The organism is Acinetobacter towneri DSM 14962 = CIP 107472, assembly GCF_000368785.1.
GTDB lineage: Bacteria > Pseudomonadota > Gammaproteobacteria > Pseudomonadales > Moraxellaceae > Acinetobacter > Acinetobacter towneri.
In genome coordinates this window covers 435393-492795 of the sequence record NZ_KB849689.1, presented here as the reverse complement: position 1 = coordinate 492795, position 57403 = coordinate 435393, and the positions used below count along the sequence as shown (strand labels likewise).

The following is a 57403-nucleotide window of genomic DNA, read 5'->3' as shown; positions in this document are numbered from 1 at the left end:
TTTGATGATGTCTTGCACCGCTGGTCAAAACATAATCCTGATCAGGCTGTGGAAGCTGATAGCGAGTTGGCGCAGATCATCACTGAATACAAAGAACTCAACAGCACTATCAAAGAAGCAAGTGGCGAACTTGATGCATTAAAGCTGCAGATCTGCACACGAATGGAAGATGCAGAAATGATTATTGCTGAAGAAAAGCGTTTGGCCACATTCAAATATCAGGAACGCAACACGTTGGACAGCAAAGCTTTAAAGGCTGCACATCCTGAGATTTATGAGCAATTTTTAAAGACCTCTAGCACTCGTGTGCTGCGCGTGTCTTAAACCAATAACTAAAGTATAGGAATTTAAATATGACCAACATCACCACAACTCAAAATACTGCAGTGAACTTTTTAACGCCTACAACACTGCAAGAAGCAATGCAGATTGCTGACCTTTTAGCGGGTTCTGACATTGTTCCAAAGGATTATCAGCGCAAGCCAGGCAACATTCTTGTTGCTATGCAATGGGGTGCTGAAATTGGATTGCAGCCACTTCAAGCAATGCAAAACATTGCTGTAATTAATGGTCGCCCATCTATCTGGGGTGATGCAATGCTTGCTTTGGTGCGTGGCTCAGGCTTACTTGACTTCATCCGTGAAGAACTTTCAGAAGATGGTACCAAGGCGATTTGCACTGTAAAGCGAAAAGGCGAAGAGCCAACCGTTTCAGAATTCAGTATGGAGGATGCTAAAAAAGCAGGCTTATCAGGTAAGCAAGGACCTTGGACACAGTATCCAAAGCGCATGATGAAGTTACGCGCACGCTCTTATGCTTTGCGTGATGTCTTCCCTGACGTGCTCAAAGGTATGGCAATTGCTGAGGAAGAAAAGGATAAGGAAATTGATATTACCCCTGCTGCGGTTACACCTGAAACAAGCACAGCAAAAGCCAATAGTGGTTCGTCAGCATTAAAAGCACGCATGGCTAAGAAGCAGGCGGTTGAGTCTGTTGCTACTGAAATTGACTTAACACCATATTACCAGCGCATTGATAACGCAACGTCACTTGATGATTTGAAGCAGGTCGGTGCTGATATTGCGGCACTTAATTTGGGTGAGCCTGCCAAATCTGAAATTGGTGAGGCATACAAAGCCAAGCACAAAGAGCTTAAAGAAGCTCAGATGTTCCCTGCTGAATCTGTGAATGCTGTCATTGATGAAATCAACAACGCAAGCGACTTGGATACGTTGAATACAGTCATGGCGACCCGTTTTGAACCATTTACAGCGAAAATGACTGAACAGCAAATTGCTCAAATTAATTCAGCGTATGAAGCGCAAGAGGCTGCTCTCACGCCTTAACCACGGGTACATGCACCCTTCGGGGTGCAGATGGAGAGCGTAAGCATGAAAATTAAATCGTTTATAAAAATGGGTGACGACATGATGACCCGAATACCACACCAATTCACCAATTTATTTTCATACTGGCTGTACTGCGATGGGTACAGACCACAACTTAAGAAAGATGCATTGGTAATGCGTCGTGGTGACAGTGTACTCAAAATCTTCTGTCACAAGGCAAAAGCACAGCAAGACTATTTAATGAATGAAGCGTGTCAGCGCAAATTTAGACAGTTTTGCAGATGCTATTTAAATGAAGCAGCTGGTTTTTTAAGTCGCTTAGAACGTGAAGCAAATGTAGAAGTCAGTCGTGCTAAAAACTTTAATTATTTGATGGTGGCGTGATGGATTTGCAGAAAGAAAGTGATCTTTTTGAACATTGGTGGGAAACCGAGGGGCAATATCACCGCGCGGGCGGAACTGAATATTGTAAAACCTTTGCTTGGGAAGCTTGGATTTTTTCCAAAGCCCAATCCGAAAAAGCCCTACTCGAACAATTTGAAATCAACAATAAACTTGTTGAACAGATTGAAAAACTGAAAGCAGATGTGCCTGGGCAAATAACTATTACCCACGAACGCCTTCAAGAGCTGATTACGATCGCTGTTAAAACTGTGCTTGAGGCTAAGGAGTAACGAGCTATGACCTGTTTAATTAAAGTTTCTGAATTTATTAAGCGCGTTTATGGTACCGAAGGTGCAACTCCACCAACGCGCCAAACTATTGCACGTCACTGTAGATTGGGCCTAATTCCTGCTGAGCAAAAAGGCAAACATTGGTATATACAGTGGCATATTTACCAGCAACAAACTGGTGATGATTTAGTGGATAAGGTGTTGCGAGGCTAAAAATATGGCTCGACCACGCAATAAAGGAAATAAGGATATTCCTGCTAATTTATATCGGGGTGATGGTAATGCTTGGCGTTACCGCCACCCCATTACGGGAAAGTTTCACTCAATGGGAACTGACAAAAATAAAGCCTTTCAAGCAGCTCGAAAATTAAATGAGATGTTAATGATTGAGACAGACTTAGTGTCTAGGGTTCTTGGAGGTGGTGTCTTATTTGGAAGCTTTGCTGATGAGTATTTACTTAATAAGCGTCGGAAAGATGGCCGACCAATATCTGAAAATACTCGGCAGACTTATCAGGTTCAGCTAAACAGACTGTGTAAAGTCTGGGGAAACAAAGAACTTGAATCGATTACTCTGAAAATGGTCAATGAATACCTTGATAGTCTCACGCCTTCAAATAGTAAATCTGTACGCAGTTTGCTGTGCAACATTTTTGATGTGGCGGTGAGTAAAGGGTTATGTCCAGATAACCCAGCACGAATTACACTTAGCCGCTATGTGCCCAAGCAAAGAAAAAGACATACCGTTGAGGGACTGCAGATTATTCGTAATCATTCCCCTTTATGGCTGCAAAATGCAATTGATCTATCGCTGTTAACAACCCAACGCCGATCGGACATTGTCAACATTCGTTGGACTGATATTCATGATGGATATATTCATATTGCCCAGCAAAAAACGACTGATGATCCAGTGGATGATTTTGAAGTTCTAGATGGTTCAGGCTATATCCGAATAAAGATTGATGATGAATTACAGCAGGTATTGGATCGTTGTAAATCGGACAATGTCCCTAGCCCTTTTGTGATTCATTATGTGCCAAAAAGAAAGGTCAAAAACTCAAAGAAAGAACACTGGACTCAAATCCTACCTTTGTATTTGTCTGAGGAATTTTTGAGGATCGTCAAACTTTCAAATGCCTATCCAAAATTAGAGGGTAGACAAATTCCGACCTTCCACGAAATACGTGCATTGGCTATTTTCTTGCATAAAAAAGCAGGTCGAAGCGCCCAGGCATTGGCAGGTCATAGCTCAGTTAAAATGACCGAACACTACGAGTCTGGTCATGAAATTATTTGGAACGATGTGGATGTTGGGATTAAGCTGCCATTTGCAGAAGTGACATAAAAGTTTTTTGCAAAACGTATTGCTAAGTTATTGTTTTCATTATGTTCCATTTAGTGTGTTTTGCCCATTTTTTAGGGCGAAAATATACTATAAAACTATTTATATACAGTAACTTAGCATTTTATTAGTAGCTAACATTTTGATAATTCGGATAATAAAAATCCATTTTCCAACGGCTTTTAGGTGGTGGAAAACTCCCAAGCATTAACAGCTTGGCATTGGCTGGTAAAAAGGGTTCGAGTGGATGGGTTTCTATTTTAGAATTAGACATTTATAGATTGAACCTTTGGTCTTTAAATTAAGCTAAGACATTGCAGTACGAGCAACTTCATAATGATTTTTATGTAACTTCCCTTGATTGAATAACCATGTCGCAACTTCTGGCCAAAAATACATTGCAGATCTAGATGCAAGTCCATACATCGGACGTGGAAAGTTTCCGTCACCACGTTTATTTTGCGCATATAAAGATAATGCTTGACGAGTCATTCCAGCACGTTCAGCCATTACTGCCAAAGTTGAATAACCTTGCTCTTCTACTATCAGATCATGAAATCCTAATGAGCGAATATTGTCTAATGCTGAGTGAATCGCTTGTTCTGCATTTTCAGCTTCACGGTCAAACTCAAGATAAATTGTATCGTTATAACTGCAAACTAATGCATCATCACAACCCGCTTCAAAGAACTTATCTTCTAGCACAGACAGATCAGAACGTACGTCACGTACCACAACAGTAAAGTGATAGTTATTCATAGTTCATCTCCATGACATTGCTTTACTTTACGCAAGATTTGTTTTGCATGTGCTGATTTACCTGAATCGACAACATCCCAGCCGTTTTCAATCGCATATTCAATTGCTTCGCGAATATGTTTATTGGGATGTTTCTTCATATTTTCATTCTGCTTGATGATTTAATTATAATTTAGTGTTGACGATTGTTAACACTATACCATTATTTAAGTTAATTTACCTAAAACCACTCCAAAATCCTATCCGAGACTTCTTTCCCCCAAATCTGGTAAATTTCTTTACTTGGATGAAAACCATCTTTTGCCATTTCTAAATTCATGGATTGATATTTTCGAATATCATATTCAATCCACTGCATATCTTCTTGTTGTGCAATCATTTTTTCTAATTGTAAGTTCATTTGTTTTGCGTATTGTCCAAATAGCCAAGATAATGGATTGGGCAATGCGGGAAATAAATGCATTGGTGGAACCCCCGTAGCAATGATTAATTCAGGTTGGAATTTCGCTTGAATAAGTTGATAAAAATGTTGCTGTTGTTTAATCCAAGTCTGTGCCGACATTAAGCGTGTTACATCGTTGACACCAACAGAAGTAACCACAACATCATATTTTTGATTTACCAGTTTTTTCGTTTTTTGAATGACTTGTGAGGTAGTATCTCCAGACTGCGCCTCTAAACGCCAATGTACTTGGTACTGATGCTGCAAAGCAGAAATCACCGCACCTAAAAGCGCATCATTTTGATGTGCTACCCCAACGCCTGCAGCGGCAGAATCGCCTAAAATCAATAATGACAGCGTTTGCCCTTGCCCTGTAATACCTTCTCGTGCGCCTTCGGCTTCAGGCAATCGGATCGTGTTCTTTTTAACACGACTTCCCTGAATCACCAAAGCGGGAATTAAGGCAAGGGTTGCTGTTCTAAGCCACATCACATTTCACTCTTAAATACGAAAACCGAAAATACAAATTTTAAACCCAAACAAAAGTAGAGACTCAAATATAAAAATAGCATCGTGTCATTTAAAGTGATTGCATTCATCATCAGCTTTAAATTTCAGGATGCTATTCAAATACTATGATATCGCTGCTATTTAGCCGAGTTTATTGACCAATTTTAATGGTAAAACTTTCATAGCTAAGCCCAATGGCAACCATGGCCATTTAGGTACATAGGCTTTAATTGGCGCTTTTTCAATTTCTGCAGCAAGTAAGCGTGAACCTGTTTTTTCATCAACTTCAAAAGGCAGTTTTTTTGCACCTTCGTTGATTTCGGTACGAATATAACCAGGGAAAATAGTCGTAACTTGAATAGGTGTATCAATTAATTCTGCACGAATTCCTTCTGCTAAATGTGCTACTGCAGCTTTACTTGCACCGTAAGCAGTAAGATGTTTTGGCATACCACGAATGGCACTCATAGATGAAATCATCACCAAATGCCCTGAGTTTTGCTCACGGAAAATTTCAACCGCGGCTTCACACTGCGCCAAAGCTGAAATAAAGTTGGTTTCTACTGTGGCTTTGTTGATGGCAAAATTACCTTTACCAATGCGACGTCCTTCGCCCACGCCTGCATTGACAATAATGCGGTCAATTTGTCCAAAATCTTGTTTAAATTCACGAAACACCTGAAACACCTGATCATAATTGGTGACATCCAGCGTTTTTGCAATAACACGAATACCAAACTGGCTTTCCAGTTCTTGTTTCAGCGTTTCCAAACGCTCTAAACGTCGGGCGCAAATTGCAAGGTTATAACCCATTTGAGCAAATTCACGTGCCATACCCGCACCAATACCTGAACTTGCACCTGTAATTAGAATTGTTTTTGTCATGGTTTGATCCTTAAATCCAAGTCAATAAATTTGAGTTTTCAGCTTTAATAAAATGATGTTCATTCAAGCTTAACAGTTGTGGTTCACTGCCGACCAAACGTAAAGTGGTGATACTTGAGTTAGTAATTGCCCAGTTCAATGCAAAGGTTTTATTGGGCGTTAAGCCTAAAATTTTACCTGCAGCCACAGAAATCACACCACCAGAAGTAAATACCACAGCATATCGTGGTTGTTTTTGGGCTAAGTCATCACATAAATGCTGCAATGCATCTTCGACACGCTGTTTAAAATGCGGCCAAGATTCTTCATATTCATGGTGATATTCACCGCCCGTCCAGCGTTCTATCGCACCTTCAAAAATTTTTGCCAAATATGCACGAGGATTGACCTCTTTGGCGACATCTTCTTTCATCAATTCAGGTTGATTAAAACGCGGTTCATACTGCGCGAAAACCTGTTGATGATTAAACTCGTTCCATGCACTGTCGGTATGAATTTCGACCTCAGGAAAACATTCTGCCAAAGCCAGTTGTGCAGTTTGCTGATGGCGCTGCATTGAACCAGCCACCACATAGGGTGCTTCTTTTAAAATGCGATCAAAATAACGTCCGAGCAATTTGGCTTGTAACTCACCATTAGGCGAAAGTTGATCATAACTTTCTGCCCCAAAAGATGCTTGCCCATGACGAATTAAATAAATGGTGGTCATTTCGGCATCAATTCCTTAAATTTGGCGATATATTTTTGTGCTAGTTCATTTGCTTCCAGTTTTTGTAAACCAATTAACTTTAAGGCACGAATATGCAAAGCATGAATGACAATCCAGAAATCCTTAAATGCAGGATTATTGGTTTGCTTGTGGAAATAACGATAATAAATTTGCTGGGCGATCACCGCTAAACGGAAAATTCCAAACACTTCATAGAATGTCCAGTTATCGGTGCTCAAGCCTGTTTTTTGCAAATAATAGTCCACCACTTGCTGACGTGTGAACATGCCTTTTAAGTGCGTTGGTTGACGACGGGTGGCTTTAAAAATTTGATTATCGGTATCTTCAACCCAATATGCCAAAGCCGAGCCTAAATCCATGAGTGGATCGCCCAGTGTTGCCATTTCCCAGTCCAAAACGCCAATCACTTGAGTCGGATGTTTCGGGTCTAAAATCACATTATCAAAACGCCAGTCGTTATGAATAATGCAGGTTTTTGAATCTGCAGGAATATGGTCTAACAACCATTTACGCACATATTTAAAAGATGGCACGTTGATGGTATGTGCTTTGGCATAGCGTGCATCCCAACCTTCTACCTGACGTCGGCAATAACCATCACCTTTCCCTAATTTTTCTAGCTCAGTTCCTGCATAAGGTACTTGATGCAGCTCAATCAGTTTATCAATGACATTTACACAAAGTTCATGTACTTGAGTTTCGCTAAAATCAAGCTCTGGTGGCAATTTTGCACGTGGGATAATGCCTTCAATACGTTGCATCACGTAAAAATCGCAGCCAATTACAGCTTCATCCTGACACAACGCCACCATTTCAGGTAACACAGGATAAAACGGGGCTAAATTCTTTTGCACATGATATTCACGCGCCATGTCATGTGCAGATTTAGCTTTAGTACCTTTGGGCGGACGACGCAAAATTAAATCAGCATTGCTGTACTTAAGGCGATATGTCCAGTTCGATGCACCGCCTGAATATTGTGTGACTTCTACAGGTTCTACGACATCGACATTTTGTTGTTTTAACCATGCTGTCACTGCCTGAATATCGAGTTCTTCGCCTTCGCGTACTGTGCCGCCTACATCAATAACTGACATTATTTTTCCCTAATTTTCCAATTTTTTTAATCTAACATAGATTTTCCGTGTTCTCTTGAGATGTATCGGCAATATCAGAAATATTGCCGAATACACTACCAAGCGACACAATAAAAAATTCGCAACTGACTTATTTTTTGCGGCTGCTACGATAACCACGTTTAGCCAACTCAAGTTTGGCAATCATGCCTTTGTGTACTTCGTCTGGTCCATCGGCAAGACGTAAACTACGCGCTTGGGCAAAGAAACCTGTCAACGGTGTATCTCTAGATACGCCTGCACCACCATGAATCTGCATCGCCATATCAACTACTTTTTCCAAGACACTTGGTGCAACCACTTTAATGGCAGAAATTTCGGTAAGTGCTGCCATATTGCCTAAAGTATCCATTTTATAGGCTGCATAGAGAGTTAATAAACGTGCTTGGTCAATCGCCACACGTGCTTCCGCTACACGCTCCAAATTGCCACCGAGTTTCAGAATTTCCTTGCCAAATGCGGTACGACTCATGCCACGGTCAATCATCAACTCCAAAGATTTTTCGGCTGCACCAATACAACGCATACAATGGTGAATACGCCCCGGACCTAAACGACCTTGTGCAATTTCAAAACCTTGTCCTGCACCGCCAATAAAGTTGGCAACAGGCACACGCACGTTATCAAAACTGACTTCGCCATGACCGTGTGGCGCGTCGTAATCACCAAATACAGGTAACATGCGTTGAATTTTAACGCCCGCAGTATCCACAGGGACTAAAACCATAGAGTGTTGATGATGACGGTCTTTGGTTTCATCGGGTGTATGCGCCATAAAAATAATAATTTTGGCATTTGGATCGCCCAAACCTGAAGACCACCATTTACGACCATTCAAGACAATTTCATCGCCGTCTACGACTGCTGTTGCCTGCATATTGGTCGCATCACTTGAAGCCACTGCAGGTTCAGTCATACAAAACACAGAACGAATTTTACCTTCAAGCAGCGGTGTCAGCCATTCTGCCTTTTGTGCTTCAGAACCATAGCGCCATAAAACTTCCATGTTGCCGCTGTCGGGTGCATTACAGTTAAATACGGTTGGCGCAATCAAACTGCGTCCACTCAACTCTGCAATGTGTGCATATTCTTGTACCGACAAACCTTGTCCTAATTCTGGACAAGGTAAAAACATATTCCATAAACCTGCAGCTTTGGCTTTGGCTTTTAATTGTTCTAATTGTGCTGGCCATTGCCATTTAGTCCAGTCACCACCCTGATTTAATTCGTGAACTTCTGCCCAGAATTCAGCTTCAATCGGCTCAATTTCTTTGGCAATAAAGGCTTTGGTACGTTCTATATAGTCTTTGGCGCGTGCAGATAGCTCAAACATGGTTCAAATCCCTTAAAATATTGTATTCATTGCTTTACAACACCTTAACTTGAAAAGTAATATGAACAAAATGATTTAATTCAATAAAACACTATGAATCATGTTCATAACAATGCAAAAGTTGATCTTACCGTTTTTCATCGTTTAGACATCAATTTATACCCGATGTTTGTTGCAATTTATGAGCAGCGCAGTATTTCCAAAGCTGCACAAATTTTGTGTATTAGCCAATCTGCCGCCAGTCATGCTTTGCAGCGTTTAAGACAACATTTACAAGATGATTTACTGGTGCGAAGTGGCAATAAAATGCTGCCTACGCCTTTTGCCGAGCAAATTTATCCGACTATTAAAAATGCCTTGTTGGCGATTCAAAGTATTGCAATACAGAAACAGCAATTTGAGCCGAATATGTTGCAATCGCTCAAAATTGCTATCCATGATGAAATTGAACCGATTATTTTTCCTAAATTGGTGGCGCATTTTCAAAAGTTGAACTTGGATATTCAATTTCTGAGCCACAAATTAGACCGCAAAACGGTTTTGGCAGATTTAGCAACACAACAAATTGATTTTGTAATTGATTTAGAACAAAACTTTGGCGATAAAATTCAGTTTCAATCCTTAGTTCAAGACCAATTTGTGGTCTGTAGTTCACAACAAGAAATGAATACTGCACTTTATTTATCTTCTGCACATATTGGGGTTTCATCACGGCGTACTGGTATGTTGCTAGAAGATATTTATTTGCATCAAAAGCAATTATCACGGCAGGTTTTTTTACGTTGTCAGCACTATTCTACGGCGTTACAGATTTTACAGCAGCATCCTCAAGCCATACTAACTATTCCTAAAATGATTTTAAAGCATTTAAATATGAGCCAAAAATTGAATATTTTTGATGTGCCTGTAGACTTGCCTGTAATTAATATGGGGATGTATTGGCATAAAGATTTACAGGAAAATTTAAGGCATTATTTCTTAAGAGAGGAAATTTCTAAAATCTTTGCTTAGGCTATTTTGAATTAATCTTGAATTTGCAAGTGGTTGCTAATCGTCTTGTATGATTCTATAAAAAATAAAAGCCGCCGAGACAGCTTTTTAATATGGGTTTGTTCTTAAAACTTCGCTTCCAATACTTTTGTAGATACTTTGCCTTTCCATAAATCACGCAAAATTGGCAAATAGAACTTTTCACCTACTTCTACCAATTCAGCATCAATTAAGGCATGTGTTTCATGCATAAATAAGTAATCTAGCTCCACAGTTTGTAATTGTTGTTGTGCTTTGGCGAAATCTTTACGTTTTTGTTGGGCTTGTTTCACTAACTGATCTGCAAATGTCTTGCCCTTGAACTGACTGAGCGCATTTAAACGTAATTCAATCACGCCCCACCCACTGAGCAGCAATTTAAATAACTCTAAATCTGCAGTGGTTGATTCCCACGTCATTTCTTCCAGATTTTCATTTTCAGGCAATACAGGTAGTAAAAGCTCCATTACACTTGGAAAAATCTTTTTAAAATTCAAGATAAATTTAACAGGCTGCTCACCCGGGTAATCTTTAAATTGCACGTGTTGCTGAACATCTGTTAAATAAATTGAGAGCATTGAAAATTTCCGTAGTTAAGATATTGAGTTGCTTATAAAAAAATTAAATTTTGCAAAATAAATGCAAAACTTTAGCAAAACAGTATTTTGAAGTATTGCGTATTCTAGCAATTATGGCAGCTTAATCAATGTAAGTTGAATAAGGAACGGACATAAAAGAAAGCATCTAAAAGTGGTTAATGCGACTAAATGACGGGTTTTGAACTATTACATTTAGATAGCACCTTGTAGCAGCCTATTCTGCCGTTATGCAAATTATGTCTTTACACCAACACATAAATTTAAAATCGTATTAGGATGAATTACCCCTCTACATTCAAATTAGGTGCAATAGAAAACCCAGCATTTAGGCTGGGTTTAGTATATTTTACTTGATTAATGCAACGCCATTTCCGCGCTTTTAGCTAAGAATGCCGAACGGCTTAAATGTTGTTTTTTTGCAACAGCATCAATACGTTTCACTAAAGCTTCTGGCATGCTGATATTAATACGAATAGACTTTGTATTTACTTTTGTTGTATCAATATCAACTAACAACCAAAAACCCCCCTCAAATCGCTCATCACCTAACCATTGCTCTGGGCTTGATGGTTCTGGTAACGGAATATCTTCACCATCAAAGTGAACTTCAACCGCTTCCTGTGCCATGCGCTGAATATCTTGCATCTCATCTGCTGCGCTAAAGCATCCATCAAAGTCAGGAAAGGTTAAACCGTATGCGCTATCTTCATCTTTGTGAACATATACTGGATATAACATTTTTACCTCCACTCCCAACCAGCCTGTTTATATATATTGCGTAGAGTTCCTATTGGCATATCTTTACGTGGATGTGGTACCACAACATGTCCAGGCTTTTCAGGATGCTTATACTTTTCATGGTCGCCTTTACCACCCACTTTGTACCAGCCTTCCTGCTCAAGACGCTTAATAATGTCTTTGCTGTTCATTGTGTAATTATACACAACATAATTTTAATAAGAAAGAATACTTCAAAGTTTCACTGATTTTTATAAACAAAGTCTGTGTTTATCTGTCATCTTGAGCAGACAAACACAGACCTCTCAATTTACTTAAAACTGACTATTTGGTATTCGGAGCAATCATCTGTTCAGGACGTACCACTTCATCAAACTGCTCTGCTGTGACCAAATTCAGCTCTACTGCAACTTGCTTTAAGGTTTTATTTTCCTTATAAGCTGTTTTTGCCACCTCCGCTGCATTCTCATAACCAATTACAGGATTCAAAGCGGTCACTAACATGAGTGAATCATGCAAAAAGTGATCTATTTTTTCACGGTTTGCTTGAATGCCAACGGCGCAATGCTCATTAAAGCTATTACATGCATCGCCCAAGAGTTGAATAGATTGCAATAAGTTATATGCAATTACTGGCATAAATACATTCAGCTCAAAATTGCCCGATGCACCAGCCACGTTAATTGTGGTGTCATTGCCCAATACCTGTGCAACTACCATGGTCATTGCTTCGCTTTGTGTTGGATTAACCTTGCCCGGCATAATACTTGAACCAGGTTCATTTTCTGGAATACGCAGCTCACCAAAACCACAACGCGGGCCACTGGCTAACCAGCGAATATCATTGGCAATTTTATTTAAACTCACCGCCAAAGTTTTTAATGCACCTGAAGCAAATACCGCAGCATCACGCCCCGCCAAAGCCTCAAACTTATTTGGTGCAGTCACAAATGCTAAGCCTGTTAGCTGTGCCAATTGCTCCGCTGCCTGTACCGCATAATCAGGATGTGCATTTAAGCCTGTACCGACTGCTGTACCACCAAGCGGCAACTCATACAAGCCTGTTAAAGCCTGTTCCAAACGCTTTAAACTATGATCTAATTGAGATACATAGCCACTAAATTCCTGCCCTAAAGTTAATGGCGTTGCATCTTGTAAATGTGTACGTCCAATTTTGACAATTTTAGAAAATTCTTCACTTTTGGCATGCAACGTATCACGCAAACTCTTTACTGCAGGAATGAGCAGTTCATTAATTTGCAAACTCGCTGCTACATGAATTGCAGTTGGAAAAGAATCATTGGTCGATTGGGCACGATTGACATGATCATTCGGATGTACAGGCTTTTGCGCACCTAAAGGATTCCCCAGTTTTTGATTGGCGATATTGGCAATCACTTCATTACAGTTCATGTTACTTTGCGTACCCGAACCTGTTTGCCACACCACCAAAGGAAATTGGCTATCCCACTGCCCTGCAATGACTTCATCTGCTGCACCGACAATGTACTGCGCCAACTCTTGCGGGATTTGCCCTAAGTTTGCATTGGTGATTGCCGCAGCTTTTTTAACCAAACCCATAGCGCGAATCATGGCGCGTGGTAAACGCTCATTGCCAATTTTGAAATTTTGTAAGCTACGCTGAGTTTGTGCGCCCCAAAGCGCGTCATTCGGAACTTCAACTTCACCCATGGTGTCATGTTCAATACGTGTTTGCATGTTCAGCCTCATTCCTTCGTGATTTCAATGATGTCATGTGCTCTTATCTCGATCTTATAAAAAACAGACAGCCTAGTAAATGATAATTATTATCAATAATTCCGTTGCATTGTATCTGTTTCAGCTATGAGGCTTCGTGAATCGCATCTCAACGAATTTTATAGCGCTTACTTTTAATGCTTAAGCGTATTTTGATAAAAACGCCATTCATCCTCTAGCATTTTTTCCAGACTACGTTTTGGCTGCCAGTGTAAATATTGTTGTGCCTTATCTACGACTGCACCTAACTGATCTAACTCAGGATATTCATAATGAATTGCAGGAACTGTAGCAATTTCAGTGTCAGTGACTTCACTAATACGTGCAAGTAATTGTTGAATTGAAACCACTTCTCCCGCAATATTAAAAGCTTCACAGCTATGCGTTTGCTCAAATAACCAATGCAGGCTTGCAATCACAGCATCACAGGCATCGAGTACGTGCACAAAGCTACGTTCTACAGTTTGATCTGCAGTATTGGCTTGCTGACGTAGCTCAATCGCTTCACGCTGCTGTACTGCGACTTGCATCGCCAAAGGAATAATATTTTTAGGTAACGGAGCAACGACTTCGCCTAAAATACCGTGTTCAAATGCACCTGCTATATTACTCAAGCGCAAAATAGCGATATTCCATTCATTATCGGTTCTAAAAGTATCTTGGATGATTTCTTCAACCATCTGCTGAGATTTCACATACGGATTGGCATAGGTGTAATTAAAGCTCTGGCTTTCTTCCAGACTCAATCCCGACTTACCATAGACCGCGATACTTGAAAGATGCACTAAACGACGCACGCCTGTACGTTGCATAGAACGCAATAAACTCATAATACAACTGACGTTATCGTTATAATATTCCAGTGGTTTAAGCACCGATTCTTCTAAAGATTTAAACCCTGCACAATGCACCACCGCAGTAATCGAATATTGTTCAAAAACTTTGTTCAGCGCAGGCGTGTTTCTTACATCTAATTTGGCAAAAGGCACATAACGCCCTGCAATATATTCAAGTCGCTCTAAGGTCTGCATACTTGCATTGGATAAATTATCTACAATAATGACCTCTTGCCCTTGAGCCATTAGGCTTAATGCAATGTGTGAGCCTATAAAGCCTAAACCACCAGTCACTAAAATCATTTATACTACCTTTTTTATAAAGTCTGAATGCGCCTTGGCACATTGCATTAGTGAATTTTGATGAGCACCTTATTACTAATAACCTCCGCACCAACCTCTATTCATGCATGGCATGCACTCGGTCTTGCTCAAGCCTTACAACAGAAAAATGAGGCTTTTCGTGTGTTTTTTTATCAAGATGGCGTTGCTGTAGCGAATGAGTTGCAATGGGTACCCGATGATCAACGCAACCTCAAAACAGAATGGCAAAAATTGCCTATTCGTTTACCCGTATGTGTAAGTGCCGCACTGGCACGTGGTATTAGCGATGCAGACAATGCCAAACGCCATCAACTGAGCCAACACAATTTAGCCGCAGGCTTTGAATTGGTTGGCTTGGGCGAACTGGCCGATGCAGTGCAAAGCACAAAACGCCTGATTCAATTTTAAGCGATTCATTTTGTAAATCTGTTGCATTTAAAAGGTAAATTGTGTGAAAACTGTACTCGTGGTTTTACGTCAGGCCAATTTAAACAGCTTACAAGTGCATGAAAGCTTGTCTGCAACAATGGTACTGGCAACTTTTGGTTGTGAAGTCAAAGTGTTATTACAAGATGCGGCATTAAGCCTATTACAGTCGGAACTGGCATTTGATTCACTAAAACATGCTTTTAAAGTGGCATCCAATTTGGTCGATAGCTTTGAGTTTTATGACCTCAGCCCAATTTTGATTGAAAATAAACATGCTAACTCGCCGTTTATCAAAAATACGGTACATGAAATTGAATGGGTGGAACTGAATCGGGAGCTGATTCAAACCTTTGATCGGGTTTTATATTGGTAGGTTGATCGGTGGTTTAACAATCTGATTGATCATTTGACCATATCTAAACATCTAAAGAGAAAAGCATGTCTGACGCAAATTTATATTTAATCCAAGCGAGCTTTGATAGCACCGCAACAATTTTAGCAGAGCTAAATGCCTTGTATGCTCCGCAAGACAGCGTTGTACTTATGGGTGATGCGGTATTGCATCAGCAACATCCACTCTGTGCCCAGCTAGACAAAATATATGTACTGGAAAATGATGCAGAAATATTGAATGGTCATTTGGCGGAAAATGTACAGCCGATTAATTATGCAGCTTTTGCAACGCTGTGTTTAGCACATCAGCGCTGTATCAGCTTAAAATAGCAAGCCGTAATGAAAGGGTGAATGAAACAAGAGATGACACTAGAATTAGATCAAGATGGACATTTGCTGGATTACACTGTCTGGAATGAACAAGTGGCGCAAGAATTGGCGCAAAGTTTAGAGCTTGAACTCACAGCTTGGCATTTTGAAGTTTTGCACGCTGTACGCCAATTTTATCAGCAATTTGGACACTCACCTGCAACCCGTCCTTTAATCAAATTTTTAATGAAAACTGTAAGCCCAGAGATTAACAACGCTGTTTTGCAGGAAAAATTTAATACAGGTTTGGTGGCACGGCATTTAAGTCGTTTAGCGGGTATTCCTAAACCAGCCAACTGCTTATAGACAAACTGTTGCTGATTAATACAGCACTGATTTAGGCTTGTTTTAAATTCTGCTGTGCTTGGATGTACTGATAATACACTGGGGTAAAATGTGGTTTTACTTGCTTGGCATGCAGTTCTTCACCACATTCCGAACATACCACGACAGGTTGAAACGTCTTAGCACAATTTTTATGGATGTATTCCACAGGCTTACCTAAACCTTGATCCATCCATTTATCTGCCCAATTTGCCATAGACAGCATTAAGGGATAAAGCTCCAAGCCCTTCTCTGTCAATTTATATTCAAAACGTTCTTGGCGCTCTACATAAGGCACTTTGACTAAAATTTCATGTTCCACCAAACGCTTTAAACGATCTGACAATACATGCCGCGTTACGCCCAAATGTTGTTGAAAATCATCAAAGCGACGCATGCCCATAAAGGCATTACGAATAATCAGCATCGTCCAACGGTCACCAATCACCGACAAGGTTCGTGCAATCGAACAAGGCTGCTCGCCAATTTCATCCCATTTCATCTATGTCGCCTATCCCTCAGTTCACTACCTGCAAGTTAAAAGATTCTACAGTCTTTGCAAAGTTAGTTTTGCATGAAAATTGATAAAAAATGAAGTATGACTTCACAATCTGCTTAAAAGGAATCCCCAGTTTTTGGGGTTTTATACGCCTGCATCTTCAATCTTTAAATTTGCTATTCACTTATAAGGCAGATCACACTATTTAGATGTAGCTCCTGCACAAAAAACTTGTTCAGTCATACCTGAAGCCGTGAAACTGTTGTGCTGCTGTTCTAAATAACGCTTTGCCACCATTAACATCACAGGTGCAGGATACAAGTTTGGATTGTACTCGGAAATTTCAGCAATATTTTTATAGGCGTGATAGCGTGCACAAAATGCCTGTTTTTGTTGTTCTGCCGTTGCTTGGCTCGTAGGATCATCCAATATTTTTTTGCTGTCATTCACAATTTGCGTGTATTGATTTAACAAATCTTGATATTGTGTTTGGGTCAACCCATTGGCTGTATGTGGAATTGTAATAGGTGTAGATGATGCTTCAAGTGCCAACTGCTGCGCTTGAATACCTTGTGCCATTACGCTCAGACTTTGCAGTCCAAGCATAATGCTCACCGATATTTTTGCCATGTTCGACATGCGCATAAGCTTAAGACTCATCGCCTTCTTTCCAGACATCTTCATAGTCATCAGCATCAATCATAAAGCGGTAGCCTTGTTCTAAAGCCAAGTATGGAAGCACATCGGGCAAAATATCTTGTAGCTCGCGTACAGGCATGGTTTCAAAGTTCACGTCATCTTCACCCAATTCACCGCCATAAATGTACCACGCGACTTTTTCTTCACCTTCTGGCGCTTTACGCAAGCCCACAAGTGGATCTTTATTTAAGGTCTGGACTGCAACTGCGACAACATCATCGCCACTCACAGCAATATAGGCTGAACCAAATTCTTCACAGAGCAGTTTTTGTTCTTCTATCAACTCTGCCAAGGCTGAGTTTTTTTGCTTTTGCTGTGGTTTAGACATGACAATTCTCTAAGATAAGCTGTGAGTATTCTAACGAGATTGTACAGATAGAAAATCTTTATTTTTATCCACTGGAGCGAAAAACCTCGTGGTTCAGCACGAGGATATAAGCGACTGGAGTAAATCATATGAACGACACGAAATGTCGTTTTAAATACTTGTACTATAGTCACTATTAAGAAAAATACTGTTAAAATAATTGGATGAAGACACTCAAATTACGCATAAAAGACAAACATTGCAAGGTGCTAAATCAGTTAGCATCCGAAGTAAATTTTGTCTGGAATTATGTCAATGATTTGTGTTTTAAGCATCTACAACGTAAACAACAATTCTTTTCAGCATACGACCTTGCAAAATACACGAAAGGCACATCGAAAGAATGCAACTTGCACAGTCAAACTATTCAGGCAGTGACAGAAGAATTGGTCACAAGACGCAAGCAGTTCAAAAAAGCAAAACTAAAATGGCGTGTCAGTAATAAAAAATCAGCTAGACGTTCACTGGGTTGGATACCGTTTAAAAAGGTTGCAATCAAATATGCTGATGGCTATGTTCAATATGGCAAGCATCAATTTAAACTATGGGATAGTTACGGATTAAGTCAATACAATATCAAAACAGGCACATTCGTAGAAGATAGTCGTGGACGTTGGTATGTTTGTCTTGTAGTTGATGCAGTCAAAATAGAAAAAAACAACGCTAAAACCTCAATTGGCATAGATTTAGGTTTAAAAGATTTAGCGACTTGTTCAGATGGCGTAAAACTTAAAGCACCTCAAATCTATCGGCAATATGAACAAAAACTTGGTATTGCTCAACGTGCAAAAAATAAGAAACGTGTCAAAGCCATCCATGCCAAGATTAAAAATGTAAGACAAAACATGCTGCATCAATTCAGCCGAAAATTGGTGAATGAACATGCAGCCATCTTCGTTGGCAATGTGAATGCCAAAGCATTAGCACAAACCAGATTGGCTAAATCAGTGCTAGATGCCAGTTGGACAACACTAAGAACCATGCTCAAGTATAAATGCGAGAACGCAGGGGTATGTTATGAAGAAGTCAATGAAGCCTATACCACCCAAACTTGTTCGTGCTGTGGCTCACGCTCCAGTAGTCCGGAAGGTAGAGCAGGACTTGGAATAAGAGAATGGCAGTGTGTGGAGTGTGGTACGCTCCATGATCGGGATGTAAATTCCGCACTGAATATTCTTGCGCTCGGGCATGAGCGTCTAGCAGTAGGAATCTCCGTCCTTTAGGTCGGGGAGGATGTCAAATTTCTGAGATGCTCAAATGAAGTGCAACGGATATGACATGAATTTGAAATTACTTAGCTTTGAAATATGATGCTACGCCCAAATAACCAACATTGCCGCAAGCACGACCAATCCCAATCCCCAATGATCGGTACGAGCAAGTTTTTCTTTAAAGAAATACGCTGAAATAAGTAAGCTGAATAATATTTCAATTTGTCCGAGTGTTTTCACAATCGCCACAGTTTGCATACTCATGGCACTAAACCAGCCCAATGATGCTAAAAAACTGCAGACGCTCACTTTAAAAGTTAATCCAACCCGCTGCCACATGGCATATAAGGTATGTCGTTTAAATATGCCTAAAAAAGCCAATAAGATAAAACATTGTAAGCCAATGACCCACACCAAAACCCATGCAGCACGGTGAATAAACGGTAAGAAATCCAGCTCTAGACTGGCTTCACGCACCAATAAAGAAGTCACCGCAAAGCTGAGTCCACTACCGATTCCAATGGCTAAAGTTGTGAATGAAAAATCACTACGTTGATTGCCTTTACTCAGTAGAAATACCGCAATACCGCCTATCGCAACACCTAACCAAGCCAATGCGCTTAAATGTTCTTGTAGGAAAATCACGCCTACAATTGCGGCTAAAACTGCTTCACTTTTGGCAAGTCCGACACCCACCGCATAATTTTTCTGTTGAAACAGTTTTACCATTAAAACTGTGGCTAAAATCTGACACACTGCTGCAATAATGATATACAGCCAAAACATCGAACTAAAATGCAGTTTTGCTTGTACAGGCTGCTGCGATTGTAAAATGCTTAAATACGCCAGTGCAAAAGGCAAGGCAAAAATAAAACGTGCCAAAGTCACGCCATAAACATCTACACTTGTGCTGAGTTGTTTTTGAAAGGCATTGCGCCATGCCTGCATAAATGCAGCCATTAAGGTAAAGAGCACCCAACTCGAAATCATTGCAACCACAAATGCTTTACTGATAAAGTTATAATTTACGCCTATTCCGTTATTTTTGCGATCTTTATTGCTTTTGAGTTATGCGCTTACGATCTCTTTTATAAACAAAAAAAACATTCATTAAAATTCAAATGAATGTTTTTCATATCTTGAAGCGATTATAGGTGTGCTGTTATTCAAAAACTGTTTAGAACTTATCTAAATTCACCACAACAGCCACGCCGATACAAAATAAAGCTACATACACGGTAAACCAAATAATCATGTGCTTAAATGCTTTGTCTGAAATACTGCTATCGGCATATTTCTGTGGTTTGCGTGAGTTATCTTCTTGCATATCGACTCCAATCTAGCCAGATTATGGGATATACAGATTATGTAAAATTCTAAAGCATTGCTGTAGATACAAAATATTCATTAAAAACTATAACAGTTGATTTTAGATACATGCCAATCTGTTATAAAAACAGAAATTATTTAATGTTTTAAACCTAAAAATAGATCAAAATAAGTAACAGCTGCAAAAAATGCTTTAGTCATACCATGTATAAATCTGAACAATTGGCGTTGAACATTCGGCAACTCATTGAAAATGGTGCATGGAAAGCACATAGCAAGTTACCTTCGTTAAGAGAACAATCACAAATCAGTGGTTATAGCTTAATGACCGTGCTAAACGCTTATCAAGAACTTGAAGCTCAGGGATTGGTTTACGCTAAACAAAAGTCGGGGTTTTATGTCGCAGAACGTCTCAATCAAACTGAACGACCTGTACCAAGCAGTTTGAGTTTAAATGCACATATTCAAATGAACTCTTTGGTCTTTGGCTATTTAAAATCAATTCAGTCTGCAGATGTCAGTCCTTTAGGCTCTGCCTTTCCCAATGCAGAATTACTGTTTAACCCAAAGTTAATGCAAATTTTAGCGCAGCACGCCAAGCGAAAAAGCAGTTATTTTAGCCACGACCACATGCCACCGGGCAATTATGAATTAAGAACCATAATTGCAAATCGCTACTGTTTACAAGGCATACCCACCCATGCAAATGACATTGTCATTACATCTGGCGCATTAGATGCGCTCAATTTGTCATTACAAGCTTTGACCAAACCTGGAGATTTTATTCTATTACAAGAAACTATATTTTATGGTGCATGGCAAGCGGCTGAACGTCTTGGTTTACAGGTGATTACCATTCCAGAACACCCCGTTTCAGGTTTCGATTTAGACTCATTTGAACAAGCCTTAAAACAATACCCGATTAAAGTCTGCTGGTTGATGTTGAATATTCATAACCCCATTGGCTTTAGTGTCAGAGATGAAATTAAGCAACGTATTGCGAGTTTGCTTGAAGAATATCAAGTGTATTTAATTGAAGATGATGTCTATCAAGAATTGTATTACGGGACGCAAAAACCGCTACCCATGAAGTATTTTGACCGACAACAACGCGTACTGCATTGCGCTTCTTTTTCTAAAACTTTGGGTTCTGCTGTGCGGGTCGGTTGGGTTTATGCAGGACAATTTTCTCATGCTATTCAGCATTTTCAGCTTATGAGCACAGTTTCGGCAAGCCCATTACTCCAAAATACTTTGGTCGATTTTCTTTCACACCATCATTATGAAAAACATTTGCGCCAATTACGCAAAGAACTGGAAAAACATAAGAAAGTGTTTTATCAGCAGTTGAAACAGCGCTTAAATCCAGCTTGCAAAATTCACTACTATTCTAGTGGTTATTTTTTATGGATTGAACTGCCTGCATATTTAGATGGCTATACAATTTATGAGCAATTGATTCAAAATAATATTGGAATTGCGCCAAGCCAACTGTTCCGTTCTGAACAAGTCAGCCAAAACTTTATGCGTTTAAACTGTTCTTTTGCTTGGAACAGTAATATTGCTGCTGTACTAGATGTTTTGTCTGAGGTGATACAACAGCACATCACGCAATATACTCATGCTTAAAATTACAGAGCCGATCACCCGACAATAAAAAAAGCTGAGTTTTTGACTCAGCTCTTTTGTAGTTTAATGTGCAATTTTAGAAGTTATAAATCGCCACGAGATTTAAACGATTATCTTCACCTGTTTTACTGCCATTCGCAGCTTCACCGAATGCTTCACGCTCACCATAAACATATTCAAGACCAAAGCTTAACGGTTTACGAGGGCTATAGAATACGTTTGCCCAAGTTTGCCATAAATCTTTGTTAATCGTAGTTTTGTCTGGTGTAGCTGCAATATAGTTAGGGTCTTTATCAAAACTCATATAACCATAACCTAAAGTACCATGCACTTTGTCACTAAATTTTTGTGTAATACCAACCATAATTGAGTCAAACTCGCTTTGAATAAGACTACCATTTGTCTGAGCAACCACGCCTTTATTCGTGAATGACACAAAGCTGCTATCACCTTTTACATGGTAATAATCGGCTTTTAAAGTCGTGCCTGGTACAACATCATATTTTGCACCGACACCGACGCCCCAAGCCATTTCTTCATCAGAATTGACACGTTTTTCATGTCCCATCGCACGTACGCTGACATTTAAATTATCTGCAAACTGATGATTTAAACGCGCAGTTAATGCAGGTAAACGCTGGTTGATTGAACTGTCTTTAGGGTCTTCAGCTGCAACCACCAAATTGGTTTGTGGGCTAAACTTTGTTGTATAGCGTACTTGTGGTGTACGTTTCACCGCACCACCAACATACGCCAAAGCATCAATGGTTTCTGGCATATAGTCTGGAATTGCAAAGTTTGACCAAGTTTGACCAATCAACCAATTCCCATAGTTCAAATAAGCATGGCGAATACGTAAGTTATCAAGGTTTGCTCCACCTAAGAAGTCAACTTCAAGTTTACCTTTTACGTCTTGTTCACCCACAGGGCTTTTAAAATCTAAACCTAAACGGGTTGCAGAAAGTGTTGATCTTAAACGATCACTTTGTTCTTTATTGCCTTCAAGTGGTACACCGTTAATTTGGTTATACGGCATATCTTTAGCGCCACCTTCTACCTGATAAGAAGCATCTAAACGCACATTACCATATAGATTAAATTCGGCACCTTTGGCAGTTTTTAACACAGGATTAGCAACTGGCGCTGCTGCAGTACGTTGCACATTGGCAATTGCTGTTGCAGTTTGTGCATTTTGTACTTTTTGCTGCTCAATCAAACCACGTAAAGCCTGAACTTCTTGTCTAAGTTGTTCAATTTCTTTTTGCTGTTGAGTTTGCGCTTGTGCTGCAACACTCATACCGCCCATGCTCAATGCAATCATGCTCATCATGAGCGTACGCTGCATTGTTGGTCGAACCGTTGTAGATTGAAAATGTGTAGATTGGGTTAATATTTTCGCGTTCATCCTAAACTCGCTTGTTATTGTGCCATCAAATTCTAGCAACAGATCACCATCTCTTACGATGGCGATCTATATCATTGATGACTGTAGATTAATGGAAAGGTAAAGAAATTATTGGGTTGCTTTTTGTGCGACTGGATTGCTTTCTACAGCAGGCTCCGCAGCGGCTTTAGCTTCTACAGACGTTTTTAAATTCACCATGAAGATTGCTAAGGCAGCAATTACACCTGGAATCGCAATAGCAAAGAAGTTCATTTGGTGCGGTAAATTCATGGTTAATAGTGCACCTGTGAGTACTGGCCCAACGATTGCACCGATGCGACCAATACCTGACGCCCAGCCCATACCTGTAGAACGTACAGTAGATGGGTAATATTGTGCGACGAAAGTATAAAGCAAGATTTGTGAACCAATTGTCGCTGCACCTGCAACTGCAATTAAGGTATACAACACGATTTGCGGGCTGTTGAAACCAAGTAGAATTAACGCTGCTGCACCACAGATAAACATAATGGTCAGTACTTTTTTGATATGGAAACGGTCAGCCAGCGCACCACCACCAATCGCGCCAATCATCCCACCAATGTTCAAGGCGAATAAGAAGATCATACTTGCACCAAGTGAGTAACCTGCTTGGATCATCAATTTTGGTAACCAGCTGCCCAAAGCATAAACCATTAACAAGCACATGAAGAATGCGATCCAGAACATGAACGTACTGAACATACGGCCTTGCTGGAACAATGCTTTTACAGGTGCTTCATCGCCTTTAGTCACTTCATTCAGTACAAACTCAGTGTCACCATTTAATTGTTGGCTTGGTGAAATTTTTTGCACAATACTACGGGTTTGCTCAATTTCTTTCTTGTTGGTCAAATACATGAGTGACTCAGGCAAGAATTTCCAAATTAATGGTAAAGCCACCAATGGAATAATTGCGATGTAAAACATGATTTTCCAACCAAACTCTGGCACTAACCATGCGCCCAATAATGCTGATGTCATACCACCAATCGCATAACCACTGAACATAAGTGCAACTAAAGTACTACGAATACGCTTTGGCGCATATTCAGTCATTAATGCCACTACGTTTGGCATTACACCGCCAATACCTAAGCCTGCAAGGAAACGTAAAATACCAAATTCAACAGGGTTAGTCGCAAATGCGCCAAGGAAGGTAAAGCCACTAAAAATAGCCACACAGATCATAATGGTTTTTTTACGACCCAACTTGTCCGATAACGTACCGAAGGTCATGGCACCAAACATCATGCCAAACAATGCCGTACTGGCCAGTAAACCTGCTTGTACCGCACTGAGCGCCCACTCTTGCATAAGTAATGGTAATGCAACCCCATAAATGACCAAATCGTAACCGTCAAAAATAATGATCATCAAACACCAAAACAATACGCCCCAATGGAATGGCGTGAACTTGGCCTCGTCAATCAAGGTATTAATATTAATTTTATTGCTTTGCATCTTGCTTCACCTCCTAATTGTGAAGTCCGTTACTCCAACTCAGATGCACACAATGAATAATAAGTTAAAATTTGTCCAAAACTGAATAGGCATGGATACATACCTAAAAAGTCTATAATTTGTAAGATATTGATTTTAAAATAGATAAAAATAACAAGGCGAAAAAAATACTGTAATGTGATGCTTAAAAAAGTTTTTTCAGGCAATTCACATAACAGTATTTTGTTAAAAATATCTGTGCTTTTATATAAAAAATATAGTTATAAATATTTGTTTTATATGGCTTTACTAGAATACATTGCGATCATAAGTAAATGCTTCCAAATCATAAACTTGATAAATGCAGTCAAACAAAGATCGAATGTCTTCACTTTCATCCATATTACGAATTGCCATAAACACAGGACTTACAGCCGAGTCATCTAATAAAGGTATAAAGTGCAAATGTGCCAAATGAATACTTTGTGCGCTTTCTGGCACGATACACAAGCCCTCACCTGCAGCAACAAAACCCAACGCCAATTGTAATTCACACACTTCACGAATTTTGCGAGGTTCTAAACCATACTCAGAAAACACGCCACGAATTTGGGTAGAGAAGTTTGGCTTGTTGTGATTTGGATATAAAAATAGTTGTTGATCAACAACATCCGCCAAATATACACCTTCTTTTTGTGCCGCAAATGGGTGGCTCGAATGTACTGCAACCATCAAGCGTTCTGCACGTAATAAGATACGTTTAACTGCAGGATCAGAAATTCTTAAGCGTCCAAATCCAACATCTATGCGCCCTTCTTTAAGTGCCTGAATTTGGTCATTGGTGGTCATTTCCACCATTTCTATTTTTAAATGCGGATGCTGCTGCTTAAACAAATACACAATTCTTGACAATAATCCGAACAATAAAGAACCAACGAAGCCAATAGTCACAGTACGACCAGCAATACCGACACGTTTTGTCATCGACTTGATTTCTTCCGCATTAGACAAAAGTTTAACGGCATGTTGGTAAAAGAATTGGCCTGCTTCGGTGGTCTTAAGCGGTCTACTTCCACGCTCAAATAGTTGAATTCCAAGCTCTTGTTCTAAATTTTGGATCTGTCTGCTCAAAGGTGGTTGAGCAATAAAGAGTTTTTCTGCTGCCTTGGTGAAACTTTGCTCTTCTACAACAGCAACAAAATAACGTAAATGTCTGAGTTCCATAGCTCAAAATACCTTTTAAGTATAAAAAAATGCATATTTGATCTTCGACCAATGCAATTTATTCTTTTAAGGTATATCACATAACTGTAATAAAGCAATGATATGAAGGGCAAACCATGTATAAGTCAGTAGAAACTTTGCTGGTGGAAATACCAACCATCCGTCCACACAAGATGGCGGTTGCAACCATGCAAACCCAAACCCTTGTATTAGTCAAAATCACCACTGAAGATGGTTTTGTTGGCTGGGGCGAAGCAACCACGATTGGCGGCTTGGGCTATGGTGAAGAAAGCCCAGAAAGCGTAAAAACCAATATCGAAACATATTTCGCATCATTGCTAAAAACTTTAGCTGGCTTGAATGTTGCGCAAACTTTACAGGTCATTAAAAAGAATATCAATGGCAACCGTTTCGCGAAATGTGCCATTCAAACTGCTTTATTAGATATTCAAGCGCAGCGCTTAAACCAACCTTTAAGTGAAATTTTAGGTGGTCGCCTACGCAACTCGGTTCCTGTGTTATGGGTACTTGCATCTGGCGATACAGAAAAAGACATCGCTGAAGCACAAAAAATGATTGCGGCTAAACGCCACAACACATTCAAGCTCAAAATCGGTTCACGCCCAGTAGAGCAAGATGTAGAACACGTATTGGCAATCAAACAAGCATTGGGTAAAGACGTTTCTATTCGTGTAGACGTAAACCGTGCTTGGTCAGAACTTGAAGCAATTAAAGGCATCCAGCTTTTACAAGATGGTGGTGTCGATTTAATTGAACAACCATGTGCAATTGACAACATTGATGCCATGGAGCGTTTAACACGTAAATTTGATATTGCCATCATGGCAGATGAATCATTGATGGGCCCACAAAGCGCTTATCAATTGGCAAAACGTAATGCTGCATCTGTATTTGCAGTTAAAGTTGCCCAATCTGCGGGTCTAATCGAAGGTTGTGAAGTTGCAACAATTGCACAGTTGGCAGGCATCGACCTATATGGCGGCACAATGCTTGAAGGCCCTGTCGGCACGATTGCATCTGCGCATGTGTTCTCGACCTTCCAGAATTTAGCTTATGGCACAGAATTATTTGGTCCGTTATTGCTGACCGAAGAAATTTTAAAAACTCCACTTCAGTACCAAGACTTTGAATTACACCTTCCAACAGGTGCAGGTTTAGGTATTGAGTTGGATGAAGACAAAATTGACAACTTGCGTCGTCAGTAATTAGGAGAAACCCATGCTTTTCCACGTACGTATGGATGTAAACATTCCATTGGATATGCCAGCTGAAACAGCTAACGAAATTAAAGCCGTTGAAAAAGCATATTCGCAGGAATTACAGCGTCAAGGCAAGTGGCGTCATATTTGGCGTATTACTGGCCAATATTCAAACATCAGTATTTTTAATGTAGAGAGCAACGAAGAACTGCACAACATTCTGCAAGGTCTTCCGCTCTACCCTTACATGAATATTGAAGTGATGGCATTGAACCGCCACCCTTCATCAATTCGTGAAGATGACACCTGATTTAATTCGGAAACTGGAGTAAGCACCTTACTCCAGCACCAAAGTAAACATTTAGCAAACCAAGTAAACAAGGAAAGTGGCAGCCAATTATCTCGTTTTTAGTCCAGAGATATTCGCCACCAAAGCACACCTCCAAGGAGAATGAAAATGAATCGCCAAGAAATTGATGCATTAGTTAAGCAAATGAACGTTGATACAGCGACAGGCCCTGTAGATGAACGTGTACAACAAGTTGTTGTGCGTTTATTGGGTGACCTTTTCCAAGCGATCGAAGATCTTGATATTTCTCAGTCAGAACTGTGGAAAGGTCTGGAATACTTTACTGATGCCGGTCAAGCGAACGAATTAGGTTTATTGGCTGCAGGTTTGGGTCTGGAACACTACCTAGACTTACGTGCTGATGAAGCGGATGCTAAAGCAGGCATTACTGGCGGTACGCCACGTACGATTGAAGGTCCACTTTATGTCTCTGGCGCACCTGAAACAGTAAGCTTTGCGCGTATGGACGATGGTTCTGAAGAAGGCAAAATCCCGACGCTGATCATTGAAGGTACAGTGACTGATACTGACGGCAACCGTGTTGAAGGTGCTAAAGTTGAAATCTGGCATGCCAACAGCCTGGGCAACTACTCATTCTTTGACAAGTCACAGTCTGACTTTAACCTGCGTCGCAGCATCATTACCGCTGCCGATGGTCAATATACTGCATTGACGACAATGCCAGTGGGTTATGGCTGCCCTCCAGAAGGTACAACTCAGTTTGTACTGGACAAGCTAGGCCGTCACGGTAACCGTCCATCGCACGTACATTACTTCGTATCTGCACCGGGTTACCGCAAGCTGACTACTCAATTCAATATTGAAGGCGACCAATACCTGTGGGATGACTTTGCATTCGCGACTCGTGAAGGTCTGGTGGCAACTGCGGTTGACGTGACTGATGAAGCTGAAATTGCAAAACGTGGTCTGAAAGGTCCTTTCAAACACATCCAGTTCAACATTGTTCTTCAGAAAGATCAAGCTGGCGTTCCTTCTACTGAAGTTGAACGTCGCCGCGCAAGCGCATAATTTGAAATGGAATCGGGATGTGGTCGTTGCCCCATCCCGATGACTGCCCTCCTTGGAAAGTCGGAGAAAGGACATGCCTCGTATTCCTGTTATCAATACTAGCCACTTAGACCGTATTGACAAATTATTGGTTGATGATTTTGAATCTGGTGAATTTAAATTACACCGTTCAGTATTCACAGACCAAGCCCTGTTTGACCTAGAAATGAAATACATTTTTGAAGGCAACTGGGTTTATTTGGCACATGAAAGCCAAATTCCAAACAACAATGACTACTACACCACTTACATTGGTCGTCAGCCAGTCATCATTGCGCGTAACCGCAATGGCGAATTGAATGCCATGATCAACTCGTGTTCACACCGTGGTGCACAATTATGTCGTTACAAGCGTGGTAACAAAGCAACTTATACTTGCCCATTCCACGGTTGGACTTTCAACAACTCTGGTAAGTTGTTAAAAGTAAAAGACCCAGCAGATGCAGGTTATTCAGATTGCTTTAACAAAGACGGTTCACACGACTTGAAAAAAGTTGCCCGCTTTGAAAGCTATAAAGGTTTCTTGTTTGGTAGCTTAAACCCAGATGTTCCTTCTTTAGAAGAATACCTAGGCGAAGCGACTAAAATCATTGACATGATTGTGGGTCAATCTCAACAAGGTCTTGAAGTTTTACGTGGTTCTTCGACTTACACCTATGAAGGTAACTGGAAGTTAACTGCTGAAAACGGTGCCGATGGTTACCACGTGTCTGCAGTACACTGGAACTACGCTGCAACAACTCAGCAACGTAAAGAAAAAGAAGCTGGCGATAACATCCGTGCAATGAGCGCAGGTTCATGGGGCAAACAAGGCGGTGGTTCTTACGGCTTTGAAAATGGTCACATGCTCCTTTGGACTCAATGGGCTAACCCAGAAGACCGTCCTAACTTTGCCAAGAAAGATGAATACACCGAGCAATTCGGTGAAGCAATGGCGAAATGGATGATCGAGCGTTCACGTAACTTGTGTATCTATCCAAACGTGTACTTCATGGATCAGTTCGGTTCACAAATTCGTGTGTTACGTCCTCTTTCTGTCGATAAGACTGAAGTGACAATTTACTGTATCGCACCTGTAGGTGAAGAGCCAGAAGCACGCGCACGCCGTATTCGTCAGTACGAAGACTTCTTTAACGCATCAGGTATGGCTACACCAGACGATCTTGAAGAATTCCGTGCATGTCAAGTTGGCTACGCAGGTATCGCACTTGAGTGGAACGATATGTGCCGTGGTTCTAAGCATTGGATCCAAGGTCCAGACGATGCAGCCAACGAAATTGGTTTAAAACCAAAACTTTCAGGTATTAAAACTGAAGACGAAGGTTTATACCTTGCTCAGCACCAACACTGGTTAGAACTCATCAAACAAGGCATCGCAACTGAAAAAGAAATTGCGGCATCTACTGAAGGAGAAAACGCATGAGCGACATCACTTTAGAAAAAGTTGCGCAGTTCCTTTATCAAGAAGCTCGCTTTTTAGATGATGAGCAATGGGATGAGTGGTTACAGTGCTACGCTCCTACTGCTTCTTTCTGGATGCCAGCTTGGGATGACGATGACCAATTAACCACAGATCCACAGTCTGAAATATCTTTGATTTACTACCCAGACCGTCAAGGTTTGGAAGACCGTGTGTTCCGTATCAAAACTGAACGTTCGTCTGCAACCATGCCAGACACACGTACGAGCCACAACATCAACAACATTGAAATTGTTGAACGTGATGGCAATAAAGTGACTGTACGTTTTAACTGGAACACCTTGAGTTTCCGTTACAAAACCAACTACAGCTACTTTGGTATGTCACGCTACGAAATCGACTTTTCTGGCGACAAACCACAAATTTTAAGCAAGTACGTGGTGCTGAAAAACGATTACATCAACCAAGTAATCGACATTTATCACCTCTAAGACTGTATTCATTTACAGCAAGGTAAAAACCTTTCAGCCAGATGGAATCTTGGCTGAAAGGTCTAGTTTCAAAGATTTATATAGGATATTCAGCCATGTCAAACCACAATGTTGCACTTCAATTTGAAGATGGCGTTACACGTTTTATTTCTGTTACAGATGGTGAAACACTGTCAGACGCAGCTTACCGTCAAAAGATCAATATTCCTTTGGACTGCCGTGACGGTGCATGTGGAACGTGCCGTGCGTTTTGTGAATCAGGTTCGTATGACATGCCTGAAGAAACTTATATTGAAGATGCATTGACACCAGAAGAAGCTGAACAAGGCTACATTCTTGCATGCCAATGTAAACCAACTTCTGACGCAGTATTCCAAATTCAAGCAACTTCTGATGTATGTAAAACTGAAATTCATGCATTTGAAGGTACTTTGGCTCGTGTCGAAAACTTATCTGACTCGACCATTACTTTTGACATTCAGTTAGATGAAGGTCAACCAGACATTCACTTCCTTGCAGGTCAATACGTGAATGTGGGTATTCCTGGTACAACAGAAACCCGTTCATATTCTTTCAGCTCTAAGCCTGGTAACCGCTTAACTGGTTTTGTAGTACGTAACGTACCAAACGGCAAAATGAGCGAATTCTTAAGCCAAAATGCCAAAGCTGGCGACAAAATGACCTTTACGGGTCCATTTGGTAGCTTCTACTTACGTAATGTAGCACGCCCTGTAGTGATGTTAGCAGGTGGTACAGGTATCGCACCATTTATGTCTATGCTGCAAGTACTTGAAGAAAAAGGTTCTGAGCACCCTGTACGTTTAGTTTTTGGTGTGACCAATGACTTTGACTTGATTGCAATTGAAAAATTAAACGAACTACAAGAAAAATTCTCTTGGTTCGAGTACCGCACTGTAGTGGCAAATCCAGAATCTGCACACGAGCGTAAAGGTTACGTGACTGGCCATATCGAAAACGAATGGCTCAACGGTGGTGATGTAGACATCTACCTATGTGGTCCAGTGCCAATGGTAGAAGCGGTACGTGGCTGGTTAGATGCAGAAGGTGTTAAACCTGCAAGCTTCCTATTTGAAAAATTCTCTGCCAACTAAGTTTGTTATACAGTCTAGAAACATAGTCGGAGAATACAATGAATCGCACAAAAAGATTTGAAAACAAAGTTGTAATCGTGACTGGTGCCGCTCAAGGCATTGGTCGCGGTGTGGCTTTACAAGTGGCGAGTGAAGGTGCCCAAGTGGTTATGGCAGACCTTTCTCCCTATGTAGAAGAAGTGTTGGCCGAAATTGAAGAACACGGTGGCGATGCAGTAACCGTAAAAGCCAACCTTGAAACTTTTGCAGGTGCAGAATCTGTGGTTGCTAAAGCACTTGAAACCTATGGTCGTGTTGATGTGCTCATCAACAACGTAGGCGGTGCAATTTGGATGAAACCTTTTGAAGAATTTTCTGAAGAAGAAATTATCAAAGAAGTGAATCGTTCATTGTTCCCTACTATGTGGTGCTGCCGCGCAGTATTGCCTGAAATGGTGAAAAACCAGAAAGGTACCATTGTAAACGTATCTTCAATTGCAACACGTGGTATTAACCGCGTGCCATATTCGGCGTCTAAAGGTGGTGTAAACGGTTTAACCGCTTCCCTCGCCTTTGAACATGCCAAAGATGGTATTCGTGTGAATGCTATTGCAACTGGCGGTACAGAAGCGCCACCACGTAAAGTGCCACGTAATGCCAACCCACTTTCAGAATCTGAAAAAGAGTGGATGCAACAAGTGGTCGATCAAACCATTGATCGTACCTTCTTGGGTCGCTATGGCACCATTCAGGAACAAGTGAATGCGATTCTGTTCCTTGCTTCTGATGAGTCATCGTACATGACAGGTACCGTTGTACCTGTAGGTGGTGGTGATCAGGGCTAAGCCAAGATCATGACCAACTTCAACAGGATCATTGCTTGACGCAAGGAGGCAAATCGTCAATGAGTCACCTGTTCCAAACTTTAAAAAATGACTGGTCAATTTCAGCCACTGTTGCAGGATTCTTAGCAGTGCTGATCTCCTATTCAGGGCCATTGATCATCTTTTTCCAAGCGGCACAGCAAGCCCAAGTTTCCCCAGACATGATGATTTCATGGATTTGGGGAATTTCTATTGGTGCTGCTGTCGCAGGTATCTTTTTGTCCATTAAATACAAAGTGCCTGTGGTCACCGCTTGGTCTGCACCCGGTACCGCATTGCTGGTCACACTGTTTCCCGATATTACCCTGAATGAAGCAGTTGCAGCCTACATCACCTCTGCTGTGGTGATTTTTTTGATTGGAATCACAGGTTATTTTGACAAACTCCTGTCTTGGATTCCGCAAGAAGTCGCAGCAGGCATGATGGCAGGTATTTTGGTTCAATTTGGCTTAGGCTTATTTACTGCAACCGATACCCTGCCATACATTGTATTTGGGATGCTAGCGGTATTTTTATTGGCAAAGCGTTTTAGTCCACGTTACGCCATGATTTGGGTGCTTGCTGCAGGCATTATACTCAGCTTAATGCTCGGTAAAATTAACCCTGTCACCACCAATTTTAGTTTGGCAATTCCACAGTTTATTGCACCTGAATGGACGTGGAATTCAACCTTAAACTTGGCATTACCTTTAATTTTAGTCAGCTTGTCTGGGCAGTTTTTACCGGGTATGGCAATTATTAAAATTAGCGGTTATGACATGCCTGCTAAGCCTATTATTAGTGCGACCAGTATCGCTTCTCTTGCCGTTGCGTGTGTGGGAGGAATTACCATTGTACTTGCCTCTATTACTGCAGCATTATGCTTAGGTAAAGATGCGCACGAACTGAAAGAAAAGCGATATATTGCAGGTGTTGCAAACGGTATTTTCTATATTTTAGGTGGGTTATTTGCGGGTAGCATCGTCATGCTATTTAGCCTATTGCCCAAAGAACTGATTGCAGCTTTGGCTGGACTTGCACTTTTGGGTGCAATTGCCACCAATATTTCAGTTGCAATGAGTAAAGAATCACAGCGTGATGCAGCCCTCATCACCTTTTTAGCAACTGCCTCTGGCATGCAGTTTTTAGGGCTAAGTTCTGTATTTTGGGGCATCTGTATTGGTTTGATCGCACATTGGGTATTAACCAAACGCGACAACTCAGCAGCACCCCTACCTTCAACTCAAAGTTCCAAAAGTTAATGGACAGGCAATTGTCTAGGACACATTATGATTGATAAAAGTCAAACTTCTTTAACAGAAGTCCTTTCGCAAATTAAAGATGGTTCAACCATCATGATTGGTGGTTTTGGTACCGCAGGTCAGCCAGCGGAACTCATTGATGGTTTGATTGAACTTGGCATCAAAGATTTAATTATTGTAAACAACAACGCAGGTAATGGTGACTACGGTTTAGCGAAACTGCTAAAAGCTGGCGCGGTACGTAAAATTATCTGTTCATTCCCACGTCAGTCTGACTCTTGGGTATTTGATGAACTTTACCGCGCAGGCAAAATCGAGCTTGAACTGGTGCCGCAAGGTAACTTGGCATGCCGTATTCAGGCTGCAGGTATGGGTCTAGGTCCAATCTATACCCCTACAGGTTTTGGTACTTTACTTGCAGAAGGCAAACCAACCTTAAATTATGAAGGTAAAGACTACGTACTAGAAAACCCAATCCGCGCAGACTTTGCTTTAATTAAAGCACAGCAAGGCGACCGTTGGGGTAACTTGGTGTACCGTAAATCTGCACGTAACTTTGGCCCAATCATGGCGATGGCTGCCGATGTGACAATTGCACAGGTTTCTGAAGTGGTTGAGTTAGGCGCGTTAGAACCTGAACACATCATCACTCCGGGTATTTTCGTTCAGCACGTTGTTGCCGTTGGCGCAAAACAACCTGAACAATCTGCATAACTGTCACGTGAAGGAGAACATCATGAGCTATACCAAATTAACACGTGATCAAATTGCTGAACGTGTGGCGCAAGACATTCCAGACGGTGCTTATGTCAACCTTGGCATTGGCTTACCAACTAAAATTTCTAACTACCTGCCTTCAGACAAAGACGTATTCTTACACTCTGAAAATGGTTTATTGGCATTTGGTCCACCACCACCTGCAGGCGAAGAAGACCCTGAACTGATCAACGCGGGTAAAGAGTTCGTCACCATGCTCACAGGCGGTTCATTCTTCCATCATGGTGACTCATTTGCCATGATGCGTGGTGGTCACTTAGACATCGCAGTACTAGGTGCATTCCAAGTCGCTGAAAATGGCGACTTAGCAAACTGGCACACTGGCGCTCCAGATGCCATTCCTGCCGTAGGCGGTGCAATGGACTTGGCAGTTGGTGCAAAAAAAGTCTTTATTACGACTGACCACGTGACCAAAAAAGGCGAAGCTAAAATTGTGGCTGAACTAACTTATCCTGCAACAGGTTTAAAATGTGTAGACCGCATTTACACAGACTTGTGCGTGATTGACGTCACTCCTGAAGGCATGAAAGTGATTGAGAAAGTTGAAGGCTTAAGCTTTGAAGAGCTGCAATCTTTAACTGGCGCTAAACTGATTGATGCGACCCAATGAGTATAAATAGACAGACATCGCTATTTTAAACGACGCATTGAATAGAGATTGAACGTTCCTTCTCTTGCGCCATATATGGCTCAGGGCGAAGGTTAGGATGAAGGGAATTTCCAAACATCCTCTCCCTAACCCTCTCCTTCAAAGGAGAGGGAACTTTATAAAGAAGAGAATACTCCATGAAAAACGCATATATCATTGATGCCATCCGTACCCCATTTGGTCGTTATGCAGGTGGTTTAGCACCTTTACGTGCAGATGACTTAGGCGCTCTCCCAATCAAAGCCCTTATGCAACGCAACCAATCAGTTAAATGGGAACTGGTTGATGACGTGATTTACGGCTGTGCCAACCAAGCTGGTGAAGATAACCGTAACGTAGGTCGTATGTCTGCACTTTTAGCAGGTTTACCGTACCAAGTGCCTGCAACCACTGTGAACCGTTTATGTGGCTCATCGCTTGACGCTATTGCAATGGCTGCACGTGCAATTAAAGCAGGTGAAGCCAACTTAATTATTGCAGGCGGTGTAGAATCAATGAGCCGCGCACCATTTGTAATGGGCAAATCAGAATCTGCTTATGGTCGTAGTCAGAAAATTGAAGACACCACTATGGGCTGGCGTTTCATTAACCCAAAACTTAAAGAAATGTACGGCGTAGAAACTATGCCGCAAACCGCTGAAAACGTAGCGGAACAGTTCAATATTAACCGTGCCGATCAAGACTTGTTTGCTTTAACTAGCCAGCAACGTACAGCAGCTGCACAAGCACGTGGTTTCTTTGATAAAGAAATTATTGCGGTGGAAATTCCACAACGTAAAGGTGAACCTGTAGTTGTATCTACAGACGAGCACCCGCGTGCATCAACCACAGCAGAAGCTTTGGCAAAATTGAAGCCTGTAGTAAAAGCTGAAGGTACTGTAACTGCGGGTAATGCGTCAGGCATTAACGATGGTGCAGCTGCCCTACTCATTGCATCTGAAGAAGCGGTAGCACAACACGGTTTAAAACCACGTGCCAAAATTATTGGTTCGACTGTTGTGGGTGTTGAACCACGCATTATGGGTTTTGGTCCTGCACCTGCCATTAAAAAATTATTGGCACAAACAGGTTTGAGCCTTGAGCAAATGGATGTGATTGAACTGAACGAAGCCTTTGCAGCACAAGCTTTGGCTTGTACCCGTGATTTGGGTATTGAAGATGGTTCAGAAAAAGTCAATCCAAATGGTGGCGCAATTGCTCTAGGTCACCCACTAGGTGCATCAGGTGCGCGTCTGGTGACGACTGCACTGAACCAACTTGAACAAACAGGCGGTAAATACGGTCTATGTTCAATGTGTATTGGTGTCGGTCAAGGTATTGCTTTGATCATTGAACGTGTTTAATCGCTGAATGCTCTTTCCTCCCTCCTTTTTTTAAAGGAGGGATCGAGAGAGGATTAAAAAGCCTAGGATATAAAAAATGCCAACATTTACATCAAATGATGCACAAATCAATTACCAAACTTTTGGTGATGCTGCAAAACCTGCACTGATTTTTTCAAACTCGCTCGGAACCAACTTCAAAATGTGGCAAGCACAGATTGATTTTTTCCAGCAAGATTTCTTTGTGATTTGTTATGACACCCGTGGTCATGGTGCTTCATCTGCGCCACAAGGCCCATATAGCATTGATCAATTGGGGCAAGATGTTGTAAATCTACTTGACCACTTGAATATTGAAAAAGCGGCTTTCTGTGGTATTTCCATGGGTGGTTTAACAGGTCAATGGTTAGCGATTCATCGTCCAGAGCGTTTTAATCAGGTGGTGGTGTGTAATACTGCGGCAAAAATTGGTCAAGAACAGGCTTGGAATGACCGTGCCGCATTGGTACGTGAACAAGGTTTACAACCGATTGCTTCGACTGCAGCATCACGCTGGTTTACTGAACCCTTTATCCAAAGCAACGCGACAGTGGTCAACAATCTTCAAAACGACTTGGCAGCTGGCAGCGCCGAAGGTTATGCGAGCTGTTGCGAAGCTTTGGCTAAAGCGGATGTACGTGAACAACTTAAAGACATCACTGTGCCTGTTTTAGTGGTTGCAGGTCAGCAAGACCCTGTGACAACAGTTGTCGATGGTCAATTTATGGTTGAACGTATTGCCAATAGCCAATTGTTTGAAATCAATGCATCGCACATTTCTAACGTAGAATTGCCAAATGAATTTAACCAAGCAGTGAAGCAGTTTATCCAAGCATAAAACTTCATTGTTATTGTTAATAAGTTAAAAGTTAAAAAAATAGAGTTCTTTCGAGAACTCTATTTTTTATAGATGAATCTGCAGTTAGACGAGCTGGACTTAAACTAACTCCACCGCAATCGCTGTGGCTTCACCACCGCCAATACATAAAGATGCCACGCCTTTTTTCGCGCCTATACGTTGCAATGCATGAATGAGCGTCACAATAATACGTGAACCTGAAGAACCTAGAGGATGCCCCAAAGCACATGCACCACCCTGAATATTCACTTTGGCAGGGTCTAAATCAAAAGCATCTATCGCAAGCATGGTTACCATGGCAAAGGCTTCATTAATTTCCCACAAATCTACATCGGCAACCGACCACCCTGCTTTATCTAGCACTTTTTGAATCGCCCCTACAGGAGCAAGAGTAAACTCAGAAGGATGTTGTGAATGTGTCGCGTATGCCACAACTTTTGCAAGCGGTTTTAAGCCACGCTCTGCCGCAACCACATCTGATGTAATCACCAGAGCAGATGCGCCATCTGAAATAGAGCTGGCATTGGCGGCTGTAATCGTGCCATCTTTTTTAAATGCGGGACGCAAACTGCTAATTTTATCGACTTTGGCATTTAACGGTTGTTCATCCTGATCGACAATCACATCACCTTTACGTGAATGAACAGTGACAGGCACGATTTCATTTTTAAAATAACCGTTTTGAATGGCTTCTACCGCGCGGTTTAAAGAGCGAATTGCGTATTCATCCTGCTGCTCACGGGTATAGTTTTTCTTGTCTGCCATGTCTTGCGCCAGCACGCCCATCGACAAGCCTGTTTCAGCATCTTCTAAACCCTCCTGAAACATGTGGTCTGTGACTTTGCCGTGTCCCATACGGAAACCTGCACGTGCTTTATCTAGCAAATACGGCGCATTCGACATAGATTCCATACCGCCAGCGACCACAATCTGCGCTGAACCTGCCTGAATAGCATCGGCTGCCTGCATAACAGCTTTCATGCCAGAGCCACAAATTTTATTGATGGTGGTTGCACCTGTACTATCGGGTAAACCCGCTTGACGCATCGCCTGACGTGCAGGGCCTTGCTTCAAACCTGCAGGCAATACACAACCAAAAATTACTTCATCAATGTCAGTCCCACTTAAACCTGCACGTGCAACTGCGTGTTGAATTGCAACCGCGCCTAAATCGGGTGCTATACAACTTGCCAGTGAACCTTGAAAGCCGCCCATTGCGGTACGTACAGCATCTACAATTACAATCATTTTTAGTCCCTTATTACCGTCTTTTTAAAGTGATTACCGTAAAAGCCATGCTTTTTAAAATTACAAATAACATCCCTGTGAGTTAGCAAGTAATTCACGTTAAATGTAAATCAAAAGATGAGCATTGCAATCTCGCAAAGTGCTGAATTGCTATGCTTGATTGATCTTAGACTTTTAGGCCTTGCTTATGAAAAATAGAATAAAAGTTTTAGAAATCCAATTTTATTTCACTAAAATGACCTGTTTGGTTCAGTTTTATTGACAACCGATTTGGCTTATGGATTGTGCTATTTTTCACATGATATTTTTTAAATTCATTGGTTCACTGATGAACATACGTTAAAACTTACCTTTTCAAGACCTTGGTGCTATTTTCAAGTTGCTCAAACTGCACTAGACTCCAACATGCTTAATTGGTTGTAATTGGAATATTGATTGATGACGACTCTACGCCAAGAAAATTTCCGACGTCGTAAAGAGAAAATTTTGGCAATGGCTGAGGTTTTATTACTGGAAAATCATAATGATATTACATTAAGTGAGTTGGCTGCAGAGTTAGATATTGCCAAAGGCACAATTTATAAATATTTCAAAAGTAAAAATCAGCTCTATTTAGAGTTAATTATTTTAAATGAACAGCGTTTATTGGATATTTCCAAACAGTATCACCATAACTTTCAAACTTATGTTTCGCAGTACATGCTGTATAACATGCTTAATTCCAACCGTACGATTTTGCTGCACTCGATTGAAGAACGCTTAACCAATAATGAACGTAAACTAAATGAATTGTTTGAACAGTTATACGATATTCGTGAGCAGCGTATTTTAGAAATTAAGGACATCACCCAAGCCTATTTAGAGTCCTTTAACAGCGCGATGTCGATCCGTGATTATCTGTCTTATATTTGGACAGTAACTTATGGTGCGTCGTTATTACTCAATTCTACCCATTATCAAAAAGCTATTGGGTCACGTGAACGCTTAATCAAGCTATATATTAATCAAGCACTGATGACGCCAGATAAAGTATCTGCGATTGTTTGATTTTTACATAGTTAGCTTCGTTGGATTCATTGCTGATCCCGCTAAATATTAGCGTCTAAGTAGAAAGAAATTTGCTTTTCAGAACGTATTAACTCACCTCATAAATTTATTCTCTAAATAAAAAATCCCAAAGTTCAAACTTTGGGATTTTTCAAATTCTTTTGACTGTCTAAAGACACATCATTCTGCACTAATATCTTCAAATAATACTGAAGATAAATAACGCTCACCACTGTCAGGTAAAATCACCACAATATTTTTACCTGCATTTTCAGGACGTGCCGCCAATTTTGCAGCAGCAGCCATTGCTGCACCACTTGAAATACCGACTAAAATACCTTCTTGGGTTGCTGTTTTACGCGCCCAGTCAATTGCTTCAGCACTTTCAATCGCAATCACTTCATCCACCAAATCTAAATCTAGGTTTTTTGGAATAAAGTTAGCGCCAATCCCCTGAATTTTATGTGGTGCAGGCGTAATGGCTTCACCACGCTTGGCCTGAGCGATAATTGGAGATTCAGCAGGCTCGACTGCAACAGTATGCAATGCCTGACCTTTTACCTTTTTGAAATAACGCGAAATACCAGAAATCGTACCGCCTGTACCTACACCTGCAACAAGAATATCGACCTTGCCGCCTGTTGCTGCCCAAATTTCTGGGCCTGTGGTTTCTTCATGAATTTGCGGATTGGCAGGGTTATTAAACTGCTGCGGCAAATAATAAGTTTCAGGATGTTCGGTTGCCAAACGCTCTGCTTCATCCACCGCGCCTTTCATACCTTTTGCAGGCTCAGTCAGCACCAAATTTGCACCCAACGCTTTCAACACCTTACGGCGCTCAATACTCATGCTTGCAGGCATCGTTAGTGTAATCTCATAACCTTTTGCTGCAGCTACAAATGCCAAAGCGATTCCTGTATTACCGCTGGTCGGTTCTACAATATGCATACCTGCTTTTAACACGCCACGTTTTTCAGCATCGGCAATTAAAGCAGCACCAATACGGCATTTCACAGAAAATGCAGGGTTACGGCTTTCCACTTTGGCTAAAACCGTTGCATCGCCAGAAATTAAACGGTTAATGCGTACCAATGGCGTGTTACCAATCGCTTCTGCATTATTGCTATATACGGCAATCCCTAAATTTGCTGGTGTTGAAAAAGCTGCATCTGTGGTCATGATTATTCCCTAAGTTATATCTATATAAACAAAATTTAAATTATCATACCTTTTTATAAAATTTTTGCCGATGTTTCACGAAAATTGTTTTATACAAAAATATGATTAGCTTTCAACAAAATGCGAATTAGAATAAAGAGATGACGACCTCAGTTTAATTGTCGATTTTCTCGGCACTTGGGTTTGAAATTCGCTATTTATTTTTTGACAATAGCAACACATAACAAAATGTAGGGAATGCAATGTCTAATAAACGTTACAGTCAGCTTTATCGTAATTTCACTAAAAAAATCTTAGATAAGATTGTGACGCCACAAGTATTAGGCACGACTGCAGAATTAGAACATCGTGTTGCACAAAGCTCTGAAAAAACACAATTTTGTTATGTGCTACAAGATGCCTCTCTCAGCAATACCGTATTGATTGATCAGCAGACGCAATCTCGTGGTTTACCTTCTGTGTATGCGCCTTTAAACATTGCCGAGCATCAGGAAGACGATTCCATTTTGGTCTTGCGTGAGAAAAACCCACAGCACAGTGCTTATCACTACTCTGCTAAATTGATTCGACTCATTGAAACCTTAGAGCAACATCCTGAACATGATGTGTTGTTAGTTCCCGTAACTGTACTTTGGGGACGTTCACCCGAATACGAAGACTCTTGGTTTAAAGCATTATTTGCCGATGCATGGTCTACGCCAAACAAGCTTAAACAAACCATTAATATTTCGCTCTATTCACGTGATAACTACATCGAGTTTCATAAAGCAATTTCCTTACGTCAGCTTATTGAACAAGCCACACAACAACAACCACACTTATCGCCTGCGCACTTTATTGAGCAACATCTGGAACACAATTTTAATCAACACAAAGAAGCGATTTTAGGCCCAGACTTATCTGACCGCCGTAATTTGATTCATGCGTTGATGAAAAGTGAAGCAGTACAACAAGCTATTCGTAAAGAAAGTATCGAACAAAAAGTCAGTATGTTTGAAGCAGAAAACCGTGCTAAAAGCTATTTAACTGAAATTGTATCGGACTTTTCTTATTCGACTTTGCGTTTTGCTGAACTGGCACTGACCAAGCTTTGGACACAGCTCTATGATGGCATTGAAGTGCATCACTTTGACACGGTACGCGAACTCGCCAAAGACTATGAAATCGTCTATACCCCTTGTCATCGTAGCCACATCGACTATTTGTTGCTGTCTTATGTGATTTTTAATCGTGGCTTGATGGTGCCGCATATTGCAGCAGGTATTAATTTAAATTTACCAATTGTGGGTCAATTAATGCGTGGTGCAGGTGCGTATTTTATTCGCCGTACTTTCAGCGGCAATGAATTATACACCTCGGTATTTAAAGAATATTTACACAGTTTATTGTCACGCAACACCCCACTCGAATACTTCATTGAAGGTGGACGCTCACGTACAGGTTTATTGTTACCGCCGAAAAAAGGCATGTTGTCGATGACCATTCAAAGCCATTTACGCGGAGCAACCAAACCAATTGCATTTATTCCGACATATTTTGGTTATGAAAAACTGATTGAAGGCACATCCTATTTAAATGAATTAAACGGTAAACCGAAAGAAGCCGAATCTTTATGGGGTATTTTAAATTCTGCCCGTAAAATTGAAAAAGTCTTTGGTCAGGTCTATGTCAACTTTGGCGAACCTGTATTTTTAGATGATGTTTTAACTGCCAACCAAGCACGCGATGTAAAACTGAACATAAATGATGAACTACCGACCTCTGTGATTCACACGGTAGATCATACTGCGCATGCAATTTTGGAAAATATCAATAAAGCTGTGGTGATTAACCCAATCGCCCTCATCTCTCTGATTTTATTAAATGCCGATCAGCACGCATTGACGCAAGATGAACTACTCACCCGAATTGAACAATATCGACGTTTGCTCAAACAATTGTGCTACGACCCACGTATGATTATTACGGGTTTAAATCCACAAGAAATTATTGAATATGCGCTAAAACTTAAACAAGTTGAGCGTTATAACCAAGATGGTGTAGAACAGATTCGAGTCGCAGAAAGCCAAAAAATCTTATTGAGCTATTTTAGCAATAATATTTTGCACTGCTTTATTTTGCCTGCGTGTGTAGCATTAATTGTGCAGCAGTTTAATGAACAAAATTTAGCATTATCATGCGCAGATTTAATGCAAAAACTGCAGGCGATTTATCCATATTTGAAGCAAGAGTTTTTCTTGGCATGGACGGCGCAAGAACTTTCTCAAGAAATCGAAAAAATTGTGGCGTACTTTATTCAGCAAAATTGGGTTACAGAAGCAAATCTGCAATTACAGCCGAACCCAGCTACACAGCATGAACTCTATGCCTTAGCTGAACTGGCAAAACCAAGTTTAAATAATTTCGTATTGATTCAAGGGCTTTTGCAGCGTTATAGCGCACACATCCCTTTAAATCTGAAAGTTTTGGAAAAAATGACCAAAACCGTATTACAACGCGCTGCAGATTCTGCACAATTTAAGTCTGCATATTATTTTGATAGTGCCACCTTAAAAAGTTTTATCAGCAGTTTAGATCAGCAAGCCTTGTTGCAACACAATGCTGCGCAGATAAGCCTAGATGATACTTTTAGTGCCAAAATGTCTGAATACTTTGCTTGGTATAACCCAGAAATTCACGAGTTATTAGCTGCATCGAGTGAATTTAGTGAGAAAGAATTAAAAAGTTTTGAACAGGTGAAAAAATAGGTTTTATTGTAACTCAGCCACTTTTTTATCAACTTTTTGATTAGAATATCAGCCCATTATTTATGATTGGCTGATATCTTTTCTTAAATGATACTTGTTCTCATATATAAATAATGATTTATGTTATATAATTTATCTTCCACTCCCGCCTAATATATATTGGGTTAGCTGTAAATTAAGAGAATAAAACAATGAACGATGGTCTTGAAATCACATCAATGCGTGAATCTGCGGATACCGTTGTTGGAATTTTAAAATCTTTGGCGAATAGTGACCGTCTTTTAATTCTTTGTCATTTATCTCAACAAGAATTAAACGTATCGCAAATTGAAGAAATAACTCAAATTCATCAGCCTACTTTATCGCAACAATTAATGATGCTGCGTAAAAGTGATGTGGTGAATACCCGCCGTGATGGCAAGCAAATTTTTTATTCAATTAAAGATGAAAAAATGGTGCAGGTACTTAATACCCTCTATGCACTTTATTGCCCGCAGGTCTAAATGATAAGGCCTGTATTATCAGGCATCACCATAAAACTTGAATACTCTCCTGCTATTTCAAAGACTTCTTAGCATTTTTTGTTCATAATATATCTAAATTTATGATTTAGATTTCAGTATGTCAGATTTCAATTCACGTTTGGCTCGTGTACTGCCTGCTTGGCAATGGCTGCGAAAATACAATGCAGAAACATTGAAATCTGATCTGCTGTCTGCGTTTATTGTCATTGCCATGTTGGTACCTCAAGGAATGGCCTATGCCATGCTTGCAGGTTTGCCTCCTGTCATGGGTTTATACGCGAGCGTGATCCCCATGATCATGTACGCCTTGGTTGGTGGCAGCCCAACCTTGTCCATTGGCCCAGTCGCCATTATTTCTATGATGACCTTTGCGACGCTCAATCCTTTATTTGAAGTCGGCTCGGCAGCTTATATTCAAGCAGCCTGTTTACTTGCTGTGATGGTCGGCATTATTTCGCTACTTTTAGGGATTTTTCGCTTCGGTTTTTTAATTCAACTCATTAGCCATCCTGTTATTAAAAGCTTCATTATTGCCTCTGCATTAATGATTGCGATTGGACAGCTTAAATTTGTGTTAGACATCCCCCTTAAAGCCAATAACTTACCTGAGTTCTTATACAGCTTTTGGAAATATATGGGACAAACCCATTTTTATAGCGTGCTCTTGGGTGTTGCTGCCATTTTATTTCTAATTTATGCCCCTAAAATCATCAACAGTAATGCCATTCGTGAGCGTGTTCGAGGTAGCGGCTTTATCTTAAAAGCCTTGCCATTGGTATTGGTGATCGTTTCAATTGCTTTGGTTTATTCATTGCATTTGCAACAAATCGGCATTAAAACAGTCGGAGAAATTCCTTCAGGATTTCCGCCTATTCAATTCCCTGAATGGAATGCACAACTTGTTCTACAACTCCTTCCTGGCGCAGCCATGATTGCCATGATCAGTTTTGTGGAATCTCTGTCTATTGCGCAAGCCACCGCCTTACAACAACGTAGTCACTTAAATAGCAATCAGGAACTGATTGCACTCGGTTTAGCCAATTTTGGCGCAGGTGTTAGCTCCTCTTTTCCCGTCACAGGCAGTTTGTCGCGTACCGTGGTCAATGCCGATGCAGGTGCAAAAACACCAATGGCAGGTGTATTTACCTCCATCATGATTGTTATTGTCAGTTTATACTTCACGGGATTTTTCCAAGATTTACCTCTGGCTGTTTTGGCTGCAACCATTATTGTTTCAATTTGGAAACTAGTCGAGTTTCAGTCTTTTAAAGAAACTTGGCGTTATTCCAAAGCCGATGGTCTAGCCATGTGGGTGACGTTCTTTGGCGTCATATTGATTGATATTTCGACAGGTTTAATTATTGGAATTGTATCTACCTTTATTCTAATGTTGTGGCGTATTAGCCGACCACATATTGCGGTAATTGGTTTACTTGAAGGCACACAACATTTTCGTAATATTCAGCGGCATCAAGTGCGTACCGCGCCACACGTACTTTCCATGCGAATTGACGAAAATCTAACCTTTTTAAATGCCAATACTTTAAAAGGCTTTTTTATTAATCAAGTCAGTCAAAACCCTCAGTTAAAGCATGTTGTGGTGAATTGTTCGAGTATTAGCAGTATTGATTTAAGCGCACTCGAAATGCTGGAAGATTTAAATCTTGAACTAAAAAAATTGAATATTTGTCTGCATTTTTCTGAAATTAAAGGCCCGGTAATGGACAAATTACAACACTCAAAACTTTTGCAGCATTTAAATGGAAAAGTTTTTTTTTCACATTATTTAGCCATGCAAGAGCTTGCGCCTGAACTGACTTAAAGATCAAGAAATTGATCTTTAATTTTATCTTTAAAACTGGATGCTCAACACACATGCTTTTTGATCAAAGAGTACGTTTATCTTGCTGAAATTTAAGTAGTTTAATAAATATCACTTTTAAAAATATAGACTTAATTTTTATATAAAAATTATTTTTAAGCACATGGATATTTCAGTATAAAATAGCCGCTTTTCTTTAACCTTGTTTTCGTATGTTTTCAGCTTTTTTGCGTTTGAGTTTAGTCTCCCGAATTATGATTGCAATTGTACTCGGTGTGGCTGTTGCAATTTTATTTCCAGAATCTGCGCCCTATTTAAGCCTTTTGGGTGATATATTTATTAAAGCCCTGAAGTCTGTTGCGCCAATTTTAGTCTTTATTTTGGTCATGGCATCGATTGCCAATTTTAAAATTGGAAGCAGCAATGCCTATATCAAACCGATTATGCTGATGTATGCGATTGGTATGTTCTTGGCTGCGCTCAGTGCAGTTATTGCAAGTACGCTTTTCCCAAGTACATTATTTTTAGATGTTGCAACACAGTCAGAATTAACCCCGCCGGGCAGTCTTGCTGAAATTTTGAAAAATCTTTTACTTAGTTTTGTTGCTAACCCTGTAGTTGCCATTGCCGAAGCCAACTTTATTGGTATTTTGGCTTGGGCTGTGGCTTTAGGGATTGCCTTCCGCCATGCTACAGAGTCCACCAAAGCATTGTTGAATGATGCAGCCAATGCAGTCAATCGCGTTATTCGCTTGGTGATTAACTTTGCGCCTTTCGGTATTTTTGGCTTGGTTGCCGTGACATTTGCCGATGCAGGCTTGAGCACCTTAGCCAGTTATGCTCAATTATTGGCAGTCTTGTTAGGTACGATGTTCTTTGTCGCGTTGGTCATCAACCCAATCATGGTGGCATTTGTGACCCGCAGCAATCCTTATCCTTTAGTTTTTCAATGCTTACGCGAAAGTGGCATTACTGCTTTCTTTACCCGTAGTTCTGCAGCCAATATCCCTGTCAATTTAGACTTAGCCAAGCGTTTAGGCGTACAGGAATCAACCGCAAGTGTTGCAATTCCGTTAGGTGCAGTAATTAACATGGCAGGCGCATCGGTCACCATTACCGTTTTGACCTTAGCTGCGGTAAATACTTTAGGAATTTCTGTCGATTTTAGCACCATGCTGATTTTATCTGTGGTTGCAACGGTGTCGGCCTGTGGTTCTTCAGGCGTTGCGGGCGGCTCGTTACTGCTGATTCCTGTAGCGTGTGGCTTATTTGGTATTTCTTCAGATATTGCTATGCAAGTTGTTGCGATTGGTATGGTCATTAGCGTATTGCAAGATTCAACCGAAACTGCGCTTAACTCATCTACCGATGTGCTATTTACTACTGCGGTTGACCGTGGTTTGAGTTAAGATACAATGCGTTAGGAAACTTACGCAATCACTCATTATGCCTTTTCAAACTTTACCCCTTTGGGTGCAATTTGGTGCTTTTTTTCTAGCCGTCAATGCTGGAATTATTAACGTACTCGGATTGGTGACCGTATTGCACCAGTCCGTTTCGCACATGACTGGTAACGTTAGTATCTTGGCGATGGCGCTAATCGACTGGAAACCAGAAGCCATGATTTTCTTGTTTCTGGTGATTTTGTGCTACGTGATTGGCTCATTTTATAGCGGCGTCATTTTAGGAAATAGCAATTTTCGCTTAGGGCGTCGCTATGGTTTTCCCATGAGTTTGGTGGCTTTTTTTATTTTAATCTGCTGGGTATTATTGCCTTATTTCCCACGTTATGCCCTGCTTTGGGCGTCAGTTGCCATGGGCATACAAAATGCCATGATCAGCTACTATAAAGGCACCATCATCCGCACCACACATTTATCTGGGGTATTGACCGATTTAGGCTTAGCCCTCGGTTATCGAGTGCGGGGCTTACAAGTTGAAAAAAGACGTATTGTTTTACACCTACTGATTTTAATTGGTTTCTTTGTGGGTGGATTACTCGCTGCAGCCATTTATCCTACATTTAAACTGAATTCTTTTCTGGTACCTGCAGGACTCAGCCTAAGTTTGAGTTTGGTGTATTGGATTATTTATTTTCGCTATCGACATCTTCAACATTAAGTTTCGGAAATTATCATGGTTAAAAATGCACTACAGGCACAATTGCTCAAAGCGGGTTTAGTGGATAATAAAAAAGCAAAAAAACTGTCTAAACAAACCTTACACGAACAGCGCACAGGTGAAAGTAAAGATGCTGAAGTGAAAGCCAAAATTGCACAGGCACAGCAAGAAAAACTCGCCAAAGACCAAGCTATTGAGCAAGAAAAGAAAGCCGCTTTACAGGAAAAAGAACTGAAAGCAGCAATTATGCAAATGATTCAGCAGCATAAAATTCGTGATACCGATGGTGAAGTGGCTTATCAGTTTTTAGATGGCAAGATTAAAAAAGTGTATATCAATCAACAAATTTACAATGCACTCGTGGCAGGTAGTTTGGTGATTGCCAAAGAAAATGACAGTTATGCGTTCCTGCCTAAAGCTTTAGCTGAACGTATTAATAGCAAAATGGAAGGCTTTATTATTGTCAATAATGCCGAGAAAAATGAAGCCACGACAGATGAAGAAGATCCATACGCAGCCTATGTGATTCCAGATGATTTAATGTGGTAGATCACGCAAGTATTTATGCAAATATTTATGCTAGGTATCTATTCAAAGCCAGTATCTGTACTGGCTTTTTTATTATGACTGCAACTTGATTGAAAACTTTCAGTAAAAACAAATAATTGAAATGTAGCAAAAAGTTACTCAGCCTTCAAATTTAAACTTTAGTCGATACACTATCTAACAATTTCATACATCAATGAAGAATTAAGGTGAATTGCAGGCCAAAATTCTAAGTGCCGTGCAGACGAAAATCAGCAACCTTAAAGCGAGGACCTTTTGCAAGAATTTAATTTTATTCAAAATATTCAGGAATGGTATAACCAATACCCTTGGTTAGAAATGCTGACCTCACTCAGTATTGTGATTCTACTGGCAATTTTAGCCAACTTTATTGCCAAGCAAATTGTAGTGCGCGGGATTCGCAAACTGATTTCTAAAATGACCTTTGCCAATAGTGAAATTATTTCACAGCATAGTGTCATCCGACGTATTGCCAACATTGTCCCAGCTGTCGTGATTATGAACGGCATCACCACCGTTCCGCATTTGTCAGATAAAGTAGAAAGCTTTGTGCAAATGGGTGCGCAAGCCTTTATATTCCTGACCATTGCATTGGCAATTTCTGAATTTTTAAATATTTTTAACCTGTTCTATCAACGCAACCCTAAGTCACGCAACAAGCCAATTAAGGGCTATTTGCAGTTAGTTAAACTCATTATTTATGTGGTCTGTGCCCTCATGATTTTAGGCACTTTCCTGAAAAAAGATGTGTTTACCTTACTCGCAGGTTTTGGTGCGATGGCTGCTGTTTTGATGTTGGTTTTCCAAAATACCATTTTATCTCTAGTGGCTTCGGTACAAATTTCTTCCTACGATATGGTACGGATTGGTGACTGGATTGAAATGCCTTCTTTAAATGCCGATGGTGATGTCATTGATATGTCATTACATACAGTCACCGTGCAAAACTGGGATAAAACCCTGACCACTATTCCAACCAATAAACTCATTACCGATACCTTTAAAAACTGGCGTGGCATGCAGGAAGCTGGTGCCCGACGTATTAAACGTGCCATTTTAATTGATCAAAGTTCTGTGCACTTTATGACTGACCATGAACAAAGCAAACTTAAAGAGTTTTTGTTATTGGATCAATATTTACATAGCAAAAATGAAGAAATTGAGCAGTTTAATCAGCAGTTAGCAAATCAATCACAATACAACCAACGCCGTTTAACCAATTTAGGGACGTTCCGTGCCTATGTTGAATTTTATCTGAAACAGCATCCTGGCATTAATCAATCTCAGTCATTGATTATTCGCCAACTACAGCCAAGCAGTGAAGGTTTACCGCTAGAAATTTATGCCTTTACCAAAACCACTGCATGGAAAGAATATGAAAGTATTCAATCCGATATTTTTGATCATTTGCTGGCGATTATTCCTGAGTTTGGCTTAAAAGTGTATCAAGCACCATCAGGTTCAGATTTAAAGCAAATTGGCGCACCATTTAAAGCAAGCTCTGCCAAAAGTCTAAATCCTGTAGAAATTGACGAGGCATAATTGTGAATTTACTACCGAGCCATGTGTTGCAAAAATTCTTGCATGGCTCGGTAGCCGTTTTTATTTTCAGCAAGACGATAAAATTTTCATTAAATTAAAATGCACTCGTACACTCGTATATGAATAAGAGAAAATAAAGTCTTATTTGTAAGAGCTTTGTTGAAACAAAAATCTAACACTATGTTTTAATTATATTTAAATTTCCTCAAACCTTTAAATCACAGCTTGCTCCAAATTTATGTAATAAGGTCATTGCTGGTTGAAAAAGTCTAATGATTCTAAGAATTCACCTAACTTTTCAACTCACTAAAATGTGTCGCTCTTGTTAATTGATTCTGGATTCGAAAAATGATCATCAATAATTCGTCTAATGAAAGATTGAAATTCACTACTTTTGTGCTTTAGCGCTCTAGATGATCAATACACGCGCTACAGGATGAGGGGTACGAGTTTATAAAAGATCTCTAATAGACCAAATAATGAAAAGTTTAAGGCAGGACGCGGTACAACGTCGCAAAACATTGTTCTGCTTTTTCATTACTACAGAAATTAATGGTGTGCGCATTTTTCCATTTTACAAAATATTGTGAAATGTCCCCTGTTTGGTCTTCCTGATATCCAGAACAATCCACTTCATTATTGTCATATTTAACTTGCAAAATTAAAGCCGGTAACGAATTTGCAGGGTCTTGTGAAGGTTGATAATCATATACACCTGCAGACCATTCTTGACCGCTTTTAATCACCACATCGCTATTACTTTTAAAGTTGTAATATTCAATACATTTACGATTATTTGGGATTTGCATGCCCCACAGCCCCACAATTTCTGGACGGGTCACCACACGAAATTTATTGGTCGTTTCTGCTGCTACTGGCGTTAACTTGGCTGAATCTATTGTTGTATTTTCATTCGCAATCGCGCAGACAGAACATAAGCTTAAAACTGTGGTTAGATATATTTTTTTCATACATTTATTTAAAGATATAAACCGTTTAGACAACTTAGCATATTTTTAATCCAAATCTGCAAGCATAAACATAAGACAACAATTTTATTTAACGAAAATGTGACTTGGTTTACATTTAATCGACTTTGTAGGTAATGGTTATTTGATATGATCGCCTTTCTGTTGTGAACGTCACACTCATTCAAGTTTTTTTCTTAATTATCAACCCATTGCAAAAGTGAGTTTAGTACTTGCAAAACTTTAGCATACCGCAAACTATATCTTCGACTCAAAAGCAAATATTTGCCTTTGGACTGCTAGCCGTTGTGGTATTTTTTTCTTGTTTATTGGGTATTTTTACTCGCCCACTTAGCTACTTTTCTTTTTTTTGGCCAAGCAACGCCCTCTTGTTGGGGCTACTCATTCGCTTTCCATCTTTAAAAAGTTTTGGTGGAATTTTGGGTGCTTTTTTTGGCTATATGGGCGCCGATTTGGTCACAGACAATACTTTCCTGATGACGCTAGGTTTAACGCTTTCCAACTTTGTAGCTGTTTTTAGTGGGTTGTTTTTCTTTAATTTTGCCCGCGCTAAACTTCCAGCGAGCAATAATAATGTGTCAGAGCTATATCCACATATTATTGCTGTAACTTTAGGCTGTTTCTTTGGGGCTTTATTTGCCATTCTTCTGCTGCCAAATTTGCCGCACACCTTTATGTTAAAAGAAAATCGTTGGATTGATTTTTTTACTTGGTGGTCTGGTGAAATTTTAAATGCGGTAATTGTCTTACCTTTAATTTTGGCTGCCCCAGGCTGGTCTAAATTCAAAAAACTTATAAATAATCAATATGCTAAAGAAACTCAAATTCAGGATATCTTGCCCTTTTTTGCATTACTGATCTCTATCGCCTGCACCCATATTTTCTATGGGCCAGGCGCACTATTATATCCATTGGCTGCGTTAATTTGGGCAGCTGCCAGCTATCAAATTTTTAATTTGGCACTGATTAATAGCTTGGTCTGTTTAACTCTGTATCACAGCGTCACAGGCTTGTTTATAGATCAAGTGAATTCGAGTTATTTAACCACCATTATTTCTATTCGTGTGGGTTTAATTATTTTAGGTCTTGCCACGTTAATTTTATGTGTGATTAGCCAAAACCGAAATCAGTTGTATAGAGAAGTATTGTATTTGGCAAATCATGACAGTTTAACCGAAACACTGAACCGCCGTAGTTTTACTCAGTTAAGTGAAAAAGCTTTAAAGCATAAAAACAATCATTCATTGTCTTTAATTATGTTAGATATCGACGATTTTAAAAAAATGAATGATCAATATGGGCATTATGTCGGTGACCGTGCTTTGCAACATCTCTCTAACATCGTTAAAAGCAATTTACGTGATCACGATTTATTTTGTCGCATTGGTGGTGAAGAGTTCATTATTTTGCTGAACAATAATAACTTAAATAAAACTCAACGCATTGCAGAACGTATTCGTATGTGTATTGAACATCAAGCGTTAAATTTAGAAAACCTTGAACTCATTCATTTTACAGTAAGCATGGGCGTGTCACATACACACTTACCCACCAATCTCCCTTTACAAGATTTAATTATTCAGGCAGATCAGGCAAAAATGCAAGGTCGTAATCGGGTCATTCTTGCTTCTTAAACAAAAATAGCATACAACATCAATTTGACAATACAGATTTTCAGGATTGAAATGAAACTTGCAGAATACCTCCAATATGATGCTTTAGGCTTGGCAGAGCTGGTTGCCAAAAAGGATGTTCAGGCCTCAGAATTATTAGATATTGCGTTACAACGTGCTGAACAAACCAATCCACAATTAAATGCCATTATTATTCCTATGCATGAACATGCACGGCAGCGCACACAAACAAAATTAACAGGCCCATTTGCAGGTGTGCCCTTTTTAGTCAAAGACTTATTTCAACAATATGCAGGCTATCCGACTTCATTTGGTTGTCAGGGTTTAAAACGTGCGCATCATCTTGCAGAACAAAATGCAGAAATTGTAAATCGTTGGGAAAATAGCGGAATCGTTACCTTTGGACGTACCAACACGCCTGAATTTGGGATTAAAGGGATAACCGAGCCAGATGCTTGGGGTGCATGTAAAAATCCATGGAATTTGAAACACAATAGTGGTGGTTCTTCTGGTGGTTCTGCGTCTGCAGTTGCGGCAGGTATTGTGCCGATTGCAGGGGCAAGTGATGGCGGTGGTTCAATTCGTATTCCTGCGTCTTACTGTGGTTTGTTTGGTTTAAAACCAAGTCGTGGACGCACCCCGTGGGGGCCACAACTCAGTGAAGCCATGCATGGTGCAGCGATGCAACATATTTTAAGTAAAAGTGTACGTGACAGTGCGGCAATGCTCGATGCAACGCATGGCGCAGATGGTCATTCACTTTTCAAAATTGAAGCTCCTGAACGCAGTTATTTAGATGCAATTCAGCAAGCGCCAAAAAAATTAAGAATCGCATATTCGACCCAATCTCCGATTGGTACAGCTGTTTCACAAGATGCCATCAATGCCATTCAAAAAACCGTACAGCTTTTAGAATCTTTAGGGCATGAAGTGGTTGAAGACCGTCCTGCTATTGATGGCATGCAATTGGCCAAAGATTTCATTACCACATGGTTTAGCCAATTTGCTTATTTAATTGCTGAAATTCAAACTCGCCTGCCAAATCATTCCGATAATTTTGAGCTAGACTCTTTGGCTTTGGCTGCCTTTGGCGCAAAAACCACGTCAGTAGATTACATTCGCAATTTGAATAATTGGGGGGTATATGTCGCACAAATGAATCAATTCTTTGAGCGTTATGATTTATACCTCATTCCTGCAACAGCTTCAGTTGCACCGAAAAATGGCGAAGTGAAAACCCCTGCATGGCAAAAACCAATTTTAAAAACACTATTACATGCAGGTAAAGCACATTGGTTAGCGCAAGGTAAATTGGTCGACCGCATTGTCAAAGAAAACCTAAAATGGGTGCCATTTACTCAACTTGCCAATATTACAGGGCTGCCTGCAATGTCTGTGCCTTTGTATTGGAATAAAGATAACTTACCATTGGGTTCGCAGTTTATTGCGCCTTTTGCACGTGAAGATGTGCTTTTACAACTGGCTGCACAACTCGAAGCAGCTCAACCGTGGTGGCATCAATACGCTAAAATCCGTATTTAATGTAGCAATCAATTAGTAAGAAGCAAGCAAACTATACCCATCCAACTTTGCTTGCTTCTATTTTTGATAAAAGAACGGTATCACTGCAAAATCACCAATCTAGGCTTTGGTATCACTCGACATTGACTGCGATTCTAATTGCTTTGGCAATCCCCAAATAAAACACAGACCAACGAGTGTAGATAATCCTGCAAAAATAAAAATCCATTCGCCTGAAACAATATCCCAATAATGCCCTGCCAAAATACTCCCCAGTGCAACACCTAAACCCCACATGGTACTGTAAAGTGCTTGCCCACGACCTTGTTGCCCTGCAGAAAAGTTTTGAAAAATCACCCGCATGGCAATGATATGAAATAATCCAAAACTAAAGGCATGGATGCTTTGTGCAAAAAAATGTGCAAAAAATATGGATGGAAATAAACCAACTATCACCCAACGTAAGCCTGTTAAAATTAAACATACGGCAACCAGTGAACGCCAAGACCAACGCTTTAAAAACAAACTCGCATAGGCAAACATAATGATTTCAGCAACCACCCCGACAGACCACAATAAACCGATCTGACTTGTGCTAAATCCTGCCTGACTTAAAAAATTACTATAAAAACTATAAAATGGTGCATGCGAAAACAGTAAAATCAATTCAATTATAAAAAATGAATAGACTACTGGGCGCTTTAAAATAGGCAATAAGGGTTCAAGTTGTTTTTGTGCAATGGGTGCGGAGCTTGGTTCTTGAATACTGAATGACCATAGAAATGCCAGTAAAGAAATACTGAGTAGCAACATCGGTAACATGGAGATTGGTATAATTTCCAAAATAGCACCTATGCCAAAAACCCCGACAATAAAACCTATAGAGCCCCATTTACGCACTTTGCCATAGAGTTCCGCACGTTTCTCGCCCAACCAAAACAAAGTCACGCCTTCAAATTGTGCCAAAATTGCGTTTTGGAAAAAGCTAAAAATTAGCATGAGTAATGCAACAGACTGAAAGCTATTCGGAACAATAAAAATCAGTAACCAAATACTGGCTTCCATCCAAGTTGCGATGCGCACCAAAAGCATCCGTTTGCCTGATTTATCGGCAATCCATCCCCAAATAAAAGGCGCGAAAAAGCGCGTTAAAATGGCAATAGAAGATAAAACACCAATTTCCTGATAATTAAAGCCCTGATCTTCTAAATACAGGCTCCAAAAAGGCAAAAACGTCCCAACAATTGCGTAGTAGAAAAAGTAGAATCCACCTAAGCGTGTCGATATATTCAAGGCTTGCATCAATGTGTATTTCCTTGATTTTTCAAACACATAAATAAGTGCATTATCTGACCTGATCTAAAATTTTATGACAACCGATATATTAACACTGTAGTCCTTTAATTTTGAGTGATTGGCTGATTAAAACGCAAAACCCTGAAAATCAGAGCAAATTTTCAGGGTAATATTGAGAAAATTTCTTAAAAATTTTTAGCCGCAAGAAGCTTGTATAATAATTTTAGTTTTCGGATCGACCACCACAGTGACTCGATTCATACGATAATCCATTGTTACAGGCTGACCTGGTGTAACCATTCTCACAATTTCAGCTCGGGTAAGCGCTTTAATTTGTGTTTCAGTCAAACCTGTTTTACCAACTAACTGCGCAGCAGATTCTGGGACACAATTTTGCATGGTCTGTGGCACCTGAGTTTGTTCATTGATAGGCTGATTACTACACGCAGCTAAAGTTGCCACACTTAAAACAGCCAAAACACTATATAACTTTTTCATGTTGATACTCGTTTTTAATTTCTTCAAACCAACTCAAAATAACATAACTGATTAGATATGCAGTAAATTTACTGAATAAAACTGTGATGATAGTTTTATTGATCAAAATAAATTAGATGTAAGTTTGGATTAAGTTTAATTCTCAATCACACTTAAACTCAGTTTCATCCAATCAATTGCCTGTTGGCGACGCTCTTCTAAAGCATTCCATAGCGTATCTTGCGATAATATAGAATATTCCCCTTCGCGGCAGCTAAGTTCAGGCGCATTTTCATAGTCCTCAAGCCATTGTTCACTTTGATAATAGGCCTGTAATTCTTGCCAGAGCTTTTCTGCAGCTTGCCATTTTTGCTGCGCTTCTCGCATCTGTCGATGTAAATCATGCCATTGCTCATATTGTTGCTGTAAAACCTGAGCATCGTACATTTTATTTTTAATCATAGCTGAAATTCAAAAATTAAGATGACATGAGCGTACAATAATTCAAGATCAAGGAATGTGAGTGTATGTAGGTTTTATTTAAAGAAACATATATTGCTATATTTTTTTGCATTAATTTTTAAAGAAGACAATTCCTGATTTATTTAGTCAACTTTAGCTTCATTACTTTCAGTAAAATTTAGTATAAAAGTGTAATTCCATCTTTTTATCAAAAGTTAAAGTCATTAGTATAAGTTTGCTTCAATTTTTTAGAAAAGGTACAAAAATGAAATATATTTTAGGGGCAACATTACTTGCATTCGGTTTAATGGGATGTAACTCAAATTTAAATAATGAAGTGAGCCAAGAAAAAGTACAAAGTAATGCACCTGCAGAAACACAAGTTATTTATTTTAATGGCCCACAAGATTTAACCATTGAATTAAAATCTTCAGATAATTTTGAAACTGCAGAAATGGTAGATAATTCAGACACAGTTTATCATTTAAAACGTGCTGTATCTGGTAGCGGTATTTTACTGAGCAATGATGATGGTGTATCTATTCACTTTAAAGGTGGTGAAGGAGTACTTGAGTTAGTCAAAGATCAGCCTATTAATATTACTGAATTTAAAAAATAGATTTTTTGCTGATTTTAGGCATACATAAGGACGAAAGTAATAATACTATTGGTAATTACATAGGGCTTTGTTGCACAAAGATTTGAAATGCAAAGCGCCCCTAATTGAGCCAAATTTAAGGCGTAACTTGGGTAAGTGGTCGACCTAATTCCGTAAATCTGTTGAGGACTGCTACACGTGCATGAATTTCATTCACCTGACTAGGAAAGCTTCTTGCCATTAATTTATCGCCTAATAATTTGATGCAATGCATCTTGGTTTCCACCAAACTGCGGCGATGATAGCCTGACCATTTTTTCCATAATGTCCTGCCTAAATGTTTAACTGTTCGAAGTAATTCATTTCGCTCTAGCGAGCTACTCTTTGTATCTTTCCATGGTTTCGCATTTTTTCTAGGTGGAATCACCGCATG

At 40.1% G+C, this 57403-nt stretch carries 62 protein-coding genes and 2 pseudogenes (1 of these 64 running past the window's edge); 36 read left to right on the top strand and 28 right to left on the bottom strand.

The annotated features are described in order from the left end of the window. The 6 genes in view from F947_RS06665 to F947_RS06640 are tightly spaced (at most 45 nt apart) and all read left to right on the top strand, a layout consistent with a single transcriptional unit that may run on beyond the window. Positions 1-324 carry the end of a YqaJ viral recombinase family nuclease gene (locus F947_RS06665; RefSeq protein WP_004973599.1) on the top strand. Its footprint begins 654 nt before the window's first position, so 324 of the gene's 978 nt are visible here — the last part of the coding sequence; the start codon falls outside the window, past its left edge; the stop codon is at positions 322-324. Between the two features lie 29 nt (positions 325-353). Beyond that, entirely contained in the window at positions 354-1346 is a 993-nt protein-coding gene (locus tag F947_RS06660; protein ID WP_004973597.1) for a recombinase RecT, read from the top strand. A gap of 45 nt (positions 1347-1391) precedes the next feature. Further along, entirely contained in the window at positions 1392-1733 is a 342-nt protein-coding gene (locus F947_RS06655) for a hypothetical protein (protein WP_004973591.1), read from the top strand. Further along, a complete protein-coding gene (locus tag F947_RS06650; protein WP_004973590.1) occupies positions 1733-2023 on the top strand; it encodes a hypothetical protein in 291 nt (96 codons plus the stop codon). Before F947_RS06655 ends, F947_RS06650 begins: the two co-directional genes overlap by 1 nt. A gap of 6 nt (positions 2024-2029) precedes the next feature. Continuing rightward, a complete protein-coding gene (locus F947_RS06645; protein WP_004973589.1) occupies positions 2030-2236 on the top strand; it encodes a hypothetical protein in 207 nt (68 codons plus the stop codon). A gap of 4 nt (positions 2237-2240) precedes the next feature. Then, positions 2241-3371, top strand: a complete 1131-nt coding sequence (locus F947_RS06640; protein WP_004973588.1) for a phage integrase Arm DNA-binding domain-containing protein — start codon at positions 2241-2243, stop codon at positions 3369-3371. Between the two features lie 136 nt (positions 3372-3507). Here the strand turns inward: F947_RS06640 and F947_RS14260 are convergent. The 8 genes and pseudogenes from F947_RS14260 to F947_RS06610 all read right to left on the bottom strand — a co-directional run. Continuing rightward, positions 3508-3642 (bottom strand): annotated as a pseudogene (locus F947_RS14260) (uracil-DNA glycosylase family protein); the annotation flags it as partial. Between the two features lie 32 nt (positions 3643-3674). Next, entirely contained in the window at positions 3675-4127 is a 453-nt protein-coding gene (locus F947_RS06635) for a hypothetical protein (protein ID WP_004973582.1), read from the bottom strand. Then, entirely contained in the window at positions 4124-4267 is a 144-nt protein-coding gene (locus F947_RS14700) for a hypothetical protein (RefSeq protein ID WP_004973580.1), read from the bottom strand. Before F947_RS14700 ends, F947_RS06635 begins: the two co-directional genes overlap by 4 nt. Before the next feature lie 80 nt (positions 4268-4347). Then, a complete protein-coding gene (locus F947_RS06630; RefSeq protein WP_004973578.1) occupies positions 4348-5058 on the bottom strand; it encodes an SGNH/GDSL hydrolase family protein in 711 nt (236 codons plus the stop codon). A gap of 162 nt (positions 5059-5220) precedes the next feature. Further along, complete coding sequence (locus tag F947_RS06625) at positions 5221-5964, bottom strand: SDR family oxidoreductase (protein WP_004973576.1); 744 nt, start codon at positions 5962-5964, stop codon at positions 5221-5223. Positions 5965-5974: 10 nt separating this feature from the next. Continuing rightward, on the bottom strand, positions 5975-6673 hold the full coding sequence (locus F947_RS06620) for a histidine phosphatase family protein (protein ID WP_004973573.1): 699 nt from the start codon (positions 6671-6673) through the stop codon (positions 5975-5977). Further along, entirely contained in the window at positions 6670-7791 is a 1122-nt protein-coding gene (locus tag F947_RS06615) for a phosphotransferase family protein (RefSeq protein ID WP_004973572.1), read from the bottom strand. The genes F947_RS06620 and F947_RS06615 overlap by 4 nt, the downstream gene beginning before the upstream one ends. 130 nt (positions 7792-7921) lie before the next feature. Continuing rightward, complete coding sequence (locus F947_RS06610) at positions 7922-9163, bottom strand: acyl-CoA dehydrogenase family protein (RefSeq protein WP_004973568.1); 1242 nt, start codon at positions 9161-9163, stop codon at positions 7922-7924. Between the two features lie 93 nt (positions 9164-9256). Here F947_RS06610 and F947_RS06605 point away from each other — a divergent pair, with 93 nt between their 5' ends. Continuing rightward, positions 9257-10174, top strand: a complete 918-nt coding sequence (locus F947_RS06605) for a LysR family transcriptional regulator (protein WP_004973567.1) — start codon at positions 9257-9259, stop codon at positions 10172-10174. Positions 10175-10278: 104 nt separating this feature from the next. Here the strand turns inward: F947_RS06605 and F947_RS06600 are convergent, their stop codons facing one another. From F947_RS06600 to F947_RS06580, 5 genes are all read right to left on the bottom strand, one after another. Beyond that, complete coding sequence (locus F947_RS06600) at positions 10279-10770, bottom strand: hypothetical protein (protein ID WP_004973565.1); 492 nt, start codon at positions 10768-10770, stop codon at positions 10279-10281. A 375-nt stretch (positions 10771-11145) separates the two neighbouring features. Then, a complete protein-coding gene (locus tag F947_RS06595) occupies positions 11146-11529 on the bottom strand; it encodes a type II toxin-antitoxin system HicB family antitoxin (protein WP_004973564.1) in 384 nt (127 codons plus the stop codon). 2 nt (positions 11530-11531) lie between these two features. Further along, positions 11532-11720, bottom strand: a complete 189-nt coding sequence (locus tag F947_RS06590) for a type II toxin-antitoxin system HicA family toxin (RefSeq protein ID WP_004973562.1) — start codon at positions 11718-11720, stop codon at positions 11532-11534. A 133-nt stretch (positions 11721-11853) separates the two neighbouring features. Further along, positions 11854-13248, bottom strand: a complete 1395-nt coding sequence (gene fumC, locus F947_RS06585) for a class II fumarate hydratase (protein ID WP_004973560.1) — start codon at positions 13246-13248, stop codon at positions 11854-11856. A 173-nt stretch (positions 13249-13421) separates the two neighbouring features. Beyond that, positions 13422-14426, bottom strand: coding sequence for an SDR family NAD(P)-dependent oxidoreductase (locus F947_RS06580; RefSeq protein ID WP_004973559.1), 1005 nt, complete (start codon positions 14424-14426; stop codon positions 13422-13424). 60 nt (positions 14427-14486) lie between these two features. Between F947_RS06580 and tusD the strand changes: the two genes are divergently transcribed. From tusD to F947_RS06560, 4 genes are all read left to right on the top strand, one after another. Then, entirely contained in the window at positions 14487-14855 is a 369-nt protein-coding gene (tusD, locus tag F947_RS06575; RefSeq protein WP_004973557.1) for a sulfurtransferase complex subunit TusD, read from the top strand. 43 nt (positions 14856-14898) lie between these two features. Further along, complete coding sequence (locus F947_RS06570; RefSeq protein WP_004973555.1) at positions 14899-15249, top strand: hypothetical protein; 351 nt, start codon at positions 14899-14901, stop codon at positions 15247-15249. Between the two features lie 65 nt (positions 15250-15314). Beyond that, positions 15315-15599 (top strand): DsrH/TusB family sulfur metabolism protein, encoded by a 285-nt coding sequence (locus F947_RS06565; protein WP_004973553.1) that lies wholly within the window; start codon positions 15315-15317, stop codon positions 15597-15599. Positions 15600-15632: 33 nt separating this feature from the next. Further along, positions 15633-15944: a TusE/DsrC/DsvC family sulfur relay protein gene (locus F947_RS06560; RefSeq protein WP_026438386.1), complete on the top strand. Its 312-nt coding sequence runs from the start codon at positions 15633-15635 to the stop codon at positions 15942-15944. A gap of 31 nt (positions 15945-15975) precedes the next feature. Here the strand turns inward: F947_RS06560 and F947_RS06555 are convergent, their stop codons facing one another. The 3 genes from F947_RS06555 to F947_RS06545 all read right to left on the bottom strand — a co-directional run bounded on the left by F947_RS06555 (position 15976) and on the right by F947_RS06545 (position 17488). After that, positions 15976-16464, bottom strand: coding sequence for a winged helix-turn-helix transcriptional regulator (locus F947_RS06555; protein ID WP_004973550.1), 489 nt, complete (start codon positions 16462-16464; stop codon positions 15976-15978). 198 nt (positions 16465-16662) lie between these two features. Then, positions 16663-17121: a hypothetical protein gene (locus F947_RS06550; protein WP_026438387.1), complete on the bottom strand. Its 459-nt coding sequence runs from the start codon at positions 17119-17121 to the stop codon at positions 16663-16665. Continuing rightward, a complete protein-coding gene (locus F947_RS06545; RefSeq protein ID WP_004973545.1) occupies positions 17111-17488 on the bottom strand; it encodes an immunity protein Imm33 domain-containing protein in 378 nt (125 codons plus the stop codon). Before F947_RS06545 ends, F947_RS06550 begins: the two co-directional genes overlap by 11 nt. A 203-nt stretch (positions 17489-17691) precedes the next feature. On the opposite strand from F947_RS06545, the gene F947_RS06540 reads away from it, so the two are divergent. Continuing rightward, positions 17692-18750, top strand: a complete 1059-nt coding sequence (locus tag F947_RS06540) for an RNA-guided endonuclease InsQ/TnpB family protein (RefSeq protein WP_004973543.1) — start codon at positions 17692-17694, stop codon at positions 18748-18750. 90 nt (positions 18751-18840) lie between these two features. Here F947_RS06540 and F947_RS06535 read toward each other — a convergent pair whose 3' ends face one another. Next, positions 18841-19728, bottom strand: a complete 888-nt coding sequence (locus F947_RS06535) for a DMT family transporter (protein ID WP_004973542.1) — start codon at positions 19726-19728, stop codon at positions 18841-18843. Positions 19729-19915: 187 nt separating this feature from the next. Continuing rightward, positions 19916-20065: a hypothetical protein gene (locus tag F947_RS14695; RefSeq protein WP_004973540.1), complete on the bottom strand. Its 150-nt coding sequence runs from the start codon at positions 20063-20065 to the stop codon at positions 19916-19918. A gap of 206 nt (positions 20066-20271) precedes the next feature. Between F947_RS14695 and F947_RS06530 the strand changes: the two genes are divergently transcribed. Next, positions 20272-21696, top strand: a complete 1425-nt coding sequence (locus tag F947_RS06530; protein WP_004973539.1) for an aminotransferase-like domain-containing protein — start codon at positions 20272-20274, stop codon at positions 21694-21696. Between the two features lie 76 nt (positions 21697-21772). Here the strand turns inward: F947_RS06530 and F947_RS06525 are convergent, their stop codons facing one another. From F947_RS06525 to F947_RS06515, 3 genes are all read right to left on the bottom strand, one after another. Then, positions 21773-23101, bottom strand: coding sequence for a DcaP family trimeric outer membrane transporter (locus tag F947_RS06525; RefSeq protein WP_004973536.1), 1329 nt, complete (start codon positions 23099-23101; stop codon positions 21773-21775). A 108-nt stretch (positions 23102-23209) separates the two neighbouring features. Beyond that, entirely contained in the window at positions 23210-24583 is a 1374-nt protein-coding gene (locus F947_RS06520) for an MFS transporter (RefSeq protein ID WP_004973535.1), read from the bottom strand. Between the two features lie 288 nt (positions 24584-24871). Further along, complete coding sequence (locus tag F947_RS06515) at positions 24872-25786, bottom strand: LysR family transcriptional regulator (RefSeq protein ID WP_004973533.1); 915 nt, start codon at positions 25784-25786, stop codon at positions 24872-24874. A 116-nt stretch (positions 25787-25902) separates the two neighbouring features. Here F947_RS06515 and F947_RS06510 point away from each other — a divergent pair, with 116 nt between their 5' ends. From F947_RS06510 to pcaD, 12 genes are all read left to right on the top strand, one after another. Further along, positions 25903-27012 carry a muconate/chloromuconate family cycloisomerase gene (locus tag F947_RS06510; RefSeq protein ID WP_004973532.1) on the top strand — a complete coding sequence of 370 codons (1110 nt, stop codon included), beginning with the start codon at positions 25903-25905 and terminating at the stop codon, positions 27010-27012. 13 nt (positions 27013-27025) lie between these two features. After that, the gene (gene catC / locus F947_RS06505; RefSeq protein WP_004973530.1) at positions 27026-27316 is read left to right on the top strand and encodes a muconolactone Delta-isomerase; all 291 of its coding nucleotides are present in this window, start codon (positions 27026-27028) and stop codon (positions 27314-27316) included. Between the two features lie 147 nt (positions 27317-27463). Beyond that, positions 27464-28384: a catechol 1,2-dioxygenase gene (catA, locus tag F947_RS06500; protein ID WP_004973528.1), complete on the top strand. Its 921-nt coding sequence runs from the start codon at positions 27464-27466 to the stop codon at positions 28382-28384. Between the two features lie 73 nt (positions 28385-28457). After that, positions 28458-29846 carry a benzoate 1,2-dioxygenase large subunit gene (benA, locus tag F947_RS06495; RefSeq protein ID WP_004973526.1) on the top strand — a complete coding sequence of 463 codons (1389 nt, stop codon included), beginning with the start codon at positions 28458-28460 and terminating at the stop codon, positions 29844-29846. Further along, positions 29843-30334 carry a benzoate 1,2-dioxygenase small subunit gene (benB, locus tag F947_RS06490; RefSeq protein ID WP_004973525.1) on the top strand — a complete coding sequence of 164 codons (492 nt, stop codon included), beginning with the start codon at positions 29843-29845 and terminating at the stop codon, positions 30332-30334. Before benA ends, benB begins: the two co-directional genes overlap by 4 nt. A 95-nt stretch (positions 30335-30429) precedes the next feature. After that, complete coding sequence (benC, locus tag F947_RS06485; RefSeq protein ID WP_004973523.1) at positions 30430-31446, top strand: benzoate 1,2-dioxygenase electron transfer component BenC; 1017 nt, start codon at positions 30430-30432, stop codon at positions 31444-31446. A 38-nt stretch (positions 31447-31484) separates the two neighbouring features. Beyond that, positions 31485-32270 (top strand): benzoate diol dehydrogenase BenD, encoded by a 786-nt coding sequence (gene benD, locus F947_RS06480; protein ID WP_004973522.1) that lies wholly within the window; start codon positions 31485-31487, stop codon positions 32268-32270. A gap of 59 nt (positions 32271-32329) precedes the next feature. After that, positions 32330-33550, top strand: a complete 1221-nt coding sequence (benE, locus tag F947_RS06475; protein ID WP_004973520.1) for a benzoate/H(+) symporter BenE — start codon at positions 32330-32332, stop codon at positions 33548-33550. A 27-nt stretch (positions 33551-33577) separates the two neighbouring features. Further along, positions 33578-34264, top strand: coding sequence for a 3-oxoacid CoA-transferase subunit A (locus F947_RS06470; protein ID WP_004973517.1), 687 nt, complete (start codon positions 33578-33580; stop codon positions 34262-34264). Positions 34265-34286: 22 nt separating this feature from the next. Then, positions 34287-34937 (top strand): 3-oxoacid CoA-transferase subunit B, encoded by a 651-nt coding sequence (locus F947_RS06465; RefSeq protein WP_004973516.1) that lies wholly within the window; start codon positions 34287-34289, stop codon positions 34935-34937. Positions 34938-35113: 176 nt separating this feature from the next. Further along, a complete protein-coding gene (gene pcaF / locus F947_RS06460) occupies positions 35114-36319 on the top strand; it encodes a 3-oxoadipyl-CoA thiolase (RefSeq protein WP_004973512.1) in 1206 nt (401 codons plus the stop codon). Between the two features lie 76 nt (positions 36320-36395). Continuing rightward, on the top strand, positions 36396-37175 hold the full coding sequence (gene pcaD, locus F947_RS06455) for a 3-oxoadipate enol-lactonase (protein ID WP_004973509.1): 780 nt from the start codon (positions 36396-36398) through the stop codon (positions 37173-37175). A 99-nt stretch (positions 37176-37274) separates the two neighbouring features. On the opposite strand, the gene F947_RS06450 is transcribed toward pcaD, so the two are convergent. Next, positions 37275-38444 (bottom strand): thiolase family protein, encoded by a 1170-nt coding sequence (locus tag F947_RS06450; RefSeq protein ID WP_004973508.1) that lies wholly within the window; start codon positions 38442-38444, stop codon positions 37275-37277. A 438-nt stretch (positions 38445-38882) separates the two neighbouring features. On the opposite strand from F947_RS06450, the gene F947_RS06445 reads away from it, so the two are divergent. After that, complete coding sequence (locus F947_RS06445) at positions 38883-39491, top strand: TetR/AcrR family transcriptional regulator (protein ID WP_004973506.1); 609 nt, start codon at positions 38883-38885, stop codon at positions 39489-39491. A 180-nt stretch (positions 39492-39671) separates the two neighbouring features. On the opposite strand, the gene cysK is transcribed toward F947_RS06445, so the two are convergent. Then, positions 39672-40670, bottom strand: a complete 999-nt coding sequence (gene cysK, locus F947_RS06440; RefSeq protein WP_004973505.1) for a cysteine synthase A — start codon at positions 40668-40670, stop codon at positions 39672-39674. 242 nt (positions 40671-40912) lie between these two features. On the opposite strand from cysK, the gene plsB reads away from it, so the two are divergent. From plsB to F947_RS06405, 7 genes are all read left to right on the top strand, one after another. After that, the gene (plsB, locus tag F947_RS06435) at positions 40913-43417 is read left to right on the top strand and encodes a glycerol-3-phosphate 1-O-acyltransferase PlsB (protein ID WP_004973503.1); all 2505 of its coding nucleotides are present in this window, start codon (positions 40913-40915) and stop codon (positions 43415-43417) included. A 191-nt stretch (positions 43418-43608) separates the two neighbouring features. After that, positions 43609-43920: an ArsR/SmtB family transcription factor gene (locus F947_RS06430; protein ID WP_004973501.1), complete on the top strand. Its 312-nt coding sequence runs from the start codon at positions 43609-43611 to the stop codon at positions 43918-43920. 118 nt (positions 43921-44038) lie between these two features. Then, positions 44039-45763, top strand: a complete 1725-nt coding sequence (locus tag F947_RS06425) for a SulP family inorganic anion transporter (protein WP_004973499.1) — start codon at positions 44039-44041, stop codon at positions 45761-45763. Positions 45764-45975: 212 nt separating this feature from the next. Then, on the top strand, positions 45976-47172 hold the full coding sequence (sstT, locus tag F947_RS06420) for a serine/threonine transporter SstT (protein ID WP_004973498.1): 1197 nt from the start codon (positions 45976-45978) through the stop codon (positions 47170-47172). A gap of 37 nt (positions 47173-47209) precedes the next feature. Further along, on the top strand, positions 47210-47884 hold the full coding sequence (locus F947_RS06415) for a YoaK family protein (protein ID WP_004973496.1): 675 nt from the start codon (positions 47210-47212) through the stop codon (positions 47882-47884). A gap of 15 nt (positions 47885-47899) precedes the next feature. Continuing rightward, positions 47900-48433: a DUF2058 domain-containing protein gene (locus F947_RS06410; RefSeq protein ID WP_004973493.1), complete on the top strand. Its 534-nt coding sequence runs from the start codon at positions 47900-47902 to the stop codon at positions 48431-48433. 273 nt (positions 48434-48706) lie between these two features. Further along, the gene (locus F947_RS06405; RefSeq protein WP_004973491.1) at positions 48707-49993 is read left to right on the top strand and encodes a mechanosensitive ion channel family protein; all 1287 of its coding nucleotides are present in this window, start codon (positions 48707-48709) and stop codon (positions 49991-49993) included. A 488-nt stretch (positions 49994-50481) separates the two neighbouring features. Here the strand turns inward: F947_RS06405 and F947_RS06400 are convergent, their stop codons facing one another. After that, a complete protein-coding gene (locus tag F947_RS06400) occupies positions 50482-50964 on the bottom strand; it encodes a hypothetical protein (RefSeq protein ID WP_004973490.1) in 483 nt (160 codons plus the stop codon). 230 nt (positions 50965-51194) lie between these two features. On the opposite strand from F947_RS06400, the gene F947_RS06395 reads away from it, so the two are divergent. Both F947_RS06395 and F947_RS06390 read left to right on the top strand, forming a co-directional pair. Further along, positions 51195-52616, top strand: coding sequence for a GGDEF domain-containing protein (locus F947_RS06395; protein ID WP_051062279.1), 1422 nt, complete (start codon positions 51195-51197; stop codon positions 52614-52616). 51 nt (positions 52617-52667) lie between these two features. Further along, a complete protein-coding gene (locus F947_RS06390) occupies positions 52668-54158 on the top strand; it encodes an amidase (RefSeq protein WP_004973487.1) in 1491 nt (496 codons plus the stop codon). A 99-nt stretch (positions 54159-54257) separates the two neighbouring features. On the opposite strand, the gene F947_RS06385 is transcribed toward F947_RS06390, so the two are convergent. The 3 genes and pseudogenes from F947_RS06385 to F947_RS06375 form a co-directional block, all read right to left on the bottom strand. Then, the gene (locus tag F947_RS06385; protein ID WP_004973484.1) at positions 54258-55439 is read right to left on the bottom strand and encodes an MFS transporter; all 1182 of its coding nucleotides are present in this window, start codon (positions 55437-55439) and stop codon (positions 54258-54260) included. 189 nt (positions 55440-55628) lie between these two features. Then, a pseudogene (locus F947_RS06380) lies at positions 55629-55829 on the bottom strand (I78 family peptidase inhibitor); the annotation flags it as partial. A gap of 237 nt (positions 55830-56066) precedes the next feature. Beyond that, on the bottom strand, positions 56067-56372 hold the full coding sequence (locus tag F947_RS06375) for a DUF4298 domain-containing protein (protein ID WP_004973481.1): 306 nt from the start codon (positions 56370-56372) through the stop codon (positions 56067-56069). Positions 56373-56637: 265 nt separating this feature from the next. On the opposite strand from F947_RS06375, the gene F947_RS06370 reads away from it, so the two are divergent. After that, positions 56638-56991 carry a hypothetical protein gene (locus tag F947_RS06370; RefSeq protein ID WP_004973479.1) on the top strand — a complete coding sequence of 118 codons (354 nt, stop codon included), beginning with the start codon at positions 56638-56640 and terminating at the stop codon, positions 56989-56991. 115 nt (positions 56992-57106) lie between these two features. Here F947_RS06370 and F947_RS06365 read toward each other — a convergent pair. After that, a partial coding sequence (locus F947_RS06365) for an IS5/IS1182 family transposase (RefSeq protein ID WP_004973478.1) occupies positions 57107-57403 on the bottom strand: 297 nt, incomplete at its 5' end.

Excerpts from the sequence above, each read along its gene's own strand:
- sstT (WP_004973498.1), top strand. The coding sequence starts at position 45,976 with ATGTTTTCAGCTTTTTTGCGTTTGAGTTTAGTCTCCCGAATTATGATT.
- F947_RS06515 (WP_004973533.1), bottom strand. The coding sequence starts at position 25,786 with ATGGAACTCAGACATTTACGTTATTTTGTTGCTGTTGTAGAAGAGCAA.
- F947_RS06530 (WP_004973539.1), top strand. The coding sequence starts at position 20,272 with ATGTATAAATCTGAACAATTGGCGTTGAACATTCGGCAACTCATTGAA.
- F947_RS14700 (WP_004973580.1), bottom strand. The coding sequence starts at position 4,267 with ATGAAGAAACATCCCAATAAACATATTCGCGAAGCAATTGAATATGCG.
- F947_RS06625 (WP_004973576.1), bottom strand. The coding sequence starts at position 5,964 with ATGACAAAAACAATTCTAATTACAGGTGCAAGTTCAGGTATTGGTGCG.
- F947_RS06565 (WP_004973553.1), top strand. The coding sequence starts at position 15,315 with ATGTCTGACGCAAATTTATATTTAATCCAAGCGAGCTTTGATAGCACC.
- F947_RS06525 (WP_004973536.1), bottom strand. The coding sequence starts at position 23,101 with ATGAACGCGAAAATATTAACCCAATCTACACATTTTCAATCTACAACG.
- F947_RS06535 (WP_004973542.1), bottom strand. The coding sequence starts at position 19,728 with ATGATTTCGAGTTGGGTGCTCTTTACCTTAATGGCTGCATTTATGCAG.
- F947_RS06545 (WP_004973545.1), bottom strand. The coding sequence starts at position 17,488 with ATGTCTAAACCACAGCAAAAGCAAAAAAACTCAGCCTTGGCAGAGTTG.
- F947_RS06660 (WP_004973597.1), top strand. The coding sequence starts at position 354 with ATGACCAACATCACCACAACTCAAAATACTGCAGTGAACTTTTTAACG.
- fumC (WP_004973560.1), bottom strand. The coding sequence starts at position 13,248 with ATGCAAACACGTATTGAACATGACACCATGGGTGAAGTTGAAGTTCCG.
- F947_RS06430 (WP_004973501.1), top strand. The coding sequence starts at position 43,609 with ATGAACGATGGTCTTGAAATCACATCAATGCGTGAATCTGCGGATACC.
- F947_RS06450 (WP_004973508.1), bottom strand. The coding sequence starts at position 38,444 with ATGATTGTAATTGTAGATGCTGTACGTACCGCAATGGGCGGCTTTCAA.
- F947_RS06630 (WP_004973578.1), bottom strand. The coding sequence starts at position 5,058 with ATGTGGCTTAGAACAGCAACCCTTGCCTTAATTCCCGCTTTGGTGATT.
- F947_RS06560 (WP_026438386.1), top strand. The coding sequence starts at position 15,633 with ATGACACTAGAATTAGATCAAGATGGACATTTGCTGGATTACACTGTC.
- F947_RS06400 (WP_004973490.1), bottom strand. The coding sequence starts at position 50,964 with ATGAAAAAAATATATCTAACCACAGTTTTAAGCTTATGTTCTGTCTGC.
- pcaD (WP_004973509.1), top strand. The coding sequence starts at position 36,396 with ATGCCAACATTTACATCAAATGATGCACAAATCAATTACCAAACTTTT.
- F947_RS14695 (WP_004973540.1), bottom strand. The coding sequence starts at position 20,065 with ATGCAAGAAGATAACTCACGCAAACCACAGAAATATGCCGATAGCAGT.
- F947_RS06590 (WP_004973562.1), bottom strand. The coding sequence starts at position 11,720 with ATGAACAGCAAAGACATTATTAAGCGTCTTGAGCAGGAAGGCTGGTAC.
- F947_RS06595 (WP_004973564.1), bottom strand. The coding sequence starts at position 11,529 with ATGTTATATCCAGTATATGTTCACAAAGATGAAGATAGCGCATACGGT.
- F947_RS06465 (WP_004973516.1), top strand. The coding sequence starts at position 34,287 with ATGAGCTATACCAAATTAACACGTGATCAAATTGCTGAACGTGTGGCG.
- catC (WP_004973530.1), top strand. The coding sequence starts at position 27,026 with ATGCTTTTCCACGTACGTATGGATGTAAACATTCCATTGGATATGCCA.
- F947_RS06600 (WP_004973565.1), bottom strand. The coding sequence starts at position 10,770 with ATGCTCTCAATTTATTTAACAGATGTTCAGCAACACGTGCAATTTAAA.
- F947_RS06370 (WP_004973479.1), top strand. The coding sequence starts at position 56,638 with ATGAAATATATTTTAGGGGCAACATTACTTGCATTCGGTTTAATGGGA.
- F947_RS06415 (WP_004973496.1), top strand. The coding sequence starts at position 47,210 with ATGCCTTTTCAAACTTTACCCCTTTGGGTGCAATTTGGTGCTTTTTTT.
- F947_RS06375 (WP_004973481.1), bottom strand. The coding sequence starts at position 56,372 with ATGATTAAAAATAAAATGTACGATGCTCAGGTTTTACAGCAACAATAT.
- pcaF (WP_004973512.1), top strand. The coding sequence starts at position 35,114 with ATGAAAAACGCATATATCATTGATGCCATCCGTACCCCATTTGGTCGT.
- F947_RS06580 (WP_004973559.1), bottom strand. The coding sequence starts at position 14,426 with ATGATTTTAGTGACTGGTGGTTTAGGCTTTATAGGCTCACACATTGCA.
- F947_RS06425 (WP_004973499.1), top strand. The coding sequence starts at position 44,039 with ATGTCAGATTTCAATTCACGTTTGGCTCGTGTACTGCCTGCTTGGCAA.
- F947_RS06645 (WP_004973589.1), top strand. The coding sequence starts at position 2,030 with ATGACCTGTTTAATTAAAGTTTCTGAATTTATTAAGCGCGTTTATGGT.
- F947_RS06410 (WP_004973493.1), top strand. The coding sequence starts at position 47,900 with ATGGTTAAAAATGCACTACAGGCACAATTGCTCAAAGCGGGTTTAGTG.
- benE (WP_004973520.1), top strand. The coding sequence starts at position 32,330 with ATGAGTCACCTGTTCCAAACTTTAAAAAATGACTGGTCAATTTCAGCC.
- F947_RS06510 (WP_004973532.1), top strand. The coding sequence starts at position 25,903 with ATGTATAAGTCAGTAGAAACTTTGCTGGTGGAAATACCAACCATCCGT.
- F947_RS06540 (WP_004973543.1), top strand. The coding sequence starts at position 17,692 with ATGAAGACACTCAAATTACGCATAAAAGACAAACATTGCAAGGTGCTA.
- F947_RS06635 (WP_004973582.1), bottom strand. The coding sequence starts at position 4,127 with ATGAATAACTATCACTTTACTGTTGTGGTACGTGACGTACGTTCTGAT.
- F947_RS06650 (WP_004973590.1), top strand. The coding sequence starts at position 1,733 with ATGGATTTGCAGAAAGAAAGTGATCTTTTTGAACATTGGTGGGAAACC.
- F947_RS06620 (WP_004973573.1), bottom strand. The coding sequence starts at position 6,673 with ATGACCACCATTTATTTAATTCGTCATGGGCAAGCATCTTTTGGGGCA.
- benD (WP_004973522.1), top strand. The coding sequence starts at position 31,485 with ATGAATCGCACAAAAAGATTTGAAAACAAAGTTGTAATCGTGACTGGT.
- F947_RS06445 (WP_004973506.1), top strand. The coding sequence starts at position 38,883 with ATGACGACTCTACGCCAAGAAAATTTCCGACGTCGTAAAGAGAAAATT.
- F947_RS06520 (WP_004973535.1), bottom strand. The coding sequence starts at position 24,583 with ATGCAAAGCAATAAAATTAATATTAATACCTTGATTGACGAGGCCAAG.
- F947_RS06640 (WP_004973588.1), top strand. The coding sequence starts at position 2,241 with ATGGCTCGACCACGCAATAAAGGAAATAAGGATATTCCTGCTAATTTA.
- F947_RS06610 (WP_004973568.1), bottom strand. The coding sequence starts at position 9,163 with ATGTTTGAGCTATCTGCACGCGCCAAAGACTATATAGAACGTACCAAA.
- tusD (WP_004973557.1), top strand. The coding sequence starts at position 14,487 with ATGAGCACCTTATTACTAATAACCTCCGCACCAACCTCTATTCATGCA.
- F947_RS06550 (WP_026438387.1), bottom strand. The coding sequence starts at position 17,121 with ATGAGTCTTAAGCTTATGCGCATGTCGAACATGGCAAAAATATCGGTG.
- F947_RS06615 (WP_004973572.1), bottom strand. The coding sequence starts at position 7,791 with ATGTCAGTTATTGATGTAGGCGGCACAGTACGCGAAGGCGAAGAACTC.
- F947_RS06655 (WP_004973591.1), top strand. The coding sequence starts at position 1,392 with ATGAAAATTAAATCGTTTATAAAAATGGGTGACGACATGATGACCCGA.
- catA (WP_004973528.1), top strand. The coding sequence starts at position 27,464 with ATGAATCGCCAAGAAATTGATGCATTAGTTAAGCAAATGAACGTTGAT.
- benB (WP_004973525.1), top strand. The coding sequence starts at position 29,843 with ATGAGCGACATCACTTTAGAAAAAGTTGCGCAGTTCCTTTATCAAGAA.
- F947_RS06390 (WP_004973487.1), top strand. The coding sequence starts at position 52,668 with ATGAAACTTGCAGAATACCTCCAATATGATGCTTTAGGCTTGGCAGAG.
- benA (WP_004973526.1), top strand. The coding sequence starts at position 28,458 with ATGCCTCGTATTCCTGTTATCAATACTAGCCACTTAGACCGTATTGAC.
- F947_RS06555 (WP_004973550.1), bottom strand. The coding sequence starts at position 16,464 with ATGAAATGGGATGAAATTGGCGAGCAGCCTTGTTCGATTGCACGAACC.
- cysK (WP_004973505.1), bottom strand. The coding sequence starts at position 40,670 with ATGACCACAGATGCAGCTTTTTCAACACCAGCAAATTTAGGGATTGCC.
- F947_RS06470 (WP_004973517.1), top strand. The coding sequence starts at position 33,578 with ATGATTGATAAAAGTCAAACTTCTTTAACAGAAGTCCTTTCGCAAATT.
- benC (WP_004973523.1), top strand. The coding sequence starts at position 30,430 with ATGTCAAACCACAATGTTGCACTTCAATTTGAAGATGGCGTTACACGT.
- F947_RS06605 (WP_004973567.1), top strand. The coding sequence starts at position 9,257 with ATGAATCATGTTCATAACAATGCAAAAGTTGATCTTACCGTTTTTCAT.
- plsB (WP_004973503.1), top strand. The coding sequence starts at position 40,913 with ATGTCTAATAAACGTTACAGTCAGCTTTATCGTAATTTCACTAAAAAA.
- F947_RS06385 (WP_004973484.1), bottom strand. The coding sequence starts at position 55,439 with ATGCAAGCCTTGAATATATCGACACGCTTAGGTGGATTCTACTTTTTC.